Annotated in this window: 37 protein-coding genes; 23 read left to right on the top strand and 14 right to left on the bottom strand. The window is 71.2% G+C overall.

Going from position 1 to position 48772, the window contains the following annotated elements:
• The 8 genes from YU1_RS32185 to YU1_RS0122085 form a co-directional block, all read left to right on the top strand.
• On the top strand, positions 1 to 2655 hold a 2655-nt coding region (locus tag YU1_RS32185), incomplete at its 5' end, for a non-ribosomal peptide synthetase (protein ID WP_156922368.1).
• A gap of 1 nt (position 2656) precedes the next feature.
• Positions 2657 to 5920 (top strand): non-ribosomal peptide synthetase, encoded by a 3264-nt coding sequence (locus YU1_RS32180; RefSeq protein ID WP_051357174.1) that lies wholly within the window; start codon positions 2657 to 2659, stop codon positions 5918 to 5920.
• Positions 5917 to 6717: a thioesterase II family protein gene (locus YU1_RS30690; protein WP_035716324.1), complete on the top strand. Its 801-nt coding sequence runs from the start codon at positions 5917 to 5919 to the stop codon at positions 6715 to 6717. The genes YU1_RS32180 and YU1_RS30690 overlap by 4 nt, the downstream gene beginning before the upstream one ends.
• Complete coding sequence (locus tag YU1_RS30685) at positions 6714 to 7661, top strand: GHMP family kinase ATP-binding protein (protein WP_084540042.1); 948 nt, start codon at positions 6714 to 6716, stop codon at positions 7659 to 7661. Before YU1_RS30690 ends, YU1_RS30685 begins: the two co-directional genes overlap by 4 nt.
• Positions 7658 to 8503: a PALP domain-containing protein gene (locus YU1_RS0122100; RefSeq protein WP_029005939.1), complete on the top strand. Its 846-nt coding sequence runs from the start codon at positions 7658 to 7660 to the stop codon at positions 8501 to 8503. Before YU1_RS30685 ends, YU1_RS0122100 begins: the two co-directional genes overlap by 4 nt.
• Before the next feature lie 2 nt (positions 8504 to 8505).
• A complete protein-coding gene (locus YU1_RS30680) occupies positions 8506 to 9720 on the top strand; it encodes an ATP-grasp domain-containing protein (protein ID WP_035716323.1) in 1215 nt (404 codons plus the stop codon).
• Positions 9717 to 11201 (top strand): argininosuccinate lyase, encoded by a 1485-nt coding sequence (argH, locus tag YU1_RS0122090; RefSeq protein WP_029005938.1) that lies wholly within the window; start codon positions 9717 to 9719, stop codon positions 11199 to 11201. The genes YU1_RS30680 and argH overlap by 4 nt, the downstream gene beginning before the upstream one ends.
• On the top strand, positions 11198 to 11968 hold the full coding sequence (locus YU1_RS0122085) for a formyl transferase (protein WP_029005937.1): 771 nt from the start codon (positions 11198 to 11200) through the stop codon (positions 11966 to 11968). The genes argH and YU1_RS0122085 overlap by 4 nt, the downstream gene beginning before the upstream one ends.
• A 13-nt stretch (positions 11969 to 11981) precedes the next feature.
• Here the strand turns inward: YU1_RS0122085 and YU1_RS0122080 are convergent, their stop codons facing one another.
• Both YU1_RS0122080 and YU1_RS0122075 read right to left on the bottom strand, forming a co-directional pair.
• Positions 11982 to 12758 (bottom strand): SDR family oxidoreductase, encoded by a 777-nt coding sequence (locus YU1_RS0122080; RefSeq protein ID WP_029005936.1) that lies wholly within the window; start codon positions 12756 to 12758, stop codon positions 11982 to 11984.
• Positions 12759 to 12812: 54 nt separating this feature from the next.
• Positions 12813 to 13547 (bottom strand): GntR family transcriptional regulator, encoded by a 735-nt coding sequence (locus YU1_RS0122075; protein ID WP_084540041.1) that lies wholly within the window; start codon positions 13545 to 13547, stop codon positions 12813 to 12815.
• Positions 13548 to 13693: 146 nt separating this feature from the next.
• Between YU1_RS0122075 and YU1_RS0122070 the strand changes: the two genes are divergently transcribed.
• The 10 genes from YU1_RS0122070 (at position 13694) to gltS (ending at position 29170) form a co-directional block, all read left to right on the top strand.
• On the top strand, positions 13694 to 14971 hold the full coding sequence (locus tag YU1_RS0122070) for an ABC transporter substrate-binding protein (protein ID WP_035716322.1): 1278 nt from the start codon (positions 13694 to 13696) through the stop codon (positions 14969 to 14971).
• Between the two features lie 226 nt (positions 14972 to 15197).
• Positions 15198 to 16079: a branched-chain amino acid ABC transporter permease gene (locus YU1_RS0122065; protein ID WP_029005933.1), complete on the top strand. Its 882-nt coding sequence runs from the start codon at positions 15198 to 15200 to the stop codon at positions 16077 to 16079.
• A 70-nt stretch (positions 16080 to 16149) separates the two neighbouring features.
• Positions 16150 to 18675, top strand: a complete 2526-nt coding sequence (locus tag YU1_RS0122060) for a branched-chain amino acid ABC transporter ATP-binding protein/permease (RefSeq protein ID WP_029005932.1) — start codon at positions 16150 to 16152, stop codon at positions 18673 to 18675.
• A 44-nt stretch (positions 18676 to 18719) separates the two neighbouring features.
• Entirely contained in the window at positions 18720 to 19667 is a 948-nt protein-coding gene (locus YU1_RS0122055) for a 3-hydroxyacyl-CoA dehydrogenase (protein ID WP_029005931.1), read from the top strand.
• Positions 19668 to 19743: 76 nt separating this feature from the next.
• Positions 19744 to 20712, top strand: a complete 969-nt coding sequence (gene kce / locus YU1_RS0122050; protein WP_029005930.1) for a 3,5-dioxohexanoate:acetyl-CoA acetone transferase — start codon at positions 19744 to 19746, stop codon at positions 20710 to 20712.
• 496 nt (positions 20713 to 21208) lie between these two features.
• A complete protein-coding gene (locus YU1_RS0122045) occupies positions 21209 to 22279 on the top strand; it encodes an efflux RND transporter periplasmic adaptor subunit (protein ID WP_425339173.1) in 1071 nt (356 codons plus the stop codon).
• Positions 22276 to 25341: an efflux RND transporter permease subunit gene (locus tag YU1_RS0122040; protein ID WP_029005928.1), complete on the top strand. Its 3066-nt coding sequence runs from the start codon at positions 22276 to 22278 to the stop codon at positions 25339 to 25341. The genes YU1_RS0122045 and YU1_RS0122040 overlap by 4 nt, the downstream gene beginning before the upstream one ends.
• Positions 25342 to 25404: 63 nt before the next feature.
• Entirely contained in the window at positions 25405 to 26445 is a 1041-nt protein-coding gene (locus tag YU1_RS0122035) for a patatin-like phospholipase family protein (protein ID WP_029005927.1), read from the top strand.
• Positions 26446 to 26448: 3 nt separating this feature from the next.
• Positions 26449 to 27903 (top strand): GntP family permease, encoded by a 1455-nt coding sequence (locus tag YU1_RS0122030; RefSeq protein WP_029005926.1) that lies wholly within the window; start codon positions 26449 to 26451, stop codon positions 27901 to 27903.
• A 55-nt stretch (positions 27904 to 27958) separates the two neighbouring features.
• The gene (gene gltS, locus YU1_RS0122025) at positions 27959 to 29170 is read left to right on the top strand and encodes a sodium/glutamate symporter (protein WP_035716320.1); all 1212 of its coding nucleotides are present in this window, start codon (positions 27959 to 27961) and stop codon (positions 29168 to 29170) included.
• Between the two features lie 20 nt (positions 29171 to 29190).
• On the opposite strand, the gene YU1_RS30675 is transcribed toward gltS, so the two are convergent.
• Positions 29191 to 30357 (bottom strand): alpha/beta hydrolase, encoded by a 1167-nt coding sequence (locus tag YU1_RS30675; RefSeq protein WP_245263415.1) that lies wholly within the window; start codon positions 30355 to 30357, stop codon positions 29191 to 29193.
• Positions 30358 to 30551: 194 nt separating this feature from the next.
• Between YU1_RS30675 and YU1_RS32175 the strand changes: the two genes are divergently transcribed.
• Positions 30552 to 31109, top strand: coding sequence for a hypothetical protein (locus YU1_RS32175; protein WP_051357170.1), 558 nt, complete (start codon positions 30552 to 30554; stop codon positions 31107 to 31109).
• Positions 31110 to 31171: 62 nt separating this feature from the next.
• Positions 31172 to 32227, top strand: a complete 1056-nt coding sequence (locus tag YU1_RS0122010) for an AI-2E family transporter (RefSeq protein ID WP_035716318.1) — start codon at positions 31172 to 31174, stop codon at positions 32225 to 32227.
• A gap of 96 nt (positions 32228 to 32323) precedes the next feature.
• Here the strand turns inward: YU1_RS0122010 and YU1_RS0122005 are convergent, their stop codons facing one another.
• The 7 genes from YU1_RS0122005 to YU1_RS30665 form a co-directional block, all read right to left on the bottom strand.
• Entirely contained in the window at positions 32324 to 34465 is a 2142-nt protein-coding gene (locus YU1_RS0122005) for a methyl-accepting chemotaxis protein (RefSeq protein WP_198019009.1), read from the bottom strand.
• Between the two features lie 436 nt (positions 34466 to 34901).
• Positions 34902 to 36164 (bottom strand): NAD(P)/FAD-dependent oxidoreductase, encoded by a 1263-nt coding sequence (locus YU1_RS0122000; RefSeq protein WP_029005922.1) that lies wholly within the window; start codon positions 36162 to 36164, stop codon positions 34902 to 34904.
• Between the two features lie 45 nt (positions 36165 to 36209).
• Positions 36210 to 37280 carry an enolase C-terminal domain-like protein gene (locus YU1_RS0121995; protein ID WP_051357180.1) on the bottom strand — a complete coding sequence of 357 codons (1071 nt, stop codon included), beginning with the start codon at positions 37278 to 37280 and terminating at the stop codon, positions 36210 to 36212.
• Between the two features lie 121 nt (positions 37281 to 37401).
• Complete coding sequence (locus YU1_RS0121990) at positions 37402 to 38190, bottom strand: amino acid ABC transporter ATP-binding protein (RefSeq protein ID WP_029005920.1); 789 nt, start codon at positions 38188 to 38190, stop codon at positions 37402 to 37404.
• An 8-nt stretch (positions 38191 to 38198) separates the two neighbouring features.
• A complete protein-coding gene (locus YU1_RS0121985; RefSeq protein WP_029005919.1) occupies positions 38199 to 38861 on the bottom strand; it encodes an amino acid ABC transporter permease in 663 nt (220 codons plus the stop codon).
• Between the two features lie 80 nt (positions 38862 to 38941).
• Positions 38942 to 39790 (bottom strand): transporter substrate-binding domain-containing protein, encoded by an 849-nt coding sequence (locus YU1_RS0121980; RefSeq protein ID WP_029005918.1) that lies wholly within the window; start codon positions 39788 to 39790, stop codon positions 38942 to 38944.
• Positions 39791 to 39875: 85 nt separating this feature from the next.
• The gene (locus YU1_RS30665; protein ID WP_084540039.1) at positions 39876 to 41024 is read right to left on the bottom strand and encodes a saccharopine dehydrogenase family protein; all 1149 of its coding nucleotides are present in this window, start codon (positions 41022 to 41024) and stop codon (positions 39876 to 39878) included.
• Between the two features lie 121 nt (positions 41025 to 41145).
• On the opposite strand from YU1_RS30665, the gene YU1_RS0121970 reads away from it, so the two are divergent.
• Both YU1_RS0121970 and YU1_RS0121965 read left to right on the top strand, forming a co-directional pair.
• Positions 41146 to 41580 (top strand): Lrp/AsnC family transcriptional regulator, encoded by a 435-nt coding sequence (locus YU1_RS0121970; protein WP_029005917.1) that lies wholly within the window; start codon positions 41146 to 41148, stop codon positions 41578 to 41580.
• 225 nt (positions 41581 to 41805) lie between these two features.
• On the top strand, positions 41806 to 43899 hold the full coding sequence (locus tag YU1_RS0121965) for a methyl-accepting chemotaxis protein (RefSeq protein ID WP_029005916.1): 2094 nt from the start codon (positions 41806 to 41808) through the stop codon (positions 43897 to 43899).
• 47 nt (positions 43900 to 43946) lie between these two features.
• Here the strand turns inward: YU1_RS0121965 and YU1_RS0121960 are convergent, their stop codons facing one another.
• From YU1_RS0121960 to YU1_RS30660, 4 genes are read right to left on the bottom strand one after another with little or no spacing between them, the layout of a single operon-like run.
• Positions 43947 to 44741 (bottom strand): ABC transporter ATP-binding protein, encoded by a 795-nt coding sequence (locus YU1_RS0121960; protein WP_029005915.1) that lies wholly within the window; start codon positions 44739 to 44741, stop codon positions 43947 to 43949.
• Positions 44738 to 45826, bottom strand: a complete 1089-nt coding sequence (locus YU1_RS0121955) for a FecCD family ABC transporter permease (protein ID WP_342447010.1) — start codon at positions 45824 to 45826, stop codon at positions 44738 to 44740. The genes YU1_RS0121960 and YU1_RS0121955 overlap by 4 nt, the downstream gene beginning before the upstream one ends.
• On the bottom strand, positions 45805 to 46959 hold the full coding sequence (locus YU1_RS0121950) for an ABC transporter substrate-binding protein (protein ID WP_029005940.1): 1155 nt from the start codon (positions 46957 to 46959) through the stop codon (positions 45805 to 45807). The genes YU1_RS0121955 and YU1_RS0121950 overlap by 22 nt, the downstream gene beginning before the upstream one ends.
• A complete protein-coding gene (locus YU1_RS30660; protein ID WP_035716315.1) occupies positions 46956 to 47798 on the bottom strand; it encodes an alpha/beta hydrolase in 843 nt (280 codons plus the stop codon). The genes YU1_RS0121950 and YU1_RS30660 overlap by 4 nt, the downstream gene beginning before the upstream one ends.
• Positions 47799 to 48563: 765 nt before the next feature.
• Between YU1_RS30660 and YU1_RS0121940 the strand changes: the two genes are divergently transcribed.
• The coding region (locus tag YU1_RS0121940) for a transposase (RefSeq protein ID WP_029005913.1) at positions 48564 to 48772 on the top strand (209 nt) is incomplete at its 3' end.

Genomic DNA, 48772 nt, shown 5'->3' with positions numbered 1-48772 from the left:
CTCTCCTACTGGCGCGACCAGTTGGCCGACTGCCCCGCCCGCATCGACCTGCCAACTGATCGGCCCCATCCTCCGGTGCAGTCCTATGCCGGCGGCCTCTTCACCTTCACCATCCCCGCCCCTTTGGTGCAGCGCCTGCGCGCCCTCGGCCAGCAGCGCGGCGCAACCCTCTTCATGACCCTGCTCGCCGCCTTCAAGGTCCTCCTCCTGCGCTATTGCGGGCAGGACGACATCGTCGTCGGCACACCCATCGCCAACCGCACACGCGTCGAGGTCGAGCCGCTCATCGGCTTCTTCGTCAATACCCTCGTCCTGCGCACGTCCCTCGCCGCAGACCCCAGCTTCACGGAAGTCGTCGACCGCGTCCGCGACACCACCCTTGCCGCCTATGCCCATCAGGATCTCCCCTTCGAGCGCCTTGTCGAAGAGATCCAGCCCGAGCGCAGCCTCGGACACCATCCGCTGTTCCAGGTCATGTTCGTCTACAACGCCTCGGCCACCGAGACCGAGGCCCGCGGCACCGCCGCCCCGCCCCCGCCCGAGCGCCCGCCCGAGGCCACCACCGGCACCGCCAAGTTCGACCTCACCCTGACGCTCGCCGACACCCCCGGCGGCACCGCCGCCGCCTTCGAATACGCCGCCGCCCTGTTCGAGCCCGACACCATCGCCCGCCTGAGCCGCCACTTCCTCACTTTGCTGGAGGCCGCCGCCGCCCAGCCGGACCGCCCCGTCGCCCGCCTGCCCCTGCTGGATGCCGACGAGCGCCGCCGCATCCTGGAGGACTGGAACCGGACCGAACGCCCCTGGCCGCAGGACGGCACCATCCACGCTTTGGTGGNNCGCCAGGCCGCCGCCACNCCNGACGCNCCCGCCCTGGAGCANGACGGCNCCNTCGTCTCNTATGCCGACCTCGACGCCGCCGCCAACCGCCTCGCCCGCCACCTGCNNGCNCNCGGCGTCGGGCCGGAGACCCGCGTCGCNCTCTGCCTCGACCGNGGCGCGGCGATGGTGGAGGTGCTGCTCGCCATCCTCAAGGCCGGCGGCGCCTATGTGCCGCTCGATCCCGCCTATCCCGCCGAGCGCTCCGCCTTCATGCTCGCCGACAGCGCCGCCGCTCTGCTCATCACGGACCATCCCCTGCCCGAGGCCCTCGCCGTGCCCGAGGGCTGCGCCGTCCTCCCCCTCGACGCCTGCCGCGCCGCCGCCGCCGCCCTCGATCCCGCGCCCCTCGACATCGACCTCCCGACAGATGCCCTCGCCTATGTGCTCTACACATCCGGATCGACCGGAACACCAAAGGGCGTCGCCGTCGAGCATCGCAACGTGGTGTGGCTGGTGGATGCCATGGGGGATTTTCCCCTCGGTGCCGGGGTGCGGGTGGCGCAGGCCTCCAACCCCATGTTCGACGCCATGACCTATGAGGTGTGGGGGGCGCTGGCCTCCGGCGCCTGCCTCGTCGGCCTCGCCAAAGAGACCGTCATCGATCCCCCCGCGCTCAAGGCCCGGCTGCGGGAGGCGCGCATCGATGTGCTCTACCAGACCGCCGCTCTGTTCGCGCAGGCGGTGACCGCCGTGCCGGACGTCTACGGCAGCCTGAAGCTGCTGCTGGTCGGCGGCGACGTGGTCGATCCCGCCCTGGTCCGGCGCGGCCTGCTGGCAGGGCCGCCGCGGCGCCTGCTGCATGTCTACGGCCCGACCGAGACCACCACCTTCTGCTCCACCCTGGCGCTGGACGCCCCGCCGCCGGCGGACCGGCCCTTGTCCATCGGCCGGCCGCTGGCCAATGTGCGCATGCTGGTGCTGGATGCCGCCATGCAATTGGTCCCCGTCGGCGTGCCGGGGCAGCTTTATGTGGGCGGCGGCGGGGTGGCCCTGGGCTATCTGGGCCGGCCGGAACTGACCGCCGAGCGTTTCGTCGCCGATCCCTTCCATCCCGGCGCGCGGCTCTATGCCACCGGCGACCGTTGCCGCATCCTGCCCGACGGCACGCTCGATTTTCTCGGGCGTGCTGATCTCCAGGTCAAGATCCGCGGCTTCCGCGTCGAGCCTGCGGAGATCGAGAGCGTGCTCCAGGCCCATCCCGCCGTGCGGCAGGCGGCCGTGGTGGCATGGCCCGTGCCGGGCGGCGACAAGCGCCTCGTCGCCTATGTGGTGCCCGCCGGCCCGGATGCCCCGTTCGACGCCTTGCGCGACCTGGTGCGGCGGACGCTGCCGGATTTCATGATCCCGGCCGCCTTCGTGGCGGTGGAGGCGCTGCCGCTCACCGCCAACGGCAAGGTGGACCGCAAGGCGCTGCCCGCCCCGGACGAAGTTCTGGACGGCGCGCGCGCCGCCTATGTGGCCCCGTCCACGCCGGTGGAACGGGAATTGGCGGCCATCTGGGCCGAACTGCTGGGCGCCCGGCGGATCGGCATCGCGGACGACTTCTTCGACCTCGGCGGGCATTCGCTGCTGGCGACCCGCGTGGTCTCGCGCCTGCGTGCGGCGCTCGACGTGGAGCTGCCGCTGCGCCTGGTGTTCGAATGCCCGACCATCGCCCAGCTCGCCAAGGCGGTGGAAGAGGTCCGCGCCTCCGGCGCCACCGCCGGTCCGGCGCTGGTGGCGAGCCGGCGCGAGGCCCGCAGCGCGCCCCTGCCCGCGGCGCTGGAGGATTGACATGACCGCCCTGCTCTCGGCCCCGCCGCCATCGGAGACCTACTACCAGTTCGACATGTCCTTCGCGCAGGAGCGGCTGTGGTTCCTCGACCAGCTGCATCCCGGCAATCCCATCTACAATGTGCACCAGCACATGAGCTGGAGCGCGCCGCTCGACATCCCCGCCCTGGAGCGGACGCTCAACGAGATCGTGCGCCGCCACGAGACCCTGCGCACCACCTTCCGCACCGTGGGCGGCCGGCCATGCCAGATCATCGCCGCCTCCCGGCACGTGGCGCTGCCGCTGGTCGACCTGTCGGAGCTGGAGGCCTCAAGCCGCCGCCGCGAGGCCGACCGCCTCGCCCGGATCGAGGCGCATGCGCCGTTCGACCTCGCCCACGGCCCGCTGTTCCGCGCCAGGCTGCTGCGGCTCGGGCCTCACGAGTATGTGCTTCTGCTCAACATGCACCACATCGTCTGCGACGGCTGGTCGGTGGGCAATCTGGTGCATGAGGTGGAGGCCATCTACGCCGCCTTCGCGCGCGGCAAGCCCTCGCCTTTGCCGGAGCTGCCGATCCAGTATGCCGACTTCGCCGAATGGCAGCGCGACTGGATGAGCAGCAACAGGATCGAAGCCCTGCTGGACTTCTGGCGGGAGCGGCTGGCCGGCTGCCCGCCGGTGCTGGCGCTGCCCACCGACCACCCGCGGCCGCCGATGCAGAGCCTGCGCGGCGACCTGTACCAGTTCGCCGTTCCGGCGGCGACGGCCGAGCGCCTGCGCACCCTCGGCCAGCAGCGCGGCGCCACCTTGTTCATGACCCTGCTCGCCGCCTTCAAGGTCCTCCTCCTGCGCTATTGCGGACAGGACGACATCGTCGTCGGCACACCCATCGCCAACCGCACACGCGTCGAGGTCGAGCCGCTCATCGGCTTCTTCGTCAACACCCTCGTCCTGCGCACGTCGCTGGCCGATGACCCCAGCTTCGCCGAGGTCGTCGACCGCGTCCGCGACACCACCCTTGCCGCCTATGCCCACCAGGATCTCCCCTTCGAGCGGCTGGTGGAGGAGATCCAGCCCGAGCGCAGCCTCGGGCATCATCCGCTGTTCCAGGTGATGATGGTGTTGCAGAACCACACGCGGGCGGACGCGCCCGGCCCCGGCGGCGGCGAAGTGGAGACCGGCACGGGCACCGCCAAGTTCGACCTCTCCCTGTTCCTGGTGGAAGAGGGCGAGGGCCTGCGCGCCGTGTTCGAATACAGCACCGACCTGTTCGCGGCGGCTTCCATCGCCCGCATGGCGGACAATTTCCGCGCCCTGCTGGCCGCGCTCGTCGCCCAGCCGGACACGCCGGTGTCGCGCGTGTCCTTCCTCTCCGCCGAGGAGAGGCGGCTGGTGGTGGAGGCGTTCAACGACACGCGGGCCGATCTGGAGCCGGGCTTGTGCGCCCACCATCTGGTGGAGCGGGCCGCCCGCAGGGCGCCCGATGCCCCGGCCGTGGAGAGCGATGCCGGCGCGCTCACCTACGGCCAGCTGGATGCCGCCGCCAACCGGCTGGCCCACCACCTGCGCGCCATCGGCATCGGCGACCGCGCCCGCATCGGCCTGTGCCTGGAGCGCACGCCGGACATGGTGGTCGCCGTGTTGGCGGTGCTGAAGGCGGGCGGCTGCTACGTGCCGCTCGACCCGGCCTATCCGCCGGATCGTCTCGCCCGCGTCCTCGCCCATGCGGAGCTGGCCCTGGTGGTCGGCAGCGCGCCCGCTTTGGCGGCATTGGCGCGGCCCGAGGGGCTCGGCGTGCTGGATCTCGGCGCGGCGGCGCAGGCCATCGCCGGACAGCCCGCGACGGCTCCGGACAGCGCGGTCGCGCCCGGCGACCTGGCCTATCTGCTCTATACCTCCGGCTCCACCGGCGTGCCCAAGGGCGTGGCCATGCCGCATCGCCCGCTGGCGAACCTGGTGGCCTGGCAGATCGCCCGCGAGGCCCCGGCCCGGACCCTGCAATTCGCCTCGCTGAATTTCGACGTGTCGGCGCAGGAGATCCTCTCCACTTTGGCCAACGGGGGCACGCTGGTGCTGCCGACGGAAGACGAGCGGCGGGACATGGAGCGGCTCGGCGCGCGCATCCGCAGCGCGGAAATCGCCCGGCTGTTCCTGCCCTTCGCCGCCCTCCAGTCGCTGGCGGCGACGGCGGCGGACTGGCACGAGCCCGGCGCCCTGCGGGAGATCGTCACCGCCGGTGAGCAATTGCAGATCACCCCCGCCGTGGCCGAGCTGGTGCGCCGGGCGGGCGTCGCCCGGCTGCGCAACCAGTACGGCCCCACCGAGACCCATGTGGTGACGGAGGAGGTGCTGGCCGGTGACCCCGCCGGCTGGCCGGCGCTGCCGCCCATCGGGCGGCCCATCGCCAATTGCCGGGCCTATGTGCTGGACGAACGGGGCGAGCCCCAGCCCATCGGCGTTCCCGGCGAACTCCATCTCGGCGGCGCCTGCGTCGCGCAGGGCTACCTCGGCGCGCCCGAACTGACCGCCGAGCGCTTCCTGCCCGATCCGTTCGCGGGCGCGGCGGGCGGGCGCATGTACCGCACCGGCGACATCGCCCGCTGGCTGCCGGACGGGCGGCTGACCTTCCTCGGCCGCCGCGATGGACAAGTGAAGATCCGCGGCTTCCGGGTGGAGCTCGGCGAGATCGAGGCGGTGCTGGCGGCCTGCCCCGGCGTGGCGGAGGCGGCGGCCACGGTGTGGACCGGCGAGACCGGGGCCGCCCGCCTCGCTGCCTATGTGGTCGCGGCCGCGCCCGGCCTGTCGCTGGAGGCCGTGCGCAACCACGCCCGGCGGATGCTGCCGGAGCATATGATGCCGGCAGACCTGATCGCGGTGGAGCGCCTGCCCACCACCGCCAGCGGCAAGATCGACCGCCGCGCCCTGCCGCGCGGCGAAGGCGCCGGATCGGAGCGGGAGGGCGTCTTCCTCGCCCCCCGCACGCCGGTGGAGGACCTGCTGGCCGGCATCTGGGGCGAGGTGCTGGGCATCGCTCGCGTCGGCGTCACTGACGATTTCTTCCACCTGGGCGGCCATTCGCTGATGGCCACGCGGGTGATGAGCCGCATCAAGTCCACGCTCAACATCTCCCTGCCGCTGCGCCTGCTGTTCGAGCGGCCGACCATCGCCGGGCTGGCGGATGCCGTCGTCTCCGCCTTGCTGGACGAGGAAGAGGCATCCGCGACCCTGCTGGACGAGATCGAGGCCCTGCCCGACGGCGATGTGACGGCGGGAGGCACACCGTGAACGCCCTCCCGCCAGCGGCCGATGCGACGCGCTGGGTCCGCCGCCAGCGGGCCGAGGGCGCGCCCGCCGTGCGCCTGTTCTGCCTGCCCTATGGCGGCGGCGGGGCGTCGCTGTTCAACGGCTGGCGCAACCACCTGCCGCCGGGCACCGAGGTCTGCGCCATCCAGCTGCCGGGCCGGCAGGACCGCATCGGCGAGCCGGCCATCGACGATCTCGACGCCATGGTCACGCAGCTGGAGGCCGCCGTGGCGCCGCTGGCCGGCGCGCCTTATGCCCTGTTCGGCCACAGCATGGGGGCGCTGCTCGCCTTCGCCTTGGCCCATCGTTTGCGGGCGCGCGGCGGCCCGGGCCCGCTCCACCTGTTCGTCTCGGCCTTCCGCGCGCCCCATCTGCCGGCCCGCCTCGGCCCGCTGGGCGGGCTCGACGACGACGCCTTCCTGGCCGAGCTGGGCCGGCTCGGCCGCATCTCCGGCATGCTGGAGGCGGCGCCCGACCTCACCGCGCTGCTGATCCCGGCGCTGCGTGCCGACGTCCGCCTGTGCGAGGCGTGGGCGTGCCCGGAGGGCCTGCCGCCCCTGCCGCTGCCGATCACCTGCTTCGGCGGGCGCGACGACGATTTCGTCCCGCCCGAGGACATGGCCGCGTGGCGGCGGCACACCACCGGACGCTTCCGCCACCACACGGTCCCCGGCGACCATTTCTTCATCCATGACTTCGCCGCGCACCTTGCCCCGCTGCTGGCCGGCGACCTCGGGGCATCGCTGCGCGCGCCGTCACACTGGGCCTTAAGATCATGAACACTCAGCCACGAACGCTGCAATGGCGGCCGGCCCGGGCGAAGGGCACGGGGCGGGCGATCGGCCACCATGGCGAGATCGTCCAGGGCATGTTTCCCACCCGCGACGGCGGTTTCTGCCGCGGCCTCATCACCCTGCCGTGCGAGGTCTTCCACGCCACGGCGACGTTCGCCCCGGAGCCCGAGGCGCCGCTGCGCTCCGTCCCCGCCGGCAAGGCGAAGGCGCTTGAGGCCGCCGCGCTGACGCTGAAGGAACTGGGGCAGGACAGCTGGGGCGGCGCGCTGTCCATCGACAGCAACATCCCCCTGCGCTGGGGCCTCGGCTCCTCCACGGCGGACGTCACGGCGACGGTGCGCGCGGTCTGCGACGCCTTCGGCGAGCGGCTGCCGGCGGAGCGCATCGCCCGCCTCGCGGTGGCGGCGGAGACCGCCTCCGATCCGATCATGTTCGACGATTGCGCCATGGTGTTCGCCCATCGCGGCGGGCATGTCATCGAGACGCTGCCCGGCGGACTGCCGCCGCTGACGGTGCTCGGCTTCCGCACCTCGGAGGAGGACGAAGGGGTGGACACCCTCTCCCATCCGCCGGCGAGCTATGACGAGGTGGAGACGCGGGCGTTCCGGCCCGTGGTCGGGCTGCTGCGGCGGGCGGCGTTCACCGGCGACAGCGCGCTGCTCGGCCGCGCCGCCTCGGCCAGCGCCCGCATCAACCAGCGCTTCCTGCCGCGCCGGCACCTGGCGGGCCTGGAGCGCATCGCCGCCGAGGCCGGCGGGGTGGGCCTTCAGGTGGCCCACAGCGGCATCATCGCCGGCATCCTGTTCGATCCGCACAGCCCGGACCTGCATCGCCGCGTCGATGCCGCCCGCCACGGCCTCGCCGATCTCGGCATCACCGAGGCGTGGTGCTTCCGCACCGCGGGCGACGACGCGCGGAGGGGCGGGTGAGCATCCGCGATCCTCTCCCCTCGGTCCATGCGGCGCTCGCCCAGCCGCGAATCCTGCACCTGCACGGCGAGCTGTATGCCGCGTTGTTCGGCAGCCTGCTGCAGATGCTGCCGGCGATCGACCTGGTGCGCGCCGCCGAGGCGGAGGGCGAGGCGCTGACCCTCACGGTGGAGACCACCGACGCGCAGATGGCGCTGGCGCTGGCGCTGGCCTGCCGCGCGCGCGGCCACGGCTTCATCGCCGTCTCGGCCCGGGGCTACGATCCGCTGACGGAACGCCGGCTGGCCTATCTCGGCGCCTCTGTCCAGCCGGCGGCGGCCGGCGCCACGCCCGGCGCCACGCCCGGCGCGCTGGCCCGGCGGCTGGGCGAAGGGCTGGCCTTCGCCGAAGCGGCCGAGATCATGTCCGAGGGCGTCGGCCATATCGACTGCCTGATCGGCCCGCTGGAGGCGGCCTATGCCCTGTCCGGGCTCGGCCGCTTCCTGCGCTACGTCAATCCCGCCTTGCGCGTCATCGGCGTGGACGTGCGCGGCGGCGGGCCTCCTCCAGCCGCGCCGGAGCCGTGCGACGAAATCCACTGCTGCGACCCGGACGAGGCCGCCGCCGCCGGCTGGAAGCTGCTGATCGACAAGGGGCTCGCGCCCGGCGCCGGCAGCGCCGCCGGCTATGCGGTGGCCGACCGCCATGCCCGCCGGCACCCGCAGGCGCGGATCATGCTGCTGCTGGTGGACCGGCCCTGGCTGCCGGTCCGCTGTCCCGAACCGGCGGCCTTCCCTCTGCCGACCAGCGGCTTCCGGCCGGTGGGGCAATTTGACGTGCCGCAGCTTTCGGGTGGGGCCTGACCATGCAGACCCTGCTGTTCATCGAGAGCAATACCAGCGGCACCGGCCGGCTGTTCGCCCGCATGGCGCGGGCGCACGGCCTCCACCCGCTGATGATCTGCGCCGACGCGAGCCGCTATCCCTATCTGGCGGAAGACGGCGTCGAGCATGTGCGTATGGCCGCCGATGACGGGGCGGGCCTGCCGGCGCTGTGCCGGTCCCTGGCCTCGGAGCGCGCCGTGGCCGGCGTCACCTCGTCGTCGGAATATTGGGTGGGCACCGCCGCCGCCATCGCCCGCGAGCTGGGCTTGCCCGCCCCGCCGGCGGAGGCCATCGCGCGCTGCCGGAACAAGCTGTCGCAGCGCCGCCGGCTGGCCGAGGCCGGCATCGGCCAGCCGCGCTTCGCGCCCGCGTCGGACGTTGCCGAGGCGGTGGCCGCCGCGGAGGCGCTGGGATGGCCGGTGGTGGTGAAGCCGGTGGCCGGCAGCGGCAGCGTCGGCGTGCGCCTGTGCCGGGATATAGGCCAGGTGGCGGCCCATGCACGCACCCTGTTCGACGCCGCCCCGGCCGGCGCCACCGGCGCGCAGGTGCTGGTGGAGCGCTTCGTCGACGCGCCGGAATTCTCCGTCGAGACCCTGGCCGGCGCCGTGGTCGGGATCACCCGCAAGCACGTCTCGCCCCCGCCGCTGTTCGTGGAGACCGGCCACGACTTTCCCGCCGCCTTGGCGCCCGAGGACGCGCGGCGGATCGCGGTGGCGGCGGTGCGGACGCTGGCGGCGCTCGATCTGCGCTGGGGCGCCGTCCATATCGAGCTGCGCCTGACGCCGGCCGGGCCGGTCGTCATCGAGGTCAATCCGCGCCTCGCCGGCGGCTTCATTCCCGAGTTGGTGCGGCTCGCCACCGGCATCGATCTGATCGACGCCGCCATCCGCCTCGCCACCGGCCGGCCGGCGAACCTCGCGCCCAGCTTTCAGCGCCATGCCGCCATCCGCTTCGTCCTGCCCCGCGTCGCCGGGCGGCTGGCGGACATCACCGGCATGGAGGCAGCACGGAGCGTGGCCGGGGTGTGCGATGTCGCCCTTTACCGCCGCGTGGGCGAGGCCATCACCCTGTCCGGCGATTTCCGCGACCGCGCCGGTCACGTCATCGCCTGCGGCGACAGCGAGGACATGGCGGCGGCCGCCGCCGAGCGGGGCCGGGCCGCGCTGGACCTGACCATCGCCGGGGACGCCCGGTGACCCGCGCCCTGGAGAACACCGGCCGCATCGCCCACGGCCTCTGCCCCGGCGCCCGGCACATCGTGTTCGGCGACACGGCGGATGCCGCCATCGACAGCGACCTGTGGCTGATGACTGAGATCGACCGCGCCCATGTGGTGATGCTGTGCCGCCGGGGCCTCCTGCCGCCGGAACGGGCCGCGCCGCTGTTGGCGCTGATCGCGGCGCTGCGGGTGGAGAATTTCGCCTCCCTGCGCGGCCGGCCGGCGCCGCGCGGATTGTACCTGCTCTATGAGTCCCTGCTCATCGAGCGGCTGGGCGGGGAGACCGGCGGCGCGCTCCACACCGGGCGCTCGCGCAACGACCTCGGCGCGACGCTGTTCCGCCTCAAGCTGCGGGTGCCTGCCCGCCGGCTGCTGCGCGAGCTGCTGCGCCTGGAGGCGGTGCTGCTGTCCCGCGCCCGCCGGCACCTCGACGTGGTGATGCCGGCCTATACCCATTTCCAGCCCGCCCTGCCCGTCACCTTCGGCCATTGGCTGGCGGGCATCGCCTGCGCCGTCGGGCGCGATGCCCGCGCGCTGCTCGACGGCGTGCTGCCGGACCTCGACCACTGCCCGCTCGGCGCCGGGGCGGTGGGCGGCACCAGCTTTCCCATCGACCCGCGCCTCACCGCCCGCCTGCTCGGCTTCACCGATCCGGTCGGCCATTCCATCGACGCCGTGGCCAGCCGGGACTGCGCGCTGCGCCTGCTCTCGGCTGCCGGCATCCTCGGCGTCACGCTGAGCCGCATGGCGACCGACTTGCTCGTCTGGTCCACCCCGGAATTCGGCTTCCTGCGGCTGCCGGACGGCCTGGTCGGTTCCAGCTCGATGATGCCGCAGAAGCGCAATCCCTTCCTGCTGGAGCATGTGCAGGGCCTCGCCGCGAAGCCGCTGGGCGCCTTCGTGACGGCCGCCGCCGCCAGCCACGCCAAGCCGTTCTCCAACACCATCGCCGCCAATACCGAGGGGGTCGGCGTGATCTGGGAGGCACTGCGGGCGATCACCGATGCGGTGACGCTGTCCCGGCTGGTGATCGCCTTCGCGCGGCCCGCGCCCGCCGCCATGCGCCGCAGCGCCACCGCCGGCTTCACCGCCGCCACCGAACTCGCCAACCAGCTGGCGCGGGCCGGCGTGCCGTTCCGCGAGGCTCATCACCAGGTGGGCGCCGCCATTGCCGAAGCGCTGGCCGCCGGCGGCCGCGAGAGGCTGCACGAGACCGTGACGGAGAGCTTCGCCGACCGCCTGGAAAGCGATGCGGATGCCGTCTCGCTCGACGCCGTGGTGGCGGCGACGCGCTTCGGCGGCGGGCCCGCCGCTACCAGCGTCCGGGCGGCGATCGCGGCCGAGCAGGCGGGCTGGCGGACCCTGGTCGGGCGCGGACAGGAGATCGACCGCCGCTGGCGCCACGCGGCGCAGGAACTGGACGCCGCCGACCATGCCATTGGCGAGGCCCGGCGATGAGGATCGCCATCCTCTGCTCCGACGACGCCCACCACGGCTATCTGGTGGCGCGGCTGGCCGAGCGCTTCGACATCGCCGCCGTGGTGGTGGAGCCGGGCGACGCCCAGACCCGGCGCCTGCGCCGGCGCGGCCGCTATCGCGACTGGCTGTGGGCGCGCTATCACCGGCTGCGGCGCGACCTGACCGGGCTCAACCGCTACCGCCGCGCCTATTTCGGCGGCGGCGGCCCGCGCCCCGTGCCGGGTGCGGTGTGGCTGGAGACGGAGACGGCCAACGCCCCGGCGGTGGCGGACCTGCTGCGCGCCAGCCGGCCCGACGTCACGGTGGTGATGGGCACCAGCATCCTGAAGCCGCCGGTGCTGGAGGCCGGCCGTTGCGCCATCAACATCCACGGCGGCTACCTGCCGTTCTATCGCGGCAACCACTGCTTCTTCTTCGCCCTCTATGAGGAACGCTTCGACCGCATCGGCTCGACCATCCATTTCGTCGACGCGGGCATCGACACCGGCGACATCATCGAACTGGTGGTGCCGCCCCTCCATGCGGACGATAATGCCGAGCGCCTCTATTGCCGGGCCGAGAAGATGGCCATCGACCGGCTGGCCGAACATCTCGCCCGGCTGGAACAGGGCCGGCCGCTGCCGCGCCGGCCGCAGGCGGGCACCGGGCGCACCTTCCGCACCCGCGACCGCCATCCCTGGCACGACCTCCACCTCTGGGCCCGCCGCCGGCTCGGCCTGACCCGCCTGCCCGAAGCGGCGGAGTGACGGCCCGCCCGGCCTACACCAGCATCTGCAGGTCGCCGTCCACGGCGATGGCCTGGCCGGAGATGGTGCCCGCCACGGGCGAGGCCAGGAACACCGCCAGGTGCGCCAGGTGGCGCGGCGGGATGAGGCATTTCAGCGAGGTGGCGGAGAGCGCCATCGCCTGCACCTCGGCCATGGAGAGGTTGCGCTCGCGCGCCTTGTTCTCGAACACCGAGCGGATGCGCGGCCCATCCACCGAGCCGGGCAGGATGGCATTGGCGCGGATGCCGAACTCGCCCAGCTCCATGGCCAGCGACTTGATGAAGCCGATGACGCCCCATTTGGCGGCGGCATAGGGCGAGCGCAGCGGAAAGCCGAACCGGCCGGCGGCGGAGGAAATGCCGATGATGGACGGGTTGGCGCTCGCCTTCAGCGCCGGCACCGCCAGCCGGGTGACGTTGAAATGGCCGGTGATGTCCACCGCCAGCGTGCGGTCCCAGTCCTCGGGGTCGATCTGGTCCACCCGGCCGGTGGGGCCGGCGATGCCGGCATTGTTCACCAGCACATCAAGCCCGCCGAGCCGCGACAGCGCGCCGTCCATGAAACGCTGCACCGAGGCCCGGTCGGACACGTCGCACAGCGAGCCGGCGATGGCCGGATCGCTCTGCGGCAGGGCGGCCAGCGCCCCTTCGTCCACGTCGCACACTTCCACCCGCGCGCCCGCGCGGGCGAACGCGCTGGCGATCTCAAGGCCGATGCCCCCCGCCCCCGCCGTCACGATGGTGCGCAGGCCGGCAATTCCCAGATCCATGGCGTCACTCCCTCGGCTTGTGCCGTTTTCTCGTTCGGGTGCGCGGCGACCGGTTCAGTCCGGCAGGATGCCGCGCGACAGGATGAAATCGCCCGCGCTCCAGATGTCGGCGAGGAGCGCCTGGCGCGCCGCCGCGCCATCGCGGGCGCGCAGGGCCGCGACCAGGGCGGCGTGGTGGATATGCGCCTCGCCCGCCCGCAGGCGCTCCGGGCCGGCCTGGAAATCGAGGTTAAGCACCGGGCCGATCTGCAGCCACAGGCTCTCGATCATGGCGAACAGGGTGGGCATGCCCGCCGCGCGATAGAGCGCGAAGTGCAGATCCTTGTTGAAGCGCATGGCGGCGGCGCCGTCCGGCTTCTTCTTCTCGCGCTCGGCGGCGAACAGGCGCTCGCAGCGCAGGATCTCCTCCAGGTCCTCCGCGCTGGCGTGGACCGCCGCGGTCTCCGCCGCCAGCCCCTCCAGGCTGGAGCGGATGAGCCGCAGTTCCTCGAACCGCGCCCGCGGCATCAGCGGCACCCGCACCGCCCGGTTAGGCAGCACCTCCAGCGCATTCTCCGCCGCCAGGCGCGAGACCGCCTCGCGCACCGGCATGGCGCTGGTGCCGATGGCGGCGGCGAGGCCACGCAGGGTGAAGCGCTCGCCCGGCGCGGCGCGGCCGGAGAGCAGCAGGTCCTTGAGGTCGCGATAGACCGTGTCGGCCAGCGTCAGGCGGACGATCCGGCCCATGCGCTCGCCGAGCGTGTCGTCAACCGCCGGGGCGGGGTCTGCGGGGAGAGGCTTGTGTTTCATCACCGTCGTCTGCTAAGTGTGATCACAGATAACAGATTGCCGAGCCAATCGGCAACCATTCCGTCGCACGACGCAAGGAGGACCCGCCCGCCATGGCGCCAACCTCCTGCGGTCCGCGAACGGAGCCATAGGGAAGAAAAAACGCCATGACCGAAAAGCCCCTCGACGCTACTCGTCTGTCCGCGCCCCTTCCTCGCCGCCGTGTCCTCCAGGGCCTCGGCGCCGCCGCCGTGCTGGGCGGCGTCGGCATGCCCGCCATCGTCAGGGCGCAGGCCGACACCATCACCTTCGGCCACCTCACCCCGCTCACCGGCTTCCTCGGCCCGCTCGGCGCCTATGGCCAGATGGGCGTGCAGCTCGCCGTGGAGGAGATCAACGCCGCCGGCGGCGTGAACGGCCGCAAGGTCAACCTGATCATGGAGGACAGCGTCAACCCCGCCACCGCCTCGGCCAAGGCGGAGCGCTATATCGAGCGCGACAAGGCGGCGGTGATCATCGGCGAGATCTCGTCCGCCTCGTGCCTGGCCATCTCGCAGGTGGCGGCGCGCAACAAGATCGTGTTCGTCAACACCGGCGGCAATTCCGACGCGCTGCGCGGCAAGGACTGCAACCGCTACATGTTCCATGTGGAGGGCGCCAACACGCAATATGTGAAGGCGGTGGGCGCGGCCATGCTCCGCGACGGGCTGGTGAAGGGCAAGAAGCTGTTCTTCCTCACCGCCGACTATGCCTTCGGCCACGACCTCTCCCGCGTCGCCAAGCTCTATATCAACGCCAATGGCGGGCAGGTGATCGCCGACGAACTGGTGCCCACCGACGCCTCCGACTTCTCCGCCTACATGCTGAAGATCCGGCAGGTGAAGCCGGACGTGGTGATCTCCAATCTGGCCGGCAACCAGATCACCAATTTCATCAAGCAATATGCCGAGTTCGGCCTGCCCTTCCCCTATGGCGGCTTCGGCTTCGACACCGCCGTGGCCTGGGGCGCGGGCAAGGGCAATTTCGGCGGCGTGTGGCCCTGCATCTGGCACCATGACGTGAGCGCGCCGGCCTCCAAGGCGTTCGTCGCCGCCTTCGTGAAGAAGTACGGCAAGCCGCCGGAGAACCAGGCCTGGGGCGATTACGTCGCCACCAAGAGCGTGGCCCGCGCCATGACCGAGACCAAGAGCACGGACAGCGCGCAGATCATCTCCTTCTTCGAGAAGGAGCCCAAGCTCGACATCCTGAAGGAGCGCCAGGGCTATTACCGCGCCTGGGACCACCAGCTGATCCAGGAAATGTACACCATCACCGCCAAGCCCGTCGCCGAGGTGAAGGACCAGTGGGACCTCATGGTGCTCGGCAAGGCCGTCCCCGGCGCCGACGACGCCCTGGACGCCATCGCCCCCACCCCGGCGGAGAACGCCTGCACGTTCCCGGCCTGAACGCGCGCCACGCGCAGGCGGCGCCCGCATCGCCGCCTGCGCGGCCGGTTCCCCGTCCCGCATCCCGCGTCGCGTTCGGGACGGGGAACCGGCGGCGTGCCGGCGCCGCCCGCCGGCCGGGCACGCCTAAGCCCCGCCCCGCGGCCATCGGCCGCCGGACCGCGCCGCGTGCCCGGCACCGCGCAGGACCGCCCGGCCCCAGGCCGCCCTCAGGACGGATCAAGCCATGCCTGTCGAACTCGTCTTCCTGATCGAGCAATTGCTCAACGGCCTGCTGGTCGGCGTCGCCTATCTGCTGATCGCGCTCGGCCTGTCGCTGATCTTCTCGCTGGGCGGCATCGTCAACCTCGCCCACGGCGGCTTCTATGCCATCGGCGCCTATATCGCGGTGGAGATCGGCAACCGCTTCGGCTTTCCCGCCGCCTTCGTCGCCGCGCCGCTGTCGGTGGCGCTGATCGGCGTCGTGGTGGAGCGGCTGCTGTTCTCCCGCTTCTACCGCGCCGACCCGATCCTCAGCCTGCTGCTCACCTTCGGCCTTGCCATGGTGATCGAGCAGGCGCTGCGCATGGCGTTCGGCGCCACGCCGATCCCGTTCGCCATCCCGCCCTTCCTGCGCGGGCAGGTGTTCATCGGCGACTTCATCTATTCGCGCTACCGCATCGCCATCCTGGTGGTGGCCGCCGCCGCCGTGCTCGGCCTGTGGCTGCTGCTCCAGCGCACCGCCTTCGGCCGCGTGGTGCGCGCCGGGGTGCAGAACCCGGACATGGTGGGCGCGCTCGGCATCTCGCTCAGGCCCTACCTCACAGCGGTGGCGGCCATCGGCATCGGCCTTGCCGGGCTCGCGGGCGTGATGCTCGCCCCCATCTCCGGCGTCCATCCGGCCATGGGGGTGGAGATCCTCACCGCCTCCTTCGTGGTGGTGGTGATCGGCGGCCTCGGCTCGTTCTGGGGCGTGGTGGCGGCGGGGCTTCTGGTGGGCGTGGTGCGCGGCCTGACCATCTATTTCGTCCCGCCCGCCGCCGAGGCCTCCATGTATCTGCTGATGCTGCTGGTGCTGCTGGTCCGCCCGCGCGGCCTGTTCGGCGAACGCATCCTACGGTTCGAGTGAGGAGGCCCCCATGCTCCAGCCCACCACCAGCCTCAAGGCCGTCCCCGCAAGCTCCGGGAAAGGGGGCACGATGCTCGCCCGCCACGCCAATCTCCTGATCGCCGCCGCCGGCCTGATCCTGCTGCCCCATGCGGTCACGGCGCTCGGCCTGACGCTGACCTCGGCCACCGACATCACCATCCTGGCGCTCGCCTGCATGGCCCTCAACCTGCTGGTGGGCTACACCGGCCTGGTCTCCTTCGGCCATGGCGCATGGTTCGGCCTCGGCGCCTATGGCGCGGCGCTGCTGCAACGCCACGTCTTTCCCGATGCCGGCCTCGTGCTCGCCCTGCCGGCCATGGCGCTGGTGACGCTGGCCGCCATTCCCATCGGCTTCGTGGTGCTGCGCCGGCGCGGGGTCTATTTCTCGCTGCTGACCCTCGCCTTCACCGCTTTGCTCTACACCGTCGCGTTCCGCTGGACGGATCTGACGGGGGGCGAGAACGGCCTCGGCGGGGTCAAGCGCGGCGCCGCCTTCGGCCTCGACCTCGACCAGGCGTGGCCGTTCTACACCGTGGTGGCGGGCGTGGCGCTGGTGGTGGTCTATGTCCTCCAGCGCTTCGTGCGCTCGCCCATGGGCGCGGTGCTGGTGGCGATCCGCGAGAACGAGCAGCGGGCGCGCTTCATCGGCTACAACACCACGCTCTACAAGCTCGCCTGCTTCGTGCTGTCCGCCGGCCTCACCTCGTTCGCCGGCGCGCTCATGGTGTTCCACCATCGCTTCGCCTCGGCCGACCCGGTGAGCATCGCCTTCTCCGGCGAGCTGCTGGCCATGGTGGTGATCGGCGGCATGCGCTCCTTCCTCGGCCCGGCGCTGGGCGCGCTGTTCTTCGTGCTGTTCCGCGAATTCCTGTCCATGTGGACGCCCAACTGGCTGTTCTGGTTCGGCCTGCTGTTCGTCGGCTTCATCGTGTTCTCGCCCACCGGCCTCGTCGGGGTGGCCGCGCGCCTCCTCGCCCCCCTGCGCAAGGCGCGCGAGGAAGGCTCCGCCATGGGCCAGCGCGCCGGCGCCGAACTGCGCCCGCTGCCGCCCTCGCTGAAAGGCCACGCGCCCTGGCGGGAGGCTGGTCCCATCCTGGTGGCGGAAGGCCTCGCCCGCTCGTTCGGCGGCATCAAGGCGGTGCAGAACGGCGCCCTGGCGGTGCGCGACCGCACGCTCCATGCCCTGATCGGCCCCAACGGCGCCGGCAAGACCACGGCGTTCAACCTGATCTCCGGCATGTTCCGGCCCGATGCCGGCGAGATCCGCCTCGCCGGCGCGCGCATCGACGGGCTGGCCCCGCACCAGGTCTGCGCCAAGGGGCTCGCCCGCTCGTTCCAGATCACCAACCTGTTCCCCACCCTCTCGGTCTACGAGAACCTGCGCCTCGGCGTGCAGGCCACCCACGCCCGCCGCTTCGACCCCTGGACCGACGCCGCCCACATCAGCGAGATCGGCGCGGAGACGCAGGAAATGGTCGCCTTCCTCGGCGTCGCCGGCATGGAGAAGGCGGAGGCCGGCGCCTTGTCCTATGGCGGCCAGCGGCTGCTGGACATGGGCCTCGCCCTCACCTCCCGCCCGCGCGTGCTGCTGCTGGATGAGCCTTTGGCCGGCCTTGCCGCCGCCGAGCGCACGCGGGTCTCCAACCTCATCAAGCAGATTTCCGGCGCCGTGCCGGTGCTGCTGGTGGAGCATGACATCGACCGGGTGTTCGAATTGGCCGACGCCGTCACCGTGATGGCGGACGGCGCCGTGCTGGTGGACGGCACGGTGGCGGACGCCCGCTCCGACAAGCGCGTGCAGGACGTCTATATCGGCTCCGGCGCCGCCGCGCTCGCCGCCCGCGACCTTGTCTCGGCCGCCACGGACACGGTGCTGCTGGAGCTGTCGAAGGTGGATGCCTTCTACGGCAAGAGCCGCATCCTCAACGAGGTCTCGCTGGCGGCCCGCGAGGGCGAGATCCTGGCGCTGCTCGGCCGCAACGGCGCGGGCAAGTCCACCCTGCTCAAGACCATCGTCGGCATCGTCAAGCCCGCCTCGGGCTCGGTGCGACTCGCCGGCACGGAGCTGGCCGGCCTGTCCTCGGCCGCCATCGCCCGCAGTGGCATCGGCTACGTGCCCCAGGGACGGGCGCTGTTCCACGGCATGAGCGTGCGCCACAATCTGGAGCTGGGGCGCCTCAAGCGCATCACCGGCGCCGGCCGGCACTTCAGCGAGGAAGAGGTGCTGGACCTCTTCCCCCGGCTGAAGGTGCGGCTCGACACCGCCGCCGACCTGCTCTCCGGCGGCGAGCAGCAGATGGTGGCGGTGGCCCGCGCGCTGATGGGCGACACCCGCGTGCTGCTGCTGGACGAGCCGTTCGAGGGCCTCTCCCCCGCCGTGACGGAGGAATTGTTCGATGCCTTCGACCGGCTGCGCCACCAGCTCGCGCTGGTGATCGTCGATCATCATCTCGACGTGGTGCTGAACCTGGCCGACCGCGCCGTGGTGCTGGAGCGCGGGCAGGTGATGCACGAAGGCCCCGCCCGGCCGCTGGCCCGCGACCTCGACCTCAGGCGGCAGGTGCTCTGGCTGTGAGCCCGCCGCCGGCCTCCCTCTTCTTTTGATGTGAAAGGCTTTCCATGAGCAAGATTGCCATTATCGGCTCCGGCTTCATCGGCCGCGCCTGGGCCATCACCTTCGCCCGCGCCGGCTTCGACGTGGCCCTGGCCGACCAGGCGGCCGACGCGCCCGAGGCGGCGCTCGCTTATATCGAGGGCGTGCTGCCGGCGCTGGCCGACAGCGACCTGCTGAACGGCGCCAGCCCGGACGCGGTGCGCGCCCGCCTCTCCGCCGCGCCCTCCTATGCCGCCGCCCTGGACGGGGCCGTGCACGCCCAGGAGAACGCGCCGGAAGTGCTCGACGTGAAGCTGGCCCTGTTCGCCGAACTGGATCGGCTCGCCGCGCCCTCCACCGTGCTCGCCAGTTCCACCTCGGCGCTGCTGCCCTCGGCCTTCTCCGCCGCGCTGAAGGGGCGGGAGCGGGTGTGCGTGTGCCATCCCATCAACCCGCCCTATCTCATCCCGGCGGTGGAGGTGGTGCCGGCCCCCTGGACCAGCGCCGACACCATGACCCGCGCCGCCGCGCTGATGCGCGCCGCCGGCCAGTCGCCCATCGTCATGAAGCGCGAGCTGGACGGCTTCGTCATGAACCGCATGCAGGGCGCGCTGCTGGAGGAAGCGTTCCGCATGGTGGCGGAGGGCTATGCCAGCGTGGAGGACATCGACGTGGGCATCCGCGAGGGCCTGGCGCTGCGCTGGTCCTTCATGGGGCCGTTCGAGACCATCGACCTCAACGCCCCCGGCGGGGTGGCCGATTATGTGGCGCGCTACCAGCAGATCTACGAGCGCATCTCGCCCAGCCAGTGGCACCGCGTGGACTGGGCCGGCGACGTGCTGGAGACGGTGCTGGCCGAGCGCCGCCAGCGCCTGCCGGAAGACCAGCTCGGCGCCCGGCAGGTGTGGCGCGACCGCCGGCTGATGGCGCTGGCCGCCCACAAGCGCAAGGCCGCCCAAGATATCGGCGCCTGATATCGGCGCCAGAGATCCGCGTCAGACACCGGCGCCCGACGCGCCGCTCCCCCTTCTTTCAGGAAAGGCTCAACCCATGGCCGAGACCGCCCCCCCCTCCAAATCCGCCCGCCAGCCCTCCGCCCGCAAGGTGGTGATCACCTGCGCCATCACCGGCGCCATCCACACGCCGACCATGTCGCCGCACCTGCCGATCACGCCGGACGAGATCGTCACCGACGCGCTCGCCGCCGCCGAGGCCGGCGCCGCCATCCTGCACCTGCATGCGCGCAACCCGGAAACCGGCCAGCCCGACCAGACGCCCGCGGCGTTCGCCCGCTTCCTGCCGCGCATCAAGCAGGCCACCGACGCGGTGATCAACATCACCTCCGGCGGCAGCCCCTACATGAAGGTGGAGGAGCGCGTGCTGCCCGCCGCCACTTTCAAGCCGGAGGTGGCCTCGCTGAACATGGGCTCCATGAACTTCGGCCTCTACCACCTGCTGGACAAGTACCAGGAGTTCAAGTTCGACTGGGAGCGCACCCATCTGGAGAACACCCGCGACCTGGTGTTCCGCAACACGTTCAAGGACATCGAGTACATCCTCACCACCTGCTACGACAACGGCACCCGGTTCGAGTTCGAGTGCTACGACATCGGCCACCTCTACAACCTCGCCCATTTCCTCGACCGCGGGCTGGTGAAGCCGCCTTTGTTCGTGCAGTCGGTGTTCGGCCTTCTGGGCGGCATCGGCCCGCACCCGGAGGACGTGATGCACATGAAGCGCACCTGCGACCGGCTGTTCGGCGACCAGTACCGCTGGTCGGTGCTGGGCGCCGGGCGCAACCAGCTGCCCATCGCCGCCATGGCCGCATCCATGGGTGGCAACATCCGCGTGGGGCTTGAGGATTCGCTCTGGGCCGGGCCGGGCAAGCTGGCCGCCTCCAATGCCGACCAGGTGAAACTGGCCCGCAAGATCATCGAGGGCCTGGGCCTCGGCGTGGCGACACCGGACGAGGCGCGCGCGATCCTCCAGCTCAAGGGCGCAGATAGGACCAATATCTGACACCCCCGCGCCGGCGTCCGGCACGGCCCGGGCGACCCACCCAGGCCGTTGCCGGCGCGGGACGTTGCTGCACTGCGGCAGCGGATGGAAAGAAGACCTCGCGGAGGCGGCAAGCGGGCGCGGCGCATCTCATGCAGCGTGAGCTTCACCGCGCGTCGGAATGCTTCCCGCGGCGGCGCCTGCATCTCGCCGCGCATGGGCGAGACTGCGACCCACGCCGGGAAACTTGCGAATCCGGATGCGCGCCCGCACCGCAAGCCCTGAAATAAAGACCATATACAGTCCGGCTTTCACCGACATCTACGGCAGATGCCGAGCGGCGGCGCACGTGCATACGTTGCAATTGCGGATTGCACCTGCGTCATTCCAGTGTCAAGCTCGCGACTTACCTAGGGTTGAAGGCTGGGAGTGACCTCAGGGACTTCGTTGCCTTTGAGGGATGCCGGAGCCTGCTCAGTAAAGGGCAGACAAGATGGGGCGGTCGGGAATCGGGCGAGTGGCGGTTTGGGCGGTGGTGGCGGTGGGTTCCGCCGCCCTCGCCGGGTGTGACCGGAAGCCGGAGGCGGCGGCGCCTGAGGCCCGTCCGGTCCGCACCGTCACCACCGCCATCCGCCCGGCCGGCGACACGGTCTCGCTCTCCGGCCATGTGGAGGCGCAGAACGAAGCCAGCTACAGCTTCCGCATCGGCGGCCGCATCATTGAGCGGCTGGTCAATGTGGGCGACACCGTCAAGCCCGGGCAGGTGCTGGCCAGGCTCGACCCGCAGAACGAGACGAACGCGCTGCGCTCGGCCGAGGCGGCGCTGGCGGCGGCGGAAGCCCAGCTCAGCCAGACCAGCAATGCCTACGACCGCCAGCGCGCCCTGCTGGAGCGCGGCTTCACCCCGCGCGCGCAATATGAGCTGGCCGAGCAGGCCTTCCGCACCGCGCGCTCGCGGGTGGACGATGCCCAGGCCCAGCTGAAGATCGCCCAGGACCGCCTCGGCTTCACCGAGCTGAAGGCCGATGCCGCCGGCACCGTGACCGCGCGCCGGGCCGAGCCGGGCGAGGTGGTCCAGCCCGGCCAGAGCGTGCTCCAGGTGGCCCGGCAGAACGGCCGGGACGCGGTGTTCGACGTGCCCGCCGCGCTGCTCTCCGCTTTGCCCGGCGATCCGCTGATCCAGGTGAGCCTGACCGGGGATGCCGCCGTCACCGCCGTCGGGCGGGTGCGCGAGGTGGCCCCGCAGGCCGATCCGGTCACCCGCACCTTCCAGGTGCGGGTCGGCCTCAGCGATCCGCCCGAGGCCATGCGGCTCGGCACCACCGTCACCGGCCGGGTCCAGCTCGACACCGGCCCGGTGATCGAACTGCCGGCCAGCGCCCTCACCCGCGTCAAGGACCAGCCGGCGGTGTGGGTCGTCGATCCCGCCTCCAAGACGGTGTCGCTGCGCAACATCCAGGTGCTGCGCTTCACCCCCGCCAGCGTCACCGTCGCCGAGGGCCTCAAGCCGTCGGAGGTGGTGGTCACCGCCGGCGTGCAGGCTCTGCATCCGGGGCAGAAGGTCCGGCTCCTGGGGGCCGACCTGTGAGGGGCTTCAACCTTTCCGAGTGGGCGCTCCGGCATCGCTCCGTCGTCATCTATTTCATGGCCGTGGCGGTGGTGGCCGGGCTCCTCGCCTACCAGCGCCTGGGGCGCGGCGAGGACCCGACCTTCATCATCAAGACAATGGTGGTGCAGGCGGCATGGCCCGGCGCCAGCGCCGAGGAGACCGTCCGCCAGGTCACCGAGCGGCTGGAGCGCACGCTCCAGGAGACCCCCAAGCTCGACTTCCTGCGCAGCTACACCAGCGCCGGCGTCACCACCATCTTCGTCAACCTGAAGGGCAGCGCCACGGCGCAGGAGGTGCCGGACATCTGGTACCACGTGCGCAAGTCCATCGGCGACATGCGCCACACCCTGCCGGCCGGCGTCGTCGGCCCCGGCTTCAACGACGAGTTCGGCGACACCTTCGGCATTATCTACGGCTTCACCGCCGACGGCTTCTCGCAGCGCGAGCTGCGCGACTATGTGGAGGACATCCGCTCCAAGCTGCTGCATGTGCCGGACGTCTCCAAGATCGAGATCCTGGGCGCGCAGGACGAGCGCATCTTCATCGAATTCTCCATGCAGGAGCTGGCCAGCCTCGGCATCGACCGCGCCGCCGTCCTGGCGGCGCTGCAACGGCAGAACATCGTCAGCCCCGCCGGCACGATGGAGACCGGCAAGGAGGCGATCTCGCTCACGGTGTCCGGCGCCTTCACCTCGGAAGCCGACATCGCCGACGTGAATTTCGTGGTGAACGGGCGCCTGCTGCGGCTGGCCGACATCGCCAGCATCCGGCGCGGCACCGTGGACCCGCCGCAGCCGCAGTTCCGGGCCAACGGCCAGTCGGCCATCGGCCTCGCCATCGCCATGCGCGACGGCGGCGACATCCTCGCCATGGGCCGCGCCATCAAGGCCCGGATGGACGAGATCACCGCCGATTTGCCCATCGGCATCGAGCCGGTGCTGGTGGCCGACCAGGCGGTGACGGTGGACCATTCCATCGCCGAGTTCATGTCCTCGCTCTGGCAGGCCATCGGCATCATCCTGATCGTCTCCTTCATCAGCCTCGGCGTGCGCGCCGGCGCGGTGGTGGCCCTGTCCATCCCGCTGACGCTGGCGGTGGTGTTCGCGCTCATGGAGCTGGCCGGCATCGACATGCAGCGCATCTCGCTGGGTGCCCTCATCATCGCCTTGGCGCTGATGGTGGACGATGCCATGACCACCACCGACGCCATGATCAACCGCCTCGCGGCGGGCGACGACAAGGAGAGCGCGGCCACCTTCGCCTTCCGCACCTATGCCTTCGCCATGCTGGCCGGCACCTTCGTGACGGTCGCCGGCTTCGTGCCCATCGGCTTTGCCGCCTCCTCGGCGGGCGAATACACCTTCTCGCTGTTCGCGGTGGTGTCCATCGCCCTGCTGGTGTCGTGGGTCGTGGCGGTGATCTTCGCCCCGCTGCTGGGCGTGATGATCCTGAAGCCGCCCACGAAGAAGGCCAATGCCGGGCCGAGCCGGGTGGTCGGGCTCTATCTGGCGCTGCTGACCTTCGCGCTCAGGTGGCGCTGGGCGACGCTGGCGGTCACCGTCGCGCTGTTCGTGCTCTCGGCGCTGGCCATCCCGCTCATTCCCAAGCAGTTCTTCCCCTCCTCCGACCGGCCGGAACTGCTGGTGGACCTGCGGCTGCCGCAGAACGCCTCCATCTATGCCAGCGATGACGTGGCCCGGCGCATCGATGCCGTGCTGAAGAGCGACCCGGACGTGGAGCGCTGGAGCACCTATGTGGGCCGCGGCGCCATCCGCTTCTACCTGCCGCTCAACGTGCAGCTGCCCAACGACTTCTTCGCCCAGGCGGTGATCGTCGCCAAGGACGTGGACGCGCGCGAGCGGCTGCGGGTGCGCCTGGACACGCTGCTGGCCAACGATTTCCCCAGCCTCATCGGCCGCGTCTATCCGCTGGAGCTTGGTCCCGCTGTGGGCTGGCCGGTGCAATACCGGGTCAGCGGCCCCGACGTGGAGAAGGTGCGCGAGATCGCCCTCGACCTGGCGCGGGTGGTGGCCACCAACCGCGACGCGGTGAAGGTGAATTACGACTGGATCGAGCCGGCGCGGGAGATCCGCATCCGGGTGGACCAGGACCAGGCGCGCCTGCTGGGCCTCTCCACCCAGAGTCTCGCAGGCGTGCTCAATACCGTGCTCACCGGCGCGCCGGTGACCCAGGTGCGCGACGACATCTATCTGGTGGACGTGGTGGCGCGGGCCACCGACGAGCAGCGCGTCTCGCTGGAGACGCTGGCGACGCTCCAGGTGCCGCTGCCCAGCGGACGCACGGTGCCGCTGCGCCAGCTGGCCACGTTCGACTATGCCCAGGCCTATCCGGTGATCTGGCGCCGCGACCGCGTGCCCACCCTCATCGTCCAGGCCGACGTGGTGCCCGGCGCCCTGCCGGAGGCGGTGGTCTCGGGCCTCGCGCCGCAGGTGCAGGAGCTGGCGAAGAGCCTGCCGCGCGGCTACCGCATCACGGTCGGCGGCACGGTGGAGGAAAGCGCCCAGTCCAGCGCCTCGGTGTTCGCCGTGGTGCCGCTGATGCTGTTCCTGATGCTCACGGTGCTGATGTTCCAGCTCCAGAGCTTCCAGCGGCTGTTCCTGGTGCTGTCGGTGGCGCCGCTCGGCCTCATCGGGGTGGCCGCCGCCCTGCTGCTGTCCGGCCGGCCGCTCGGCTTCGTCGCCATCCTCGGCATCCTCGCTTTGATCGGCATGATCACCAAGAATGCGGTGATCCTCATCGGCCAGATCGAGGCCGAGCGCGCCGCCGGCAAGTCCGTCTTCGACGCGGTGGTGGCGGCCAGCAGCGCCCGCTTCCGGCCGATCATGCTGACCGCGGTGTCCACCGTGCTGGGCATGATCCCCATCGCCCCCACGGTGTTCTGGGGGCCGATGGCCTTCGCCATCATGGGCGGCCTGCTGGTGGGCACCCTGCTCACCCTCGTCTTCCTGCCCGCGCTCTACGTGACCTGGTTCGGGCCGGACACGGCGCCCGAGCCCGGCCGGCGGGCGGCGCAGGCGTGAGGCGCGCGGCACCCGCGACGGGGGCAGCACCGGGATTTCGGCTTTCAGGAGAGGCACAGCGTCATGGCCAGTGAAACATCGGCAAACGCGCGGGCGCCTGTCCTCGTGGACCTCGCCCTCCAGGGCGGCGGCTCGCACGGCGCCTTCACCTGGGGGGTGCTCGACCGGCTGCTGGAGGAGCCCTGGATCAGGATCGACGGCATCTCCGGCACCTCCGCCGGGGCGATGAACGCCGCCGTGCTGGCGGACGGCTATGCCGCCGGCGGCGCGCCGGGCGCCCGCGCGGCGCTGGACGTCTATTGGAAGCGGGTCGCCGAGGCGGCGCGGTTCAGCCCGTTCCAGCGCGGCCCCATCGACAAGATGATGGGCCGCTGGACGCTGGACAACTCGCCGCTGTTCGTCGCCATGGACCTGATGTCGCGGCTCTATTCGCCCTACGACCTCAACCCCGGCAATTCCCACCCGCTGCGCGCCATCCTTGACGACCTGATCAATTTCGAGCGGCTGAAGGCCTCGCCCATCCGCCTGTTCATCACTGCCACCAATGTGCGCACCGGGCGCGGCCGGGTGTTCCGCAACGGCGAGATCACGCCGGATGTGCTGCTGGCCTCCGCCTGCCTGCCCACCATGTTCCAGGCCATCGAGATCGACGGCGAGAGCTATTGGGACGGCGGCTATTCCGGCAACCCCACCATGACGCCTCTGGTGCGTGAGCTGGATTCGGACGACACCATCCTCATCCCCATCAATCCGGTGGAGCGGCCCGGCACGCCCAATTCGGCGCGCGAGATCCTCAACCGGCTGAACGAGGTGTCGTTCAACGCCGTGCTGCTGAAGGAGCTGCGCATGATCGCGCTGCTGCGGCAGGTGGCCTGCCCGGAGAATACCGAGGGCGCGCAATGGGCCAAGATGCGCATCCACATGGTGCGCAATGACCTGATGCAGACGCTCGGCTATTCCTCCAAGCTGAACGCCGAATGGGAATTCCTCACCATGCTGCGCGACGCCGGCCGCACCGCGGCGGACGAATTCCTGGCGCGGGACGGCGACAGCATCGGCAAGCGCTCCTCCATCGACCTCGACACCCTGCTGGAAGGCGTCTGACCCATGGGGCTCCTCGGCATCCTGATCGGCCTCGGCCTCCTGCTGTTCCTCGCCTTCCGGGGCTGGAGCATCCTGCTGCTGGCGCCGGCCGCGGCGCTCGTCGCCGCCGCCTTCGCGGGCGAGCCGCTGCTCGCCCACTGGACGCAGACCTTCATGACCAACGCCGCCACCTTCGTGGCGCAGTTCTTCCCGCTGTTCCTGCTCGGCGCCCTGTTCGGCAAGCTGATGGACGACAGCGGCTCGGTCAGCGTGATCGCCGACGAGATGACCCGCCGCCTCGGCGAGCAGCGGGCGATCCTCGCCGTGGTGCTGGCGGGGGCCATCGTCACCTATGGCGGCGTCAGCCTGTTCGTCGCCTTCTTCGTGCTGGCGCCCATGGCCACCGCGCTATTCCGCTCCGCCGGCATCCCCCGCCGGCTGATGCCGGCGGCGATCGCGCTCGGCACCTCCACCTTCACCATGTCCGCCATGCCCGGCACTCCGGCGATCCAGAACGCCATCCCCATGCCGTTCTTCGGCACCACGCCGTTCGCGGCGCCGGGGCTCGGCGTCATCGCCTCGGTCATCATGCTGGGCTTCGGCATGTGGTGGCTCAACCGGGCCGAGCGCGTCGCCCGCGCCCGCGGCGAGGGCTTCGGCGACCCGGTGGCGGTGGATACCGAGGGCCTGTCCGACGACCAGTTCATCCGCGAACGCGCCACCGCCTCGCATGAATTCGACACCGCCGAGATCTGCCACGGCGCCCATGCCCACAAGGGCCCGCCGGTGCTCATCGCCGCTTTGCCGCTGGTGGTGGTGGTGGCGGTCAACCTCATCATGTCCATGGTGGTGCTGCCGCGCCTCGACGTGAGCTACCTGGCCGAGCCGCGCTGGGGCGGCACCACGCTCTCCGCCGTCGGCGGCGTGTGGTCGGTGGCGGTGGCGCTGGCCGCCGCCATCCTCACCCTGATCGCCTGCAATTTCCGCCGCCTGCCGGACCTGCGGGCCAGCATGGACGCTGGCGCCAACGCCTCGGTGCTGCCGGCCTTCAGCGTCGCCAGCCTGGTCGGCTTCGGCGCCGTGGTGGCGGCCCTGCCCGCCTTCGAGCTGGTGCGCACCTGGGTGCTGGGCATTGAGGGCGGCCCGCTGGTCTCGCTGGCGGTGGCCACCAACATCCTCGCCGCGCTCACCGGCTCGGCCTCCGGCGGCCTCACCATCGCGCTCGACGCGCTGGGCGCCTCCTACATGAAGATCGCCGCCGAAACCGGGCTCGACCCGGCGCTGATGCACCGCGTCGCGGTGATCGGCTCGGGCACGCTGGACAGCCTGCCGCACAACGGCGCGGTGGTGACGCTGCTGGCGGTGTGCGGCTCCACCCACGCCAAGAGCTATCTGGACATCGTCATGGTGGCGGTGGTCAGCGCCATCCTCGCGCTCGTCGCGGTCATCGCCATCGGCAGCGCGGTCGGCTCGTTCTGAGCACGCGGCGGACCATGCGCGCCGCCGCCGGCGCCACCGGGAGGAACCAGACCTCATGATTCCGGCCACGCTCCAGGTCTCGGGCCTCCTCACCTTCACCATCGCCATCCTGGTGTTCTTCCTGGGCTCCGGGCTCAACCGCGCGCTGGCGCCGCTGCGGCGCTGGAACATCCCGGAGGCGGTGAGCGGCGGGCTGGTGGCGGCGCTGGCCACGCTCGCCTGCTACAAGGTGCTGAATGTCGCCGTGAGCTTCGATCTCGGCGCCCGCGACATGCTGCTGCTGTATTTCTTCACCGGCATCGGCCTCAACGCCCGCCTCGCCGACCTCATGGCCGGCGGCCGCCCCCTTCTGCTTCTGCTGCTGGCCACCGTGGTCTATCTGGCGCTGCAAAACGGCATCGCGCTCGCCGCCGCCGGCCTGCTCGGCCTGCCGCCCGGCGTCGCGCCGCTCATGGGCTCGGTGTCGCTGATCGGCGGGCACGGCACCACCATCGCCTGGGCACCGCTGATCACCGAGCGCTTCGCCCTGCCCAACGCCATGGAAATCGGCATCGCCTCCGCCACGCTCGGCCTGGTGGTGGCGAGCCTGCTGGGCGGGCCGATCGCCGGCTTCCTCATCTCCCGCCAAAAGCTGCGCGGCCAGGACGGCGCCGCCCCCATGATGGGCCTACCGGATGAAGCGGCCGGCGCGGACACCGGCAAGGTGACCCATGTGGACATCCTCAGCACCCTGCTGGTGCTGAACATGGCCATCCTGATCGCCTACGGCCTGGAGGACGCGGTGGAAAGGACCGGCCTCAAGCTGCCGCTGTTCGTGGTCTGCCTGCTGGTGGCCATTGTGCTCACCAACATCGTGCCGCGCCTGCTGCCGCGCGCGCCCTGGCCGACCCGCACCCCGGCGCTGGCGCTGGTCTCCGATCTGTCGCTGAACGTCTTCCTCGCCATGTCGCTGATGAGCATGCAGCTGTGGACGCTGGGCGGCCTCGGGCCGGCGCTGGTGGTGGTGCTCGGGCTCCAGGCGCTGGGGGCGGCGCTCTACATCCTGTTCGTGGTGTTCCCGGCCATGGGCCGCAGCTACCAGGCGGCGGTGATCGCGGCCGGCTTCACCGGCATCAGCCTCGGCGCCACGCCCACCGCCATCGCCAACATGACGGCGGTGACCAAGGTGCACGGCCCGGCGCCCACCGCCTTCATCATCCTGCCGCTGGTGTCGGCCTTCTTCATCGACATCGCCAATGCGGTGGCCATCGGCTTCATGCTGCGATGAGGCCGGCCGGGCAGCACGCCTCAGCGGCCGCCGCCGCCGGTGAAGATGAGGATGGGCGCGGCCGCCACCGTGCCCACGGCGGTGCCGAACGCCTGCGCCGCCTCCGCGCCCTTGGGCGCGCCGCTGTCGCCGATCTCCTGGCCGGAGCCGAGGCGCGTGGCCATGAGCTGCACCACCTCCGGGCTGGTGGCGAATTTCGAGTGGTTGAGGGCGTCGCCATTGGTCAGGGCCGAGAGGTCGATCACGGTGATGCCCTTGGCGGATTCCAGCTCGGCGACCGTCGCGTCCTGGGTCAGGTCCACCGCGCCCACCCGCGTGACGCCGCCGGCGACGAAGCGGGACACGCCCAGCGCCCGGTCCTGGCGCGAGACGAAGATGGTGATCGGCGGCCGGCTCGGCCCCATCTCCGCCACCTGGCGGCGGAACACGTCGATGTCGAGGTCGGGCGAGGCCAGCACCACGTTGGAGATCTTCGCCGGGATCCGGCCGTCCTGGAGCGCCATCTGGCGCAGGCTCTCCACCGTCAGCCACGCGCCCATGGAATGGGCCATCACCACCACCTCGCTCACGGCCGGGCTGCGGGCGGCCTCGCGCAGCACATAGGCGAGGTCGTTGCGGGAGAAGTTGGTGCTCTCCCGGTCGTAGAGATAATCGAACACCTGCCCGCGCGAGGGCCAGGAGAACAGCACCGGGGCGGCGTCGGCCTGGGTGTCATGGACGATCTGGGCGAAGCGGAACACCGCCGCGTCGAAGCGGGTGTTGAAGCCGTGCACGAACACCAGCACGCGGTGCTTGCGGGTGCTGTGGCCCTTGAACCAGTCGAGCACGCCGGAGCGCGGCACGGCGGCAAGCGAGGTGACCGCGAACTCGCGGGCGGGATCCGCCGTCGCGCCCTGCGGCCATTGCAGCGAGCCCACCGCGCGGCCGGGCGGGATGGAGACGACGATATTGGTGAAGGACAGCGCGCTGCCGCGCTCGCCGGTATAGACCAGGGCGGGATCGTCGGACGGGGCGCGGGTGGTGGCGGCGAGGATGTCGACCGTGCTGGCGCCCGGGGCGCCGACCGCCACCGGCGTCAGCGCGCCGGGACGCGGCCCGCAGGCGGCAAGGCCCAGCGCCAGCGCGGCGAGGGCCAGCCCTGCGCCTTTGCGGCCGGCGACACGACCGATTGCTGCAAGCCCCGCCAAACGCCCCTCCCCCACCCGACGCGACACCCCGAAAGCGCCGCGATCCGCGGCGCGGGCCCTCCGGCCCGGTCTTTCCCCGCGGCCGGGGCTGCGATCCTAATGGACCTCCAAGACAAACGAAACACCGGCCCCCGCCGGCCGGCCGTCCCCTTCTCCAGGCGCGCCTGCGCGCCGCTGCCAGAAAGTCCGCGCGCATGAGCAACGAGACCTGCGAAATCCCGCTCCAGCTCCAGAGCATCAAGAGCTTCTTCCAGGCGCCCGAGATCGACCCGTTCACCGGCGAGGACAATGTGGTGTCCGGCATCGAGCAGGTGATGGACACCATGAAGATCCACCGCAACTGGAAATCCACCACGTTCCGGATCGTCATCACCGTGCCGCCCGATGCGCCGGACCTCGACCTCGCGCCGCAACTGCCCCGGGCGCTCGCCACCTATTGCGCCAAGCGCATGCAATATGCCCGGCGCAAGGTCACCGAGACCCGCTTGGAGGGCCGGCAGGCGCTGCGCATCGGCATCGTGTTCCTCGCCATCTGCCTCGCCGCCTCCGCCGCCGTGGAAAGCCTCCTCGCCGACCGGGTGCTGATCGGCAACCTGCTCGCCGAGAGCCTGATGATCGCCGGCTGGGTCGGCCTGTGGCGCCCCATGGAACTGCTGCTCAACGGCTGGTGGCCGTTCGCCAGCGAGGTCGACATCTACGAGAAAATCAGGAACACCGGGATCGAGGTGCGCCGCGCCGCCCCGGCGGCGTGAGTGGCGACGAACATCGGGACATGGCAGGGGCGCGCGGCAGGCCGCCCCGAGGGGAGAGCGGAATGGACAGTCAGAAGGTGATCCGGGCGCTGATCGGCATCATCGCCGCCATCGCCATCGGCGCGGCGGTGTCGCTCGCCCAGTCCATCTTCGCCCCGGTGGTGTTCGCCTTGTTCGTCATCGCCATCGTCTGGCCGCTGCAACGCGCGCTCCAGGCGGTCATGCCCAAGCTGGCGGCGGTGCTGCTCACCATGGTGGTGACGCTGGTGGTGGTGGGCAGCATCGTCAGCCTCGTGGTGTGGGGCTTCGCCCATGTGGGCCAGTGGACCTTCGCCAATGCGGCGCGCTTCCAGGCGCTCTACGGGCAGGCCGGCGACTGGCTGGAAGGCCACGGCTTCGTGCTGGCGGGCCTGATGGCGGAGCATTTCGACGTGCGCTGGATGCTGCGCCTGCTGCAAGGCGTATCCTCAAGCCTGCACGGCCTCGCCAGCTTCCTGATCGTCACGGCGGTGTTCGTGATCCTCGGCCTGCTGGAGGTGGACATCTTCGCCCGCCAGCTCGCCCGCCTGCGCCGGGCCGAGACCGGCGGCTTCATGCTGGCGGCCGGCGCCGACATCGCCGCCAAGATGCAGAAATACATGCTGGTGCGCACGCTGATGAGCATCGCCACCGGCGCCGTGGTGTGGGCCTTCACTTTGGCCTCGGGCATGGAGCTGGCCACCGCCTGGGGGGCGATCGCCTTCGCCATGAACTACATCCCGTTCATCGGCCCGTTCGTGGCGACGCTGCTGCCCACCTTCTTCGCTTTGGTGCAGTTCGAATCCTGGCAGATGGCGGCGTTCGTCTTCCTGTGCCTGAACGTGATCCAGTTCCTCTCGGGCAGCTATCTGGAGCCGCGCATCGCCGGCAAGACGCTGGCGGTGTCGCCCTTCCTGGTGCTGTTCGCGGTGTTCTTCTGGGCCTTCCTGTGGGGCGTGCCCGGCGCCTTCATCGGCGTGCCGCTGCTGATCGCCGGGCTGACCCTGTGCGCCCACCACCCGGCGACGCGCTGGGTGGCGGACCTGTTCTCCGGCACGCTGCCGGCGGAGGCCGAGGGCGCGGCGACCGAGGCGGCATAGCCCCGGCCCCACGGAACCGGCCCCCGCTCAGGCGCGGAACCGGCCCCCGCTCAGGCGCGGAACCGGCCCCCGCTCAGGCGCGGAGCCTGCCGCCGCTCAGGCGGCGGAGACCGAGCGCAGGAAGCCGTCGATCTCCGCTTCCAGTCGGTTGGTCACCTCGCGCACCGAGCGCGAGGCGTGCAGCACGCGGGAGGCGGAGGCGTCGGTGCCCTGCACCGCCGAGTTCAGCTGCTGGATGTCGCTCGCCACCACGCCGGTGCCGGTGGCGGCGCTGTCGATATTGTTGCCGATCTGGTTGGTGGTGGCGCTCTGCTCCTCCACCGCCGCGGCGATCGAGCTGGCGAAGCTGTCCACGTTCTCGATGGTCTCGGAGATGGTGCGGATGGCATGCACCGCGTTCTGCGTCTCCGCCTGGATGGCGCCGACCTGGGACACGATCTCGCTGGTGGCCTTGGAGGTCTGCGCCGCCAGTTCCTTCACCTCGGAGGCGACCACGGCGAAGCCGCGCCCGGCCTCGCCCGCCCGCGCCGCCTCGATGGTGGCGTTCAGCGCCAGCAGGTTAGTCTGGCCGGCGATGGCCTCGATCAGGCTCACCACGTCGCCGATGCGGTTGGCCGCCTGGGCGAGGCTGGCGATCTTGTCGTTGGTGGAGCGCGCGTCGGCGGCGGCGTTGCCGATCATGGCCGAGGTGGAGGCCACCTGGCGGGAAATCTCGCCGATGGAGCTGGCCATCTGCTCGGCGGCGGCGGCCACCGACTGCATGTCGGAGGAGGCCCGCGCCGAGGCTTCGCTCGCCGAATGCGACAGGTCCTTGCTCTCGGAGGCCGAGTGCGACAGTTGGGAGGACACCGCCTCCAGGTCGGTGGAGGCCGTGCTGGCCTCGCCGATCATCGCCGCCGCCGCCTCGCGGAAGCGGGAGATGAGGGCGTCGATGGCCTTCTGCCGGGTCTGCTGGGCGGCCTGGGCCTCCGCGCGCGCCGCTTCCAGCTCGTGGCGCTCGATGGCGTTCTGGCGGAACACGTCCACCGCCCGGGCCATGGCGCCGATCTCGTCCTGGCGGTCGAGGCCGTCGAGCACGATGGAGGTGTCGTCCGCCGCCAGTGCCCGCATCTTGTCGGTGATGTCGCTGATCGGCTGGGTCAGGAGCCGTGCGCCGAGCCACACCAGCAGCAGCACCAGCACCAGCACCACGCCGGCGATGCCGCCCATCATGTTGCGGGCGTCGGTCACGGTCTGGAGCGCATCGGCCTTGGGCACGGTCAGGATCAGCGTCCAGCGGTCCTGCGAGCCGGTGATCTCCACCTGGCTGGCGAAGGCATAGAAGGTGGCACTGTCATAGGTGCCGGTGAGCGTCCCCACCAGGCGGATGGCGCTGGTGCAGACGGCGCAGGCGGTCTTGCCCTCGTCCGTATAGATGACGCGCTGGATCGGCTTGCCGCCCGCCGCGTCCGCCACCAGGGCGGCCATGGCGGCGTCTTCCACCCGCGTGCCGACGCGGCTCGGGTCGCTGTTGGCGAGCCACAGGCCGTTGCCGCTGACCAGCGCGGCGGCGCCGGTGCCGAACGGCTTCAGGCCGCCGACCAGGGCGCCGAGCTTGTCGAGAGCGATGTCGGTGGTGACCACGCCGATGGGCGCGCCGTCGCGGCGGATGACCGAGGCGACCGTCATGACCTGGAGGGGCCGGCCGCCGATGCTCGCCTGGTAGGGCGGCGTCACGTTGGAGCGGCCGTTGCGCAGGGTCTGGTCGAACCACAGCTCGGCGCCCGCCGCGCGGGCCATGTCGAGCTTCTCCCGGCCGATGCTGCCGTCCGCCTGCCGGAAGACGCGCAGGGCCAGCCGGCCGTTGGCGTCGGACAGGGCATGGCCGACGAAGTCCGCGTCCTTCCCGTCGAGCTTGCCCGGCACGAAGACGAGGCTCATGCCGACGATGTCGGGGGTCTCGCTCGCCAGCCCGGCGATCACCGCGCCGAGCCGGTCGCGGTCCGCGCGGCTGTCGGCCACGAAGCCTTCCAGGGCGGTGGCGGCGGCGCGGGCGGTCAGCGCCGCGCGGTCCAGCTCGCTGCCGATGGCCCGGGCGGAATCCTTGGCCAGAGCCTGGCCGCGCCGCTCGGCGTCGAGCTGCACCGCCGTGGTCATCGTGTACAGGCCGATGGCGCCCACCACCATCAGTCCGGCACCGAACAGGGCGCCGGCAAACCCGACAAGCTTCGTCCGAATAGGCAAATCGGCAATACGCATAGGAGTCCCCGCACACGTCAGAGATGAGGCGGGATGCCCCACCACCCGCTGCCCGGCCGTTGGCGCAATCGACGGCGTCGCAATTCCGCAGGTGGGGTTCATGGCGGCGTGCCCGGCATCCGGGGCCGCATCCGGCGGCCCGCAGCGTCCCGACACCGCCCCGGCGTCCCGCCGGCATGCCCCCGCATGCCGGACCCGACGCCTCCATTCCCCCCTGCCTTCGGGCGCATCAACTTCCGTTGTCGCGAATTTGCCGGAATTCGATCTGGCCGCTTTGCGCAAGATCATATTTGCCGCCGAAACGGACCCAGTCGCAATGCATGGCGCCGCTGCGGCACCAGCCCCACGCAAGGCTCGGCGCGGACCTGCGGCCCAGCTCACGCTCGCCGGGCCGTCCCGGCAAGGGGGCTGGCAAGGGGGCCGGCCGGAGCGGGGGTCAGCGGAAGCGGTCGGCCCGGTAGGGCATGAGCGGGCGCGCGGGCGGCCCGTCGGCGATGATGTCCGCCACCAGGCGCCCGGTGATCGGGCCGCAGGCCAGCCCCACATGGCCATGGCCGAAGGCATGGACGATGTCGGCGCTGGCGGCGGCGGGGCCGATCACCGGCAGGCCGTCGGGCGTGGAGGGGCGATGGCCCATCCAGCGCGTGAGGCGCGCCTCCGGCACCTGTCGCGGCAGGCCGGGATAGGTGTTCAGGAGATGGTCGAGCAGCACGTCGGCGCGCTTCCAGTTCGGCTCGGCGTCCACGGCGGCCAGCTCCACCTGCCCGGAGGCGCGCAGGCCCGCCCGTGTCGGGGTATTGGCCATCTTGCCGTCGCTGGGCATCACCGGCGTGCGCGGCGACACCTCGGGATCGGCCAGCACCACATGGTAGCCGCGCTCGCTGGCAAGGCTCACCCGGTCCCCCGCCGCCGCCGCCAGCGGCCGGGAGCGGATGCCGGCGGCGATCACCGCCCGGTCGCAGGCCACCTCCCCCTGGAAGGTGCGCACCGCCTTGAGGCGCCCGTCCTGGATGTCGAAGCCGGTGGCGCCGGCCGGAACATGGTGCAGGCCGAGGCGCTTGGCATAAGCCACCAGTCCGGCCACATAGGCGCCGGGGTCCTGGCAATGGGCACCGGCCTCCACCAGCACGCCGAAGCCGTAGCGCGGATCGAGCGCCGGCTCGAAGGCGCGCAGGGCCGGGCCGTCCAGCTCGCGCCAGGCGACGCCGTTGTCGCTCCGCAGCCGCCAGGCCAGCGCCTCGGCTTCGAACGCGGCGCGGCCGGGATAGGCATAGAGCAGGCCGCGCCGCACGATGAGATCGGACAGGCCGGCCTCGGCGGCGAGCGCCTGATGCCGCTCCGGCGCATCCGCCAGCAGCGCGCTCAGCGCGCGGGCGGTGGCCTCCACCTTGGCCTCGGTGGCCCCGGCGGAGAGGAAGCGCAGCAGCCAGGGCGCCAGATGCGGCAGCGCCGCCCAGCGGATGGTCAGCGGGCCGAGCGGGTCGAGCAGATAGCCCGGCACCTTCTTCCACAGGCCGGGCATGGACATGGGCACGACGGAGGCCGGGCTCAGCCACGCGCCGTTGCCGAAGCTCGCCGCCTGCTCGCCGCCCGGCGCGCCGGGCTCCACCAGCGTGACGCGATGGCCGTCGCGCAGCAATTCGACGGCGGTGGCGGCGCCGACGATCCCGGCTCCGATGACGACCACATGCAGGCCCATGACACGAACTTTCCCAATGCGGCGCGTGAGCGCTCCGCGAGGATCTTAGCGCTCGGCGAGGATCTTGGCGTTGCCGCGCAGCGAGGCCTCGCTCACCGTGATGCCGAGGCCGGGGCCGTCGGGCACGATCACGTGGCCGTCGCGATTGGCGATGCGCGCCTCCAGCACGTCCTCGGTGAGGACATGGTGCGGCATGTAGAATTCGCAGCCCAGCGAGATGCCCGGCGTCGCCGCGATCAGCTGGGTGCCGGCGGCGAGCGCGATGCCGCCCTCCCACAAAGTGCCGCCGTAGCCCGGCAGGCCGGCGGTGTCGGCGATGGCCATCAGGCCCTGCGCCTTCATGAGGCCGCCGCACTTCATGATCTTCACCGAGATGGCGTCCGCCGCCTGCCGCCGCACCACCTCCATCAGGTCCACGGCGTCGAAGCAGCTCTCGTCCGCCAGGATCGGCGTGTCGAGCGCGGCGGCAAAGCCCGCCATGGCGTCCAGGTGGCGGCGCGGCACCGGCTGCTCGATGAAGGTGGGGCGGAAGGCGTCCACGTCGCGCAGGATCTTCATGGCGCCGAACGGGTCGAGCGCCTGGTTGAAGTCGAGCCGCAGATCGATGGCGGCGCCGAACTCCCCGCGCAGGGTCTCCAGGATGCGCAGTTCCTCCGCGTGCGGCTTCACCCCGGTCTTCATCTTGAACAGCGTGTGCCCGCCGGGGACCATGCTGCGCAGACGCTCAAGATCGGCGTCGAAGTCCGGGTCGGCGATGGAGAAGGACAGAGGGATGCGATCGCGCACCCGCCCGCCCAGCAGGTCCGCCACCGACAGGCCGGTGGCCTTGCCGAGGATGTCCATCAGCGCCATCTCGACCGCCACCTTGGCCTCGCCATGGCCGACCAGCACCTTGTCCATGCGCGCCGTCAATTCGCGCACGCGCTTGATGCGGGCGCCGAGGACGAGCGGGCGCAGATAGATGTCGAGCGCGGCGAAGGCGGCCTCCGGCGTGCCGGTGAACACCTCCCACGGCGCCGCCTCGCCCCAGCCGACGATGCCGTCGGCGCTGGTGACTTCCAGCAGCACGCGCTTGACCGAGCCCTTCACATTGCCGACGCCCTGGAGGCGGGCCATCTTGATCGGGCTCTCGACCAGGAAGATGCGGATACGCTCGACGACGCTGTCCCAGCTCACGGGCTTGGGTCCTTTCAGGCAGAGGCGGGCGGCACGGCCGCCGCGCGGAACGATGCGGGTCTCAGGCGGTGGCGGCGGGGGCCTCGCCGCGCTTGTGGAAGTGGCTGAGGAAGGCGCGGGTGGCCGCCTCGCGCGGCGCGTCGATGACCTGCTGCGCCGGCCCCTCCTCCACCACCACGCCGTCGCGCATGAAGATGACGCGGTCCGCCACCTCGCGGGCGAAGGCGATCTCATGGGTGACGATCACCATGGTCATGCCCTCCTTCGCCAGCGCGCGCATGACCGCGAGCACCTCGCCCACCAGCTCGGGATCGAGCGCGGAGGTGGCCTCGTCGAACAGCATCACCTCCGGCTCCATGGCCAGCGCGCGGGCGATGGCCACGCGCTGCTTCTGGCCGCCGGACAGCTTGTTGGGATAGGCGTCCGCCTTGTCCGCCAGCCCCACCTTGGCCAGCAGGCTGCGGGCCAGCGGCTCGGCCTTGGCCTTCGGCAGGCCGCGCACGGTGAGCGGGCCCTCCATCACATTGGCCAGCACGCTCATGTGCGGGAACAGGTTGAAGTGCTGGAACACCATGCCGGTGTTGGCGCGGAAGCGGGCCAGCTCCTTCACCCCCGGCAGGCGCGTGCCGGTGCCGAAGGCGAAGCTGTCGCCGCCCACCCGCACCCGGCCGCCGTCCGGCACCACCAGGAGGTTGATGCAGCGCAGGAGCGTGGACTTGCCCGAGCCGGACGGGCCGATCAGCGCCACCACGCCGCCGGGCTCCACCGAGAGGTTGATGTCCTTCAGCACCTCCAGGTCGCCGAAGCACTTGCGCAGGGCGGCGACCTCGATCTTGGACTGGCTCGTCATGGCGCGCCTCAATCGGTGGTCGCGAGCCGCGCCTCGCCGCGCCGCACCAGCAGCGTCAGCGGGAACAGCGCGAGGAAATAGATGATGGCGATCACCGTGTAGAGCTCCAGCGGGCGGTAGCTGTCATGCGCCGCCACCTGCCCCTGGTAGAGCAGGTCCGGCACCGCCAGCACCGAGACCAGCGAGGTGTTCTTGAACTGGATGATCGACTGGTTCATCAGCGGCGGCACCATGCGCTTGAGCGCCTGGGGCAGCACCACGCGGCGCATGATCTGCGCCGGCAGCATGCCGAGCGCCTCGCCCGCCTCGGTCTGCCCGCGGTCGATGGAGACGATGCCGCCGCGGATGATCTCCGCATAGAAGGAGCCGCCATAGAGCGAGAGCGCCAGGATGCCGGCGGTGAGCGCGGACATCTCGATGCCGGTGAGGATCGGCATGGCGTAATAGAACCACACCAGTTGCACCAGCAGCGGCGTGCAGCGGAACACCTCCACATAGGCCGAGGCCAGCCAGGCCAGCGGGCGGAACGCGGAGAGCTTGGCCAGAGCGGCGGCGAGGCCCATGACGAGCCCCAGCACGACGATGGCGATGGTGAAGCCGACCGTCACCCCGAGCCCGTCCAGCAGCAGCCAGCGGTAGGTCCAGACCAGCCCGAAATCCCAGTGATACATGCCACGTCCTCAATCGAGGGAACGGCCGCGGCACCGCGCCGGCCGAGCCGGTGCGGTGCCGCGGCCGAAGGCCCGAGCGCTCAGAGCTGGATGCCGGCGGGCATGTCCGCCTCGGTCACGCCCACCAGCTCCATGTTGGCGATGATGGTGGAGCGGATGAAGCCGAGGCCCTTGTTGTAGTCGATCCAGGTGTTGACGTAGTCGCGCCAGGTCTTGTCGCCCTCGCGGCGGAAGCCGGCGTTGGAGGTGGTGGAGAACACCGGCGTCGGCACCAGCAGCTGGCCCACGTTGGGGTTCTTCTTGCGCACGGTGAGCGCCAGCATGAGGATGATGCACTGGGCGTCCACGCGGCCGGAGATGAGCGCCATGGTGGCCTCGTCCGCGCTCTTCAGGCGCACGATCTGCGCCTTGGGGCAGAGGCGGCTGACCACCTGGTCGTGCGAGGAGCCGACATCCACCGAAATCTTCACGTCGGGAGTGTTCAGCTCGGCCCAGGTCTTCGGCGCGAAGTCCTTCTTGGTGAGCATGGTGAAGGCGTTGGAGAACACCGGCACCGAGAAGTCGACAACCAGCGCGCGCTTGGGCGTCGGGTTCAATCCGAAGAAGATGTCGATCTTGTTGGCCTGGAGGTCGAGCACCGCATTGCCCCAGGTGGTCTCGGTGATCTCCAGCTGCACCTCCAGCTCGTCGGCCAGGGCCTTGGAGATGTCGATGTAGAAGCCCTTCCACTGACCGGACGCCAGGTCCTTGTGGTAATAGGGCGCGGCGCCGGCCACCGCGCCGATGCGCAGCTTCTTGGTGCGGCGGATGCGGTCGAAGGTGGTCTCCTCGGCGGTCTGGGCCGCGGCCGGGGCGATCAATCCGCCCATGGCCGCGGCGGTCGCCGCACCGGCACCCACAAGCGCTGCAAGGTTTCGACGCGAGATCATAGGTCCCCTCTTCGGTTCTGGTTGGTACCTTTCGGAGCTTGTTTCGCTGCCGTTGTCAAATGGGGAAAGCCTGCCGCGCGCGGTGTCACCCCGCCTTTCGCAACGGAATTCCATTGCTTGCTGCCGCCGCCCCGCCTTCGGCGCGGGGCGTCGCGGCGAAGCCCGGCGCGAGGCGCAGGCCGGCCTGGGTGGAAAGGAAGTCGGCGAGCCCCGCCTCCTCCTGCCGCACGAAGCCCTTGGCCGGCAGCTGGCCCATGAGGAACAGCTCCACCATGGCGACGCAGCCCGCCGCCGTGGTGAGCTGGATCGCGCTCATCTCCGGCGTGCCGTAATAGCGCAGCACGGTGCTCTCCTCCTCCAGCCGGCCGTTGCGCTCGCCGACCCCGGTGACGAACACCACCACCACGTCCTTGCGGGTGAAGGGGGCGGCGCGGTTGAGGATCCTGCGCAGCGTGTCGCGGTCGTCGGCCAGTTCCAGGCCGCGCAGCAGAAGCTTCATGATCTCCGCATGGCCGGGATAGCGCAGCGTCTTGTAGCTGAGGTCGCTCACCTTGCCGTCCAGCGTCTCGGTCAGCGTGCCGAGGCCGCCGGAGGTGTTGAACGCCTCGTAGGAGACGCCGTCGATCATCACATGTTCCAGCCCCTCCAGCGCCGGCACCAGGATGGGCTTGCCCTCGAACACGATCTCGCAGGGGTTGCAATATTCGTTGATCAGCCCGTCCACCGACCAGGTCACGTTGTAGGCGAGCGCGTTGGTGGGATAGAGCGGCAGCGCGCCGACCCGCATCTTCACCGCCTTCAGCTTCTCGAACCGCGCCGCCATGTCGGCGCCGAGGATGCAGATGAAGCCCGGCGCCAGCCCGCATTGCGGCACCAGCGCCACCTCGGCGGTGGCGCCGAGCTGCTTGATGAAGCCGGTGGTCTCCACATCCTCGGTCAGGTCGAAATAGTGCGTGCCGGTGGCCACCGCCGCGCCGGCGATGCCTTTGTTGAGGAAATAGGGGCAGGCGCTCACCACCACGTCGCGGTCGGCGAGGAAGGCCCTGAGCGCGGCCGGGTCCGCCACGTCGAGCCGGGCGGTGCGCACGGCGCCGCCCTCGGCGAGGGCGAGCTGCGCCGGATCGGCGTCGGCCAGCGTCACCGCGTGCCCCTGCTCGGCCAGCATGGCGGCGATCACCGCGCCGATCTGGCCGGCGCCGAGGACGGCGATGCGCTTGGAGGGAAGGATCTGCATGGTCTGGCCCCTGGGAGTGATACGTGTGTCCCAGGCATGGTGCAGGCCGGCTTCGGCGGATGAAACCCCGATGCTGACGATATAAATGGACCATAAAGACAGATTGCCGTAGCTTTTCGGCATGTTGCCGATCGATGCCACCGACCAGACGCTGATCGCTTTGCTGCGCGAGAACGCCCGCGCGCCGACCTCGGAGCTGGCCCGCGCGCTGAAGCTCTCGCGCACCACGGTGCAGAGCCGCATCGAGCGGCTGGAGCGGCGCGGCATCATCACCGGCTACGGCGTGCGGGTGTCGGACGCCTATGAGCAGGGCCTGGTCAAGGCACACGTGCTGATCACCGTCCTGCCGAAGCTGGCGCGGCGCGTGGAAGGCGAACTGCGCGCCATCCGCGAGGTGCGCACGCTGCATTCGGTGAGCGGCAGCTTCGATCTCATCGCCGTGGTGGTGGCGCCCTCGGTGGCCCAGCTCGACGCGCTGGTGGACCAGATCGGCGAGCTGGAGGGCGTCGAGCGCACCATGACCTCGGTCATCCTGTCCACCCGCATCGACCGCTGAGCCCGGCCCGGAGTCTCGTGACGCGCTCCCGTGAAACGCTCACGTGGAGGGCTCTCGGAGAGGGCTCTCGCCCCCGGGCTGTGGCGGCGGCTCTCACCGCAAAGCTCTCGCGGGCGCCGGGAGCGATGTTTCCGTGACGCTGCGATGACGAAAAGAGGCCCGCAAGATCAGCGCAAGCTTCGAATGAGATGTTCCACCGATTTTATTCGAGCGCGCGGGCCTCTCATGCGGATCACCATCAAGACGACACTCATCTCGCTGTTCTGCATGATGAGCCTCATCGTTGCGGGCCTGTGCGTCTCGGCGCTGGTCTCCGCCTATCACGTGCATCAGGCCGCGCAGGAGGTGACCGAGCTGGCGGACATCGATCGCGACCTGGTGGACGGGCTGGGAAGCTACCGCTTCGAGCGCGGCGGCAGCACCACGGTGCTCACCGTCGCCAGCGCCGACAGCCCGGCCTATCGCGAGCAGATGGCCCAGCGCCGCGCCAAGGTGACCGCCGCCATCGACGGCGCCCTCGCCAAGCTCGCCATCGCCGCCGACCCGGCCCTGACCCCGCTCGCCACCCGCCTGCGCGCCGAGTTCCAGACCGTCAAGGGCCTGCGCACCGAGATGGACACGCAGCTCAACCGCCCCATGGACCAGCGCGACCCCAACGTGGCGCGCCGCATCACCGCCGATGGTGGGCAGATGCTCACCACGCTGGAGGCGCTCTCCAACGCGGTGGAAGCGCAGATCCAGGCGCATGACCCGGCCATGGCGCAGCTGATCCTCGCCCGCAGCATGGCCTGGGCCACCCGCGCTTTGGTGGGCAGCGCCTCGCTCCAGCTCAACACCGTGGTGGGCGAGAAGCGGCCGCTGACGCCGGAGGAGGACCGCTCCCTCACCACGCTCGATTCCCGCGCCGAATTCGCCTGGAACGCGGTGCGCGACATCGGCCTCGCCGCCAATGCCCCGGCCGCGCTGAAGGCCGCCGTAGAAGCCGCGCAGACCGCCAATTACGGCGGCACCTTCAAGCCGTTGCGCGACGAGGTGCTGCGCAAGGTCCGCGCCGGCCAGCCGAGCGGCCTGGATCTGCAGCAGTGGCGCAGCGCCGCCGACCCCGGCCAGACCGCCATCTCGGCCGCCGTCGCCGCCGCCGTGGACAGCCTGCTCGCCGCCGCCGCCGCCACCGAGGCCACGGCCCGCAACAAGCTCATCGTCTATGGCGTGATCCTGGCGGTCGCCGTCATCCTCACCGTGGTCGGCCTGCTGGTGGTGGTGCGCCGCGTCACCGGCCCCATCTCCAGCCTCACCCGCGTCATGACCGAGGTGGCCGACGGCGACCTTCAGGTCGAGGTGCCCGGCGCCGCCCGGCACGACGAGATCGGCGCCATGGCCAAGGCGCTGCTGGTGTTCAAGGACAACCTCGCCCGCACCCGGCAGATGGAAGACGACGCCGCGCGCCAGCGCATCGAGGCGGAAGCCGAGCGCAAGGAGATGATGCAGGGCCTCGCCTCGGAGTTCGAGCGCGAGGTGGGCGGCATCATCGGCACCGTCTCCACCTCCTCGGAGGAATTGCAGAAGACCGCGAGCCGCATGGCCAAGGCGGCGGAGAAGACCTCGGCCCAGTCCACCGCCGTGGCCGCCGCCGCCGAGGAAGCCTCCACCAACGTGGTGATGGTCGCCTCCTCGGCCGAGGAACTCGGTTCCTCGGTGGACGAGATCGCCCGCCAGGTGCAGCAGTCGGCCCAGATGTCCGCCACGGCGGTGCAGGAGGCCACCAAGACCGGCGAAGTGATCCGCGAGCTCGCCCAGGCGGCCTCGCGCATCGGCGACGTCATCGGCCTGATCTCCAACATCGCCGAGCAGACCAACCTTTTGGCCCTCAACGCCACCATCGAGGCGGCGCGCGCCGGGGATGCCGGCAAGGGCTTCGCCGTGGTCGCCTCCGAAGTGAAGGCGCTGGCCACCCAGACCGCCAAGGCCACCGAGGACATCTCCATCCAGATCACCGCCATCCAGACCTCCACCGATCAGGCGGTGAAGGTGATCGAGGGCGTCGGCCAGCAGATCCGCCAGATGAGCGACGTGGCGAGCGGCATCTCCGCCGCCGTCGAGGAGCAGGGCATCGCCACCCGCGAGATCGTGCGCAACGTCGATCAGGCGGCCACCGGCACCAATTCGGTGAACGGCCACATCGCCGAAGTGGCGAAGACCGCCGACGAGACCGGCGCGGCCGCCTCCATGGTGCTGGATGCCTCCACCGCGCTCACCAGCCAGGCCAAGCGCCTGGAGGAACAGATGGAGCGCTTCCTCCAGACCGTGCGCACCGCCTGAACCCTCTCGGGGCGGGGTCCGCGACGGACCGCCGCCCCGCCGCAGGCTCAGGCCAGCGGCGCGTCCACCATCACTTGCAGGCGGCCCTGCGAGCAGGTCTCGACGCGCGCCTCCACGCCATAGACCTGCGCCAGCACGCGCGGCGTGATCGCCGCCTCGGGCGTCCCCTGCGCGGCGCAGGCGCCCTTGTCCAGCACCACCACATGGTCGGCATAGCGGGCCGCCAGAGCGAGGTCGTGCAGCACCACGGCCACCACCCGCCCCTCCCGCGCCAGCCGGCGCAGCAGCCCCATCACCACCGCCTGGTGGCGCAGGTCCAGCGCGCTGGTGGGCTCGTCCAGCAGCAGCACGCGCGGCTCGCCCACCACCGCCTGGGCGAGACTCACCAATTGCCGCTGGCCGCCGGACAGCCGGTCGATCGGCTCCAGCGCCAGCGCGCCGATGCCCATCTCCACCAGCAGCGCGGCGGCCCGCGCGCGCGCGGCCGCGCCCGGCAGCGGTGCCGCGCCCGGCACGGCGCGCAGCGCCGCGATCACCGTCTCGATCACCGACAGCGCCACGCCCTGGGGCAAGGCCTGCGGCATGAAGCCGACGATGGCGGCGCGGCGGGCGCGCGGCAGCCGCAGCAGGTCCTCGCCGCCGAGCCGCACGGCGCCGCGCGCGGGAATGAGGCCGGACAGCGCCCGCAGCAGCGTCGACTTGCCGGCGGCGTTCGGCCCCACCAGCGCCGTCACCTGCCCGGCGCGGAACGGCGCCAGCGTGAGGTCGCGCACCACCGGCCGGTGGCGATAGCCCGCCGACAGGCCGGAGACGACGAGATCCGTGTCGCCCGCTTCCCTCATGCGCTCCTCCGCGAAGCCAGCACCAGGGCGAGGAAGATGGGCACGCCCACCAGCGCGGTGACGATGCCCACCGGCAGCACCGCGCCGGTGACCAGCAGCTTGGAGGCGCTGGCCGCCAGCGACAGCACCAGCGCGCCGCAGAGCGCGCTGGCGGGAATGAGCAGGCGGTGATCCTCGCCCACCAGCAGGCGCGCCATGTGCGGCGCCACCAGCCCGATGAAGCCGATGACGCCGACGAAGGCCACCGCCGTGCCGGTCAGCAGGCTGATGCGCACCAGCGCCAGCAGCCGCAGCCGGCCCACGGCGATGCCGAGGCTCTCCGCCCGCTCCGCGCCGAGGCGCAAGGCGGTGAGCTGCCAGGCGCTGGCCAGCGACCAGGGCAGCACGCCCGCCAGCACGATGGCGAGCACGGCGAGTTGCTCGCCATTGGCCCGCCCGAGGCTGCCCAGGGTCCAGAACACCAGTTGCTGCAATGCCTGCTGGCTGGCGATGAACTGCACCAGCCCGACCAAAGCGTTGAAGGAGAAGAACAAGGCGATGCCGAACAGCACCACGGTCTCCCCGCCCGCCCCGCGCAGCCGCGACAGCGCCTGGATCAGCAGCGTGGAGCCGAAGGCGAACAGGAAAGCATTGGCCGGCACGATCCAGGCCGACGGGATGCCGGGGACGCCGATGCCGAGCACGATGGCGAGCGCGGCGCCGAACACCGCCGCCGACGAGGTGCCGAGCGTCAGCGGCGAGGCCAAAGGATTGTTGAGCACGGTCTGCATTTCCGCCCCCGCCACCGCCAGGCTGGCGCCCACCAGCAGCGCCATCAGCGCCTGCGGCAGGCGCAGGCCGTGCACGATGACCACCGTGGTGCGCGGCGCGCTGTCCGGCCAGACGAGCGCCCGCGCCGCGTCGAGGACGGTGACGCCGGACGGGCCGGTGGCGAGGTCGAGAAGGACCGCGCCCAGCACCAGCACGGCCAGAGCGGCGATCACCAGCAGCCGGCGGCGCACCAGCCGCCCGTAGCCGGCGACGGCGGCATGGACCTCGCCCACGGCCTCGCGCGCGCCGCCGGTCATGGCGTGAGGCTGATCCAATAGCTGCCCTCCAGCGGCACCGCCAGGAAGCGGGCGTTCATCTCGTCCAGCGTGGCGCGCGGGTCGAGGTCGGCGAACAGCTCGGGATGGATCCACTTGGCCAGCACCTCGGCCACCAGCACGTTGGTCGGCATGTTGATGAGGTTGTGGTAGAGGCCGTGCACCCGCCCCTCCCGCACCGCCGCGAGCTGGGCGATGCCGGTGCGCGCGGTGAGGCCCGCCAGCGCGGCGCGCGCCTGCGCCTCCGGAATGCCCGGCCCCAGCACCAGCCCGCCTGTGCCGATGAGATGGGTGCCGCCGGTGGCCACATAGACCGCCGGATCGGCGCTCATGACATATTCCAGGCTGAGATGCCCATGGGTGCCGGTCAGCACCTCGGCGGCGATGTTCTGGCCGCCGGCGAAATCGATGAAGTCGCCGACGCTGCCGCGCCCCGGCGCGTTGCAGCATTCGCCGAACGCCCCCGCATGGGCCTCCATCAGCACCTTGGGGCGGGCGAGGCCGGGGGTGTCCAGCCGCGCGGCGATGCGCGCCATGTGCGCCGCGTAGAAGGCCACATAGGCCTCCGCCTGCGCCTCCCGGCCCAGCGCCCGGCCGAGGATGCGCATGCTGGGCACGGTGTTCTGGAACGGATGGGCGTAGAAATCGACGAAGATCACCGGCACGCCCGCCGCCGTGAACGGCTTCACCACCTCCTCCGGCCGCCCGGCGCCGAGCCGGCCGGAGAGGATGACGAGATCCGGATCGACGCTCAGCGCCTTCTCCACCGAGAAGGAGGCGTCGGATTCCTCGCCCACCACCGGCACCTGCTCCACCGCCGGGAACTTCGCCTTCACCCGCGCGTAATTGGGCACGTCGCGCCGCTTGAGGTCGGCCGACCAGCCGGCCAGCGGCGCCACCGGGTCCGGCAGCAGCAGGGCGAGGGCGAAGATCTGCCGCCCCTCCGCCAGCACGATGCGCCGGGCGGGACCGGGCAGCGTGACGCTGCGCCCGGCGATGTCGGTGAGGGTGATCGGCGCGGCCGCAGCCGAAGTCCCCCACAGGCAGGCCGCCCACAGGCCGGCGGCCAGAAGCGGCAGCATGAGGACAGGAAGCCGGCGCAGGCCGGCGCGGACGAAGCCAAGGGCGGTCATCGGGGGGTCTCCGGCTGGAGCGCGAACGACACCGCGCGGCTGAGCGCGGCGGGCACCACGGAGCCGTGGTTCTCGCCGGCGATGAGATCGAAGCGCACGGCGAGCCGCTCCGGCGCGAGGCGGGCGAGCCGGCCGGCGAGCGCCTGCGCCTCCTCCGCCACGCGGTGCTCGGCGAGGCGCGCGTCCACCGCCGCATCGCCGGTGCGGGTGGTGGCCTGCTCCAGCCCGCCCGCCGCCAGCAGCAGCGCCAGCGGCCCCGGCGCGGCGGCGAGGCGATCCGCGAAGGCGGCTTCCCCGGCCTGAACCGCCGCCCGGCCGCGCCACACCGAGGGGCTGAGCGCCACCGAGGTGCGGAACAGGCCCGGCCGCGCGAATAGCGCCTGGAGGACGAACAGCCCGCCGTAGGAATGGCCGAGCAGCGTGCCGGCCGACAGGTCCAGCGACAGCAGGCCGGCGAGGCGCGGCAGCAGGTCGTCCGCCAGCGCGTCCAGGAAGGCGGCGGCGCCGGGCGGGGTATAGTCCCGCTCGCGCTGCGCGAGGTCGAAGGCGCCGTCGGTCTCGTAGCCGAGGCCGATGACCACCGGCTCGGCCAGCGTGGAGCCGGGGCGCAGGGTGCGCACCCGCACCGCCTCCAGCAACGTGAAGAAATAGGCGTTGCCGTCGAGCATCACCAGGAAGGGGTGGCCGCCGGGCGGCGGCGGCGCCTCCGGCCAGGAGGCCTCGACCCGCAGCATCCGGCCGCCCGCCTCCAGCCGCCAGCGCCCGGTGCGCGGCCGGCCGGCGGCTTCGGGAGGCTCGGGTGCGGGCGCGGCGCGGCGCGAAGGGGACAGGAGCTGCATCTCTTGGACATCAAGACCTGGGAACCATGTGTAGGCGCGCCTGCCACCCCGCCTCCAGAGCAAAGCCTTTTGCAAAAGCGCCTATTGTTTTTGGATCAGCGTCATTCGCCGCACACCGGCCGTGCACGGTCGGCACTTTGGACGAGGATGCTTGCCGATGCGATGCCCCGGCTGCAACTTTGGAACGAGACTAAAGCCAATCTGCCGCCGGACACTTGGCGGCGGTCCCGCAACATCTGCGCGGCCGGCGGGGGATGCGTCGGACGGGGCCGATCGGCGGTCAAGACCTGACGGCCGTGCAGCAGAACGCCGTCATCACCGGCCTCGATCCGGGGATCCTAGGGTCACCGCTCGTGCCGGCTGTGAGAGGTCTTCGGCGAAACGAGACACATCCCGGGCGGGCGGACGCCAGCACAGGCTCGGGCACCTCCCCCCTTGCGGGGGAGGGCAGGGAGGGGGGTGAAGCGCCATCCGCTCTCGCCCTGATCGAATGTCCGTGCATCGCGCGAGCCCGTGGAGCCGGTGTACTTCGGCTACGCAGCGGCCGCCGTCGGTGAGTGAAGACACCGGGATATTCATAGCAGGGATTATCCGAGATCACGCGGGATTTGGTGGGGACGAACCGCGCATTGGGAAGGGCTTACGGAGGAAGGTGGTCGCGGTGGCGCGCTCGGGCTCGCTGTCTTTCAGAAAACAACAAACTAGGCTCAGGACCTATTAATTTGCCTTGAGTTGTGATTCACAGTCTCCATTGAGGAGGCTGTGATGAGCGATTTGTTCCTGCTGAGCGAAAGGCAGATGTCTCGGATCTCGCCCTTCTTTCCCTTGGCCCATGGCGTGCCGCGCGTCGATGACCGCCGGGTGGTGAGTGGCATCGTTTATGTGATCCGCAACGGGTTGCAGTGGAAGGATGCCCCCAAGGACTACGGCCCGCACAAGACGCTGTACAACCGCTTCATCCGCTGGAGCCGGCT

The sequence above is a fragment of the Azorhizobium doebereinerae UFLA1-100 genome, from assembly GCF_000473085.1.
Taxonomy (GTDB): domain Bacteria; phylum Pseudomonadota; class Alphaproteobacteria; order Rhizobiales; family Xanthobacteraceae; genus Azorhizobium; species Azorhizobium doebereinerae.
Note: the sequence above shows the minus strand (reverse complement) of the source record. Positions and strands in the feature narration are given on the sequence as shown.

Excerpts from the sequence above, each read along its gene's own strand:
- YU1_RS32180 (WP_051357174.1), top strand. The coding sequence starts at position 2,657 with ATGACCGCCCTGCTCTCGGCCCCGCCGCCATCGGAGACCTACTACCAG.
- YU1_RS30685 (WP_084540042.1), top strand. The coding sequence starts at position 6,714 with ATGAACACTCAGCCACGAACGCTGCAATGGCGGCCGGCCCGGGCGAAG.
- YU1_RS30680 (WP_035716323.1), top strand. The coding sequence starts at position 8,506 with ATGCAGACCCTGCTGTTCATCGAGAGCAATACCAGCGGCACCGGCCGG.
- YU1_RS0122085 (WP_029005937.1), top strand. The coding sequence starts at position 11,198 with ATGAGGATCGCCATCCTCTGCTCCGACGACGCCCACCACGGCTATCTG.
- YU1_RS0122080 (WP_029005936.1), bottom strand. The coding sequence starts at position 12,758 with ATGGATCTGGGAATTGCCGGCCTGCGCACCATCGTGACGGCGGGGGCG.
- YU1_RS0122075 (WP_084540041.1), bottom strand. The coding sequence starts at position 13,547 with ATGAAACACAAGCCTCTCCCCGCAGACCCCGCCCCGGCGGTTGACGAC.
- YU1_RS0122070 (WP_035716322.1), top strand. The coding sequence starts at position 13,694 with ATGACCGAAAAGCCCCTCGACGCTACTCGTCTGTCCGCGCCCCTTCCT.
- YU1_RS0122065 (WP_029005933.1), top strand. The coding sequence starts at position 15,198 with ATGCCTGTCGAACTCGTCTTCCTGATCGAGCAATTGCTCAACGGCCTG.
- YU1_RS0122060 (WP_029005932.1), top strand. The coding sequence starts at position 16,150 with ATGCTCGCCCGCCACGCCAATCTCCTGATCGCCGCCGCCGGCCTGATC.
- YU1_RS0122055 (WP_029005931.1), top strand. The coding sequence starts at position 18,720 with ATGAGCAAGATTGCCATTATCGGCTCCGGCTTCATCGGCCGCGCCTGG.
- kce (WP_029005930.1), top strand. The coding sequence starts at position 19,744 with ATGGCCGAGACCGCCCCCCCCTCCAAATCCGCCCGCCAGCCCTCCGCC.
- YU1_RS0122035 (WP_029005927.1), top strand. The coding sequence starts at position 25,405 with ATGGCCAGTGAAACATCGGCAAACGCGCGGGCGCCTGTCCTCGTGGAC.
- YU1_RS0122030 (WP_029005926.1), top strand. The coding sequence starts at position 26,449 with ATGGGGCTCCTCGGCATCCTGATCGGCCTCGGCCTCCTGCTGTTCCTC.
- gltS (WP_035716320.1), top strand. The coding sequence starts at position 27,959 with ATGATTCCGGCCACGCTCCAGGTCTCGGGCCTCCTCACCTTCACCATC.
- YU1_RS32175 (WP_051357170.1), top strand. The coding sequence starts at position 30,552 with ATGAGCAACGAGACCTGCGAAATCCCGCTCCAGCTCCAGAGCATCAAG.
- YU1_RS0122010 (WP_035716318.1), top strand. The coding sequence starts at position 31,172 with ATGGACAGTCAGAAGGTGATCCGGGCGCTGATCGGCATCATCGCCGCC.
- YU1_RS0122005 (WP_198019009.1), bottom strand. The coding sequence starts at position 34,465 with ATGCGTATTGCCGATTTGCCTATTCGGACGAAGCTTGTCGGGTTTGCC.
- YU1_RS0122000 (WP_029005922.1), bottom strand. The coding sequence starts at position 36,164 with ATGGGCCTGCATGTGGTCGTCATCGGAGCCGGGATCGTCGGCGCCGCC.
- YU1_RS0121995 (WP_051357180.1), bottom strand. The coding sequence starts at position 37,280 with ATGGCCCGCCTCCAGGGCGTCGGCAATGTGAAGGGCTCGGTCAAGCGC.
- YU1_RS0121990 (WP_029005920.1), bottom strand. The coding sequence starts at position 38,190 with ATGACGAGCCAGTCCAAGATCGAGGTCGCCGCCCTGCGCAAGTGCTTC.
- YU1_RS0121985 (WP_029005919.1), bottom strand. The coding sequence starts at position 38,861 with ATGTATCACTGGGATTTCGGGCTGGTCTGGACCTACCGCTGGCTGCTG.
- YU1_RS0121980 (WP_029005918.1), bottom strand. The coding sequence starts at position 39,790 with ATGATCTCGCGTCGAAACCTTGCAGCGCTTGTGGGTGCCGGTGCGGCG.
- YU1_RS30665 (WP_084540039.1), bottom strand. The coding sequence starts at position 41,024 with ATGCAGATCCTTCCCTCCAAGCGCATCGCCGTCCTCGGCGCCGGCCAG.
- YU1_RS0121970 (WP_029005917.1), top strand. The coding sequence starts at position 41,146 with ATGTTGCCGATCGATGCCACCGACCAGACGCTGATCGCTTTGCTGCGC.
- YU1_RS0121965 (WP_029005916.1), top strand. The coding sequence starts at position 41,806 with ATGCGGATCACCATCAAGACGACACTCATCTCGCTGTTCTGCATGATG.
- YU1_RS0121960 (WP_029005915.1), bottom strand. The coding sequence starts at position 44,741 with ATGAGGGAAGCGGGCGACACGGATCTCGTCGTCTCCGGCCTGTCGGCG.
- YU1_RS0121950 (WP_029005940.1), bottom strand. The coding sequence starts at position 46,959 with ATGACCGCCCTTGGCTTCGTCCGCGCCGGCCTGCGCCGGCTTCCTGTC.
- YU1_RS30660 (WP_035716315.1), bottom strand. The coding sequence starts at position 47,798 with ATGCAGCTCCTGTCCCCTTCGCGCCGCGCCGCGCCCGCACCCGAGCCT.